We start from the raw sequence: 55,118 nt of genomic DNA, 5'->3' as shown, positions 1-55,118 counted from the left end.
CCAGATCCTGCGCGAGCGTCTGAAGGACTCGACCATCGTGGTGGTCAGCCACAAGCCCCAGACGCTAGAGAAATTCTGCCGGTCCGCCGCGGTGCTGCGCGACGGCAAGCTGCACATGTTCGACACCTTGGAAGAAGCACAGGCCCTGTATGACTACCAAACCCAAGGCTAGAAAATACCGCATCCGCCGCAGCCCGGTCACGCCGGGCGGCCCGGGCGCCGACGCGCCGCAACAGCCGCCGCGCAGGGTATCGCCCGACGCCGGCGACCCGATGCTTTTCGCCGGCGACGACTCTGACGACGGCTTCGGCGAGGAACGCTATCCCACCGCCGCCCCGAAACCGATGCCGCGCACCGCCCCGGCGTCGGCCCCTGCCCCTTCAAAGGCCACCGGAGCCGAACCCGCGCTGACGGTCGAGGGCGAACTCGCCGCGATCCGGCGCGAAGGCTTGACGGGCCGCCAGCTTCGCATGGCCCGCCGGGTTGCGCAGAAACACGGCATGGCCCCAACCAGCGACTTCGACGCCGTGCGCCTGCTGCGCAAGGAAGGCATCGACCCGTTCCAGCGGTCGAACATGCTGGAACTGGTGACCGACCAGCCGCGCCGGGAACCGTCGCGCGACCTGATGGTCCCCAAGACCGAGGCGCGCCCGCAGCTGCCCTCGACCCAGGTCATTGCCGAGGATGAACGCGCCCGCGAAATCGTGCGGATGCAGCGCGACATCGTCCGCCGCCGCCGCCGCAAGCTGGCGCAGCTTGGCGCCCGGCTTGCGTTCTTCGTCCTGCTGCCGACGATCATCGCGGGCTACTACTATTACAAGATCGCCACCCCGATGTACGCGACCCATTCGGAGTTCGTGATCCAGCAGGCGCAGAACCCCGCCGCAGCCGCCTCGGGACTGGCGGGCATGTTCTCGGGGACCACCTTCGCCACCAGCCACGATTCCATCGTGGTGCAGGGCTATCTGCAGTCCATCGACGCGATGCTGCGGCTGGACGACGATCTGGGCTTCCGCGCGCATTTCAGCGACGACGACGTCGACCCGCTGCAGCGGCTGGAACTCGACGCCACCAAGGAAGAAGCCTACGGCGTCTACAAGAAGAACGTGAAGATCAGCTACGACCCGACCGAGGGCGTCATCAAGATGGACGTGGTCGCGGCCGACCCCGAGATGAGCCAGCTGTTCTCGGAACGCCTGATCCGCTACGCCGAGGAACAGGTCGACGCGCTGTCGCTGCGCCTGCGGTCGGACCAGATGGCGGGGGCAGAGCAAAGCTATGCCAACGCCGAAACCGCAATGCTGGCGGCGCAGCAGAAGGTTCTGGCGCTGCAGGAACAGCTGGGCGTCCTTGACCCGATGACCGAGTCGAACTCGCTGATGACCCAGATCACCGCGCTGGAAACGCAGCTGTCCGAAAAGCGGCTTCAGCTGTCGCAGCTGCAAGACAACGCGAACCCGAACCAGGCCCGCGTCGACGGCGCCCGCGGCGACATCCGGCGGCTTGAAACCTTGATCGCCGAACTGCGCTCGCAACTGACGGTGACCACGTCCAGCGGTCAGTCGCTGGCCCGGATCACCGGCGAGCTGCGGCTGGCCGAACGCGAGTTGCAGACCCGCGAACTGATGGTGACGCAGGCGCTGCAACAGCTGGAAACGGCCCGGATCGAGGCGAACCGCCAGACCCGCTACCTGTCGATGGCGGTGTCGCCCATCGCCCCGGACGAGGCCAGCTATCCGCGCAGCTTCGAGAACACGATCCTCGCCTTCCTGATCTTCAGCGGCGTCTACCTGATGATCTCGCTGACCGCGTCGATCCTGCGCGAACAGGTCTCGAGCTAGACGCCGCCCGCGCCGGCGGCTAGGTCTGTCCCGGCATCGCCTGCGGCGATCGGGGGGCTCTGCCCCCCGCCGCGCGTGCCGCGCGTCCCCCCGGGATATTTCCGGACAGAAGAAGGATCTGGACATGGCAGAACAACACGAGGTGAGCGTCCGCGACGTGACGGTCGGCAACGCGCGCCCGCTCACGCTGATCGCCGGTCCCTGCCAGCTGGAAAGCGCGGATCACGCCCAGATGATCGCGGGCCGCATGGCCGAGGCCTGCGCGAAGGCGGGCGCCGGCTATATCTTCAAGGCCAGCTTCGACAAGGCGAACCGAACCTCTGTTTCGGGGCGCCGCGGGCCCGGGCTGGACGAGGGGCTGAAACTGCTGCAGGGCGTGCGAGAGGCGATCGGCTGCCCGGTGCTGACCGACGTCCACCTGCCCGACCAGTGCGCCCCGGCGGCCGACGCGGTCGACGTGCTGCAGATCCCCGCCTTCCTTTGCCGCCAGACCGACCTGCTGATTGCCGCGGGCGAGACCGGCGCGGTGGTGAACGTAAAGAAAGGCCAGTTCCTTGCGCCGTGGGACATGCCGAACGTGGTGTCGAAACTCGAAAGCACCGGCAACCGCCACATCCTGCTGACCGAGCGTGGCACGTCCTTCGGCTACAACACGCTGGTCACCGACATGCGGTCGCTGCCCCAGATGGCGGCCACGGGTTATCCGGTGGTGATGGACGCCACCCACTCGGTCCAGCAACCGGGCGGCCTTGGCGGCGCGTCCGGCGGCCAGCGCGAGTTTGCCCCCGTCATGGCCCGCGCGGCGGTGTCGCTGGGGGTGGCGGCGGTGTTCATCGAGACCCACGAGGACCCCGACACCGCCCCCTCGGACGGTCCGAACATGATCCCGCTCGACCGCATGCCCGCGCTGATCGAGACGCTGATGCGCTTCGACGCACTGGCGAAGGCCGAACCACTTTAGGCGCGCTTTCTTGCGATTGACTGGCGCGCGATCAATGCACTTCCGCGGGATGGAAAAATTAACGCGCAAAACTGACCCGGGCTCCCCTATTGCGCGAAGGCTATCCGGAACTTAACCCTGAAGCTGAAACAAGACGGGGTGTTCCAAGTGCTTTCAAGACTGGTTGGATTAATTGTCGGCGCAACTATTGGTGCTTTCGCTGGCGCGGGAACCGGGATAGTAGGCAGTGTATTTGGCGCAATTGCCGGGGCAAGCGTCTTTACTCTGATCGGAGCCGCATGGGGCTTCAGTGCAGGTCCCGACGTTGCTCGGGCGTGGCGCAAGGTTAAATCGAAGTAAGCTCAGCGGCGGCCGGCCCAACGCCGCGCCAGCCAAGCCGCGGCCGCCGCCTCTTCTTTGGTCCTCAAATATCCCCGCCGGAGGCAGCCGCCGCAGGCGGCTTCTCCCCGCATGTCCGCGCGAAGACGATCAATTCCCGATTGCGCCCCCCTTTCCCGCGGCTAATCTGACCTGGAAGTTTCTTTTCAGACACCGGGTTTCCATGCGCCGCATTCTCTTCCTCGCCTGCCTTCTCCTGACCCTCGCCCCCCTGACCGCCACCGCGCAGGACACCCAGCCTTCCGGCACCATCGAGACCGAGAACAACGCCTCGACCGACGCGGCCATCGCGGTCCGCATCCGCGAGATCCTTGGCCAGTTGGACGGCTACGCGGATGTGACGGTACAGGTGAATTCGGGCATCGTCACCCTGCGCGGCCGCACGCTGGACGGCGAGGCGATCACCCGGCTTGACGGGTTGGTGTCGCGGGTGGCGGGCGTTGTCGCGATCGAGAACGAGGTGGTCGAGTCCACCGATCTCGTCGAACGGCTGAACCCGGCGGTCGACCGGTTCCGCAAGCGGATGGAACAGCTGGTGGCCTTCCTGCCTCTGCTGGTCGTCGCGGCGATGGTGTTTCTTGTCGTGGCCTTCATCGGCTTCCTGCTGGCGCGCGGCCGCTGGCCATGGGACCGGCTGGCGCCCAACGCCTTCATCGCCGACATATACCGCCAGATCGTGCGCCTTGCCTTCCTTGTCGGCGCCGTGGTGATCGCGCTGGACATCCTGAACGCCACCGCGCTTCTGGGCACCATCCTCGGCGCCGCCGGGATCATCGGTCTCGCCATCGGTTTCGCGGTACGCGACACAGTCGAGAATTTCATCGCCTCGGTGCTGCTGTCGATCCGCCAGCCGTTCCGCCCCAACGACGCCATCGAGATTAACGGCGACGAGGGCAAGGTGATCCGCCTGACCTCGCGCGCGACGATCCTGCTTAGCTGGGACGGCAACCACATCCGCATCCCCAACTCGACGGTGTTCAAAAGCCGCATCGTCAACTTCTCGCGCAACAAAGAGCGGCGCATCCTGTTCCAGCTGGGGCTGGACCCCGACTGCGACTATGCCGCGATGCGCAAGCTGGCCGAAGAGACGGTGCAGGCCCTGCCCTTCGTTCTGGACACGCCCGCCGCGTCGGTCTGGATCGAGGACCTGACCGACTCTGGCGTCGTTCTCACGATCACCGGCTGGATCGACCAGAACGAGACCTCGCTTCTGCTGTCCCGGGGCGAGGCGCTGAGGCAGGTGAAACTCGCCGTCGAGGCCGCCGGCGTCACCATCGCCGACACCACCTACCGCGTGCTACTGGATGGCCAGGGCGCGCCCGACGACACGCCCGAGGCCCGGCCCTCCGCACCGCCGCCGCCCGCGCCCGCCCCCGAAGCCAGCACCGAAAACGTCGCCGCCGAAAGCGAACACGAGCTTGAACGCATCGTCGAAGCCGAACGCGCCGAGACCGCCCACGCCGACCTTCTCGACCGCGACGCGCGCACAGAATGACGTGTCGAAAATTTACCCTTTCAGGGCTTGCGGAGCGTGTCACGAATCCGTAAGACACGCCTCGCTGCTGGGGTGTAGCCAAGTGGTAAGGCAGCGGTTTTTGGTACCGTGTACCGTAGGTTCGAATCCTACCACCCCAGCCAGCAAGTTCCTTCCGGAATCATACGAACCGCGCAGGCGCTCCCCGGTGGCGGGAAGCGGCGTTCGCTGGATGTGACAGCGCCGGCCCGGCCCTTCGCGCTCGGATTGGCGGAGAGGCCGAAACCGGCGGTGCAGTTGCGTCAGTCAGCCAGTTCGAAGTGGATGTCCTGCGCGCCTTCCCACAGCACGAGGTTGCCCAGCTTCATCAGGTTCTCGTGCCCGCTGGTCAGCGTGATGAAATGGTTGCCGGCCAGCTGGCCCATCTTCGACGAGAAATCCACGCCGCCGTAGGCCAGAAGGATCTCGGTTTCCGAGATGCCGCCCGGATACAGGATGATGTGGCCCGGCGCGGGGTGCGAGGTGTGGTTCTCGTACTCGACGCCGAAGTCGTGGTCGCCCAGCGGGATCCAGACGCCCTCGCCCGACCAGCGGACGTGAACGATCTGGCTTTGGTACGGCAGCACCTTGCGGAAGGCGGCGCAGGTCTTGGGCGCGGCCTCTTCTTCGAGCTTTGCGTCGAAGGTGTAGGGTCCGGCTTTGATCACGAGTTTGGTCATTGGGTTTTCCTTGTCGTCAGAAACGGTCGAAGTCGAAGGGGGCAAGGTCCTGACGGACCCGCCCATGAAGCGCGAGCGCCGCCGCCTCCCGGCCCATCAGGGGGCCCAGCGTATAGCCGTTCGCGGTGGCGGCCACCGTCACGCCCGGCACGCCGGGCAAGGCGCCCAGCAGCGGGGCGCCGTCGATGTCGATGTTCATCGCGGCCCAGCTGCGCAGCACCCGCAGACCGCCCACCGCGGGGACGCTGCGGGCCGCGACCCACAGGTTGCCTTCAAGGCTGTCGGGCAGAACCTGCGGCTGGCCTGTCGGGCCGGTCTTCGCGGTCCACGCGCCGCCGATCAGCACGGTGCCGGCAGAGGTCTGTTTCATGGTCAGGTGCCGGTCGGCATGGGCCAGCAGGCAGGGCAGAACCGGTGCGGTGCGTTCGGTGACGACCATCTGCAAAGGTGCGCCCTTGACCGGGATCGTCGCGCCCAGCATCCGCCCGAGTTCCGCCGACCAGCCCCCGGCGGCCAGCAACACGCGCTTTGCATGAACCACGCCCCGCGCCGTGCGCAGGCTATAGCCGTCGGCGGTCCGCGCGATGGCGGTGACGCCCGCCTGTTCCTCGAACCGGGCGCCCGCGGCGCGGGCGGCGGCGATCAGCGCGTTCGACGCGGCAAGCGGGTTGATCTTGCCCTCGCCCGGACACCACGCGGCGGCCAGCATGCGATCGGACACGTGCGGTGCGATCTGGCGCAGGCGGTCGGGGCCGATCACCTCGGTCTGCACGCCGACGGTCGCCTCGGACGCGGCCTTTTGCTCAAGGAACGGGATCTGCGCCTCGGATTCCGCGACCATCAGGCCGCCGGTGACCGCCATCTCGAAATCCGCGCCCAGGTCGCGTTCCAGCGCGCCCCACAACGCGATGGATTCCTGCTGAAGCGGCAGCGTCTGAAGTTGCAGCCCGCCGCCGCCCACGGCCTTGCTGCCGAAGTCCCATGACAGAAGCTGCAGATGCAGGCTGCCAGCGTTGCCGCCCGAGGCTTCGGCGTTCAGGCGGCCCCGGTCCAGCACGGCCACCGATGCGCCTTCGCGCGCCGCGAACAGTGCGGCGGAGATCCCCGTCACGCCGCCGCCGACAATGGCGAGGTCCACGGTGATTTCGCCGAAGTCCCCGATGTCTTTCGCGGACGGACGGGCGGACGGGCTGCTTTCGCGGTGGCCGCCCCATTCCGGTTTCTCGATGGTCAGCGCGGCGACGGGCACCGGTTTGACCGGGATCTGCGACGCCAGAAGCGTTTCCGGCGCGACGTCGCGGCCCGCCTGTTCCAGCAACCGCTGCGCGGCGGGCACGCAGTACCGCCCCTGACAGCGGCCCATGCCAAGCCGCGTGGCCCGCTTGATCGCGCCGGGATCGGTGGCGCCGGCGGCGATGGCGTCGCGCACTGCCCTGGCCGAGACGGCCTCGCACCGGCAGACGGTCACCTCGTCCGGCACCGGGTCGCGCGGCGGAACGTCGAACAACGTCCACAGCGCCGATTGGAACCGGCGGGCGCGGCACATTCGGCGGCCATAGGACGGGTCGGCGGCAAGGTCCTGCCCAAGGTACCGCGCCACCCCATGCGCGGCGAGCGCGCCCTGCGCCTCGGCGACGCGGGCGCCGCCCATGCTGCCAGCATCCCCGGCGACCCAAAGCCCCGGAACCGCGGTGGCGCCGTCATCCTCGCGGACGACCGAGGGCAGCCGGGTGCGGCTGTCGAGCCTCAACGGCGCGCCCAGCAGGCGGGCGATTTCCAGCTGCGGCGCGAAGCCTTCGCCAATGCAGATCGCATCGGCGGCGATGTTCTCGGTCTTGCCGCTGGCGATGTGGCGAATGACGGCTCCGGTGGCGGCGGTGTCACCGGTGATTGCGGCGATCTCCCACCCTGCGCGCAGCGGCACGCCCGCCCGCCGCATCGCAAGGCGATAGCGCAGACCGTCCAGCGCCAGCCCCGGCGCGGCAACGGCGGACCGGATCAAGGCGCCCCGATCCGTCAGCGCGGCGCGCTCCAGAACAGCTTGAACTTTGCCACCGAGCGCATTGATCTCATAGGCCAATTGCCACCCCAACGGCCCGTTTCCGGCGATCAGGATGCGCTGGCCAGGCACAAGGCCATAGCGCCGCGCCAGCGTCTGCGCCGAGCCGATGCTTTGCACGCCGGGCAGCGTCCAGCCGGGCACCATCGCGGGCACCTCGTAGGCGCCGGTCGCAAGGACGACGGACCGCGCCGAGACGGACAGGCCGCCATCTCGCCCAAGAGATTTCAGGTCGAAGCACCCCGCCTCGTTCGCCCGCGCGAACCAGACGGTCTGACCGCTTTCGATCCGCACCCCGGCCTCGGTCGCCGCCCTGCGGCGCGCGTCCCCCTCGCGGTGCTGCGCATCCGCGTCCGCGCCGCCCCGGAACCCGGAACTGCGCGGTTTGTAATACTGCCCGCCGGCGTCAGAGCGCTCGTCCAGCACCAGCACGCCCAGCCCCGCCCGCGCCAGCCGCGTGGCGGCGGCCAGCCCGGCAGGCCCGGCGCCCAGCACAGCGGCGTCCACCGTCTGCTGTTCCACCTCAACCGGCGCGCCCTCGGTCGCGGCGGGGGGCGTGGTGCGGTCGTCCTGCGCCTCGATCTCCATCCCGTCGCGCAGCGCGGTCATGCAGGCCAGTTGACCCGTTTGACCGTCGACCTTGACCGAGCAGTCCTGACACACGCCCATGCCGCAGAACGGCCCGCGCGGCTGGCCGATGCAGCCGCTGCCAAAGCGTGTGACCTGCGCAGCCGAAAGGGCGGCCGCGATGCTGTCGCCCGGCCGCCCTGTCAGCTGTTCTCCGTTCCAGCGAAACCGCAACGTCATCGGGTCAGGCCCGCTCCTCCTGCATCAGGCCCACGGCCCGCATCGCATCGTGCAGGATGGGCATCTCGCTTGCCGGCAGCGGCAGCCTTGGTGCGCGCGGATTGCCGGTGTCCATCCCCATCAGCTTCAAAGCCGCCTTGGTCGCCGAGACATAGCGATGTCCGCCAACCAGCCGGATCATCGGAAGGATCTCGTGATACAGCGCCCGGGCGGCGTCGTAATCCTGCTTGTCCGCCGTCAGGGTGAACAAGTCCGCGCATTGCTTCGGCAGCACGTTCGACGCCACGGCCACCCAGCCCACGGCCCCGTTCACGAAGCTTTCAAAGCCCATGATACCGCCGAACACGGTCATCCGGTCGCCGCACATGTCGATGATGTCGCGGACGCGGGTGACGTCCATCGTCGACTCCTTGATGTAGTCGACGCCGTCGATCTCGGATAGCCGCGCCACGATGGGCGGCGTCAGGTCGACGTTCGAGGTGGCCGGGTTGTTGTAGATCATGATCGGCAGGTTGGTAGAGGCCGCGATGCGTTCGTAGTGCCGGTACAGTTCGTCCTCGGTCGGGGTCGAGTAGAACGGCGGGATGATCAGCATGCCCTGCGCACCGACGTCGGCGGCCATGCGGCAGTTCTCGATCACGTCCTCGGTCCGCTCGGCCCCGGCGCCGATCAGCACCGGCACCCGGCCCGCGGTGGTGTCGACCACGCAGCGCGCGACCGCCTCGCGCTCCTTGGTGGTCAGCGACAGGAATTCGCCGGTCGAACCCAGCGGCATAAGCCCATGGATTCCCTCTTCGATCTGCCAGTTGGTATAGCGCGCCATCGCGCCGGGATCGAACGCGCCCGCATCGTCATAAGCGGTGACCATCACGGAATAGGTGCCACGAAACTTTGCCGTCATGGTGCGGTCTCCTTCAAGGTAAGCAATCGAACCGGGGTGTCCCGGAGCAGCGCGCCGATCAGGTCGGCGCCGAAATCCAGCCGCCGCATCAGCGCGCGGACGTTGCGCAGGATGTGGCCATAGCCATGGCCGCCCCAGCGCCGCAGGCGAGTCTTGGTGCAGATGTCGTGCGACACCAGAATGCGGTCGCCGAACCCCTGCGCGGCGAAGTCCCGGATCAGCCGCAGACGGCCAAGGTCGGTAGGCAGTTCCACCGCGTCGGTCATCCAGTAATGCGACTGCTCGATGCCGAAGAAATCCCATTCCACATTCGCGCCGCGTTCCAGCAAAGGCCCGATACCCGTCCCGTCGGGATGCGTCCGGTCCATGTGGCACAGCACGACCCGCGACAGGTCGGCGCCATTGGCGGCGAGGATGTCCAGGATCTGCCCGCAGGCGGTCTCATGCCGTCCCGGATGCACGCTGATCGCGGCGCCGGTGCGGCGCTGCGCCTCGGCAGACGCCTCCAGCGCGCGGATCTCGGATGGCGCCAGCGGCCACGAACAGCCGATCTCGCCGATCAGGCCCGCCCGGATCCCGGTGCCGTCGGCGCCGTCGGTTAGCTCGGACACGAACCTGTCGGCAAGCGCACCGGAAGGCATCGCCCGGATCTTGTCGGTCATGTAGGCGTCGACATAAGTCCCCGCCGCCGCGACCACGTGCACACCGCTGGCGCGCGATGCGGCGGCCAGGCCCTCGACATCGCGAGCAAGGCCGAACACGCTTTGGTCCACGATCAGCGACCCGCCGTCCTGCGCATATGCGGCAAGCTCGGATGCCGCCACATCCCGGTCGGTCTGCAACGCGTTCTGCGCCGCCTCGTTCGAGCGATAGTCGATCTGCCAGCGGTCCTCGGTCCCGATGGGCGCGTGCCGGTCGCCGGTCAGTCCCGGCGGTACGATGTCGAACAGCACGTGCTCGTGGAACATCACCTGCCCCACGTCATCCGGCGACACGTCGCCCAGCACCGTTCGGATTGCAGACACCGCGCCGTCCTACAGGATCTTCGACAAGAAGAGCCGCGTGTGCTCGCTTTTCGGGTTGGTGAAGAACTCTTCGGGCGGCGCTTCTTCCACGATCTCGCCGCCATGCATCAACAGCACCCGGTCGGCGGCGGCGCGGGCGAAGCCCATTTCGTGCGTAACGACGATCATCGTCATCCCCTGCCGCGACAGGTCGGTCATCACGTCCAGCACTTCCGAGATCATCTCGGGGTCCAGCGCCGAGGTCGGTTCGTCGAACAGCATCACCTTGGGCCGCATCGCCAGAGCACGGGCGATTGCGACGCGCTGCTGCTGGCCGCCCGACAGCTGCGCGGGATAGGCATCCGCCTTGTCCGGAAGCCCGACACGGGCAAGCAGTTCGCGGGCGTGGGCCTCGGCCTTCGCCGGGGACTCGCCCATGATCTTCACGGGCGACAGGGTGATGTTCTTCAGAACCGACAGGTGCGGGAACAGGTTGAAGGACTGGAAGACCATGCCCATCTCGCGGCGCTGCCGCGCCACCTTGCCATCGCCCAGCGGGATCAGCTTGCCGCCGGTGTCCTGACGATAGCCCATAAGGTTGCCGCAAGCGGTGATCGAGCCGCCGTCGATGGTCTCGAGATGGTCGATACAGCGCAGAAGCGTCGACTTGCCCGACCCCGACCGGCCCGCGATCACCACGACCTCGCCGGTGCGGACGGTCAGGCTGACGTCGCGCAAGACGTGGTTCGAGCCGAAGGCCTTCTGTACGTTCTGGATCACCACAATCGGCGGGCCGAGGTCGCGGGGCTTGCCCGCCACGCGCGGAAGGTCGGTGTCTGTCATGCTATCCATCGTCATTGCCCGCCTCAGACCTGCGCCGCCGCGTCGCCCGTCACCGGGCGCTCGGGTTTCTTGCCGTCCTCGTCGGACAGCGGGCCGAAGGGCCGGTCGTAATGCGCTTCCAGCCGCTTCTGGATCTCGCCCCAGACGGTCGTCATCAACAGGTACCAGCAGGCCGCGCCAAGGTAGGCTTCAAGCACGCGGAATTCGAACTGCGCCAACTGCTGCGTGCGGCGGAACAGCTCTTCCATCGAGATGACCGAGGCGATCGAGGTGGTCTTGATCATCAGGGTGAACTGGTTGCCCAGCGGCGGGATGATGATCCGCGTCGCCTGCGGCAGGATCACATAGCGCATCCGCTGCGGCCAGGTCATGCCAAGCGCGAGGCTGGCGTCGGTCTGGCCCTTGTTCACCGACAGGATGCCCGACCGGACGATCTCGGCGAAATAGGCGGCCTCATGCAGCGACAGCGCAAGGATCGCGCTGGAGATCACGCCCAGCTTCAGCCCGAACAGCGGCAGGACCGTGTAAATGATCACCATCTGGACCAGCAGCGGCGTTCCGCGCCAGACCCAGATGAACAGGTTCGCGAACTGACGCGGCGCCCAGTAGCGCGACATCTTCATGAAAGCGACAACGACACCCAGCGTGCAGCCCAGCAGCATCGCCACGCAGGCCAGCCACAGCGTCGTCCAAACCCCTGTCAGCATGTACTCGCCGAACAGGAACCGAAAGAAGTGTTCCCAGCTGAATTCCATCGCGCGCTTTCCCTGTCAGTGAAGTCGCCGGCCGGAAGAGCATCGCCTTCCGGCCGGACCGATCCGGCTTATTCGCCAGTATAGAAGTAGGTGAACTCACCCGGCCACTGGGGCCAGACGTCGATCAGCGTGGCGCCCGAAGCGTTCATGTATTCCTGATAGACGCCCTCTTCGCTCATGTCGTTCAGGACATCGGCGACAGCCTGCGCGAGGGTCGGCTCGTCAAAGGCGAAGGCGGACGGAGTGCCGGGGTAAAGGCCGGTCACCGCCATCGTGAAGCGGCCCTTTTCCTGATAGTAGGTGCCGGTCGCATCGCCGATGAAGATCGCCTCGATCTGGCCGCTGCCAAGGGCAAGGAACACTTCGCCGTAGGTGTTGAACACGCGGATATCCATCGGCTCAAGACCGGCGGCAACCTGTTCGTCGTTGATCTCGTTGATCTTCTTCTCTTCGAAACCGGCGATCTCGACGCCGACGACGCGGCCCGCAAGATCCTCGGGCTTCTCGATGCCCAGCGGGTTGCCGTCCGCCGCGACCAGCGCCAGCGCGTTGATGCGGTACGGCACCAGCTGCATGATGCCGGCGCGTTCTTCGGTGAAGTACAGGCCGGTGTTGATCATGTCCCAGCGGTCGGCGGCAAGGCCGGGGATCTGAACCGCGAAGTCCACGTTCATGTAGACCGGCTCGAGGCACAGGCGCTTGGCGATCTCGTCGCCCAGTTCACGGTGCAGACCGGCGATCTCGCCGTTCTCGTCGATGTACTGCGCCGGCGGGATGCTGGCGTTGATCGACATGGTCAGCTTGCCGGGTTCGATGGTCGGCAGGTCGGCCGGGCAGTCCTGCGCCGAGGCGGCGGCAGCCGAGAGGCCAAGCGCTGCGGCAAGGGTCAGTCGGAAGGTCTTGGTCAGGGTCATCACGGGATCCTCTGTTGGGGTTGGTTCCGGCCGCTTTCCGGCCTTGTCGTGTTGGTTATTCGGGTGTTTTCCACGCGCCGCCGCACCAGTCGGCGACGATGCGGGCGGTCACATCGACCATGCGAAGGAAGTCGGCTTCGTCGACCCATTCGTCATGGCGGTCGTTCTGGCTGAGATCGCCGCTAAGGCAGCCCAGCCCGACGCAGGGAATGCCCGCCTCGACCGCCGGGTTGCGGATGTCGGACGAGGTGTGCATCGCGTTCACGAACGGCGCCTCGCCGGTCACCGCGCTGACGGCGCCTGCGGCGGTCACGTAAAGCGGGTGGTCGTCGGGCACTTCGGCGCCGGTGACGCCGGTGATCCATTCGACCACGGGCGGGTTGTCCTTCAGCCACGGATCGGCGGCGGCGGCCTTCGCGACGGCGGCCTCGATCTCGGCCTGAACCTCGCGATAGGTCTGGGACGGCGGGAACGAGACGGCGCCGCCCATCACGCAGGTCTCGACGATCCGGCCGAACTTGCGCAACTCGCCGCATTGCATGCGCGAGATGTGCAGGTTGGTGGCGCGGCCCACGACGGCCTCGATCAGCGGATGGCGGACCCGCTCTGCCCGCTCAGCAGCCAGCGCCATCAGCGCATCGCGAAGCAGGATCGCCTTGTCGATCGGGTTTTCGGCAAGGTGCGAGAACGCCGTGTGCCCCGGCTCGGTCGTGTCGGGCTGGCGGCCCTTCACGGTGACGGTGAATTCCAGATGCCCCGAGGCCAGCGCCTTGATCTCGCGCATGCCCTCGCCCGATTCCGCCGGGTGCAGATACAGCGCCGCGTCGGCGGTCAGCCCGTCATGCAGCAAGGCCGCGACGCCCCGCGCATAGCGCTTGCTGGGCGTCGACGCGAAAACCGCCCGCCCCAACGGCTTGCCCGACGCGGCCGCCTTCTCGATGGCCAGCACGGCGGCGGCGCAGCCTGCAAGGTCGTCGGCGATGCCCCATCCATAGATGCGCCCGCCATCGACCTCGCCTGCGAAGGGATCATGCGTCCATGTATCGTTTCCCGCGACAGGCTCGCCGTCCGGATGCGCGAACATCAGAAGGCTGGGCAGGCTGTCGTCGCCGGGCAAGGTGCCCACAACGGCGGTGCGGTGCGTTTCGTTGCGTGCGCCGTCCTGTGCGAATTCGCCGATCACGGGAACCGCGCCCGGGTCATAGTCATGCGTGGTGACGCTGCATCCGGCCGCGGCCAGCCGGTCCGCGATGACCTTCTGCACCTGCGCCTCGCCGCCAGCCTGCGCCGCGATCAATTCCTGCAGGAAGGCAATCGCCGTCCCCGCGTCCGCAACCTGCGCTGTTCCTTCCGGCACCCGAACCCCCTGTCCATTTCGGACACTGTTTGTATACAATTTATGATGAACGGTACACGACGGGAATGCAATAAGCTTGTTAGGTTCGGGAAGGCCAAAGCCAAAGACGCGCGCAATCCGCACCGAATGCCGGCTGTTTCGACCGATTATTGAGCGTTTCGAAAAGCTTGCCGGGACAGGATGTGTGTGCCGGTCAGGACACCGCTTCGATGGCGAACTGGAACAGCGACCGGATATGAGTCGCAACCGCCTTGCGCGCCGCCGAGGCATTGCGCGACTCGATGGCGTCGAGAATCGCCTCGTGTTGCCGGCTGTCGGGTTCGAGCCGTTCCGAAAGCCGGTCGATCTCGAACATCTTGGTGCTGGCGCGCAGGCCAAGGATCACGTCGGCCATGACCTGATTGCCGCAGTTGTTGATGAACAGGCCGTGCACCTCGTCGTCGGACCGCCAGTGCGCCAGCATGTCATAGGGGCGCTTCGCCTCGACCGCCTTCAACGTCTCGCGCGCCTTCTGGATGTCTTCCGGCTTCACCCGGTCCACCGACAGGGCCGCCGCCTCGGCCTCCAGCAACTCGCGGGTCTTCAGGCTTTGCAGGTACTCGCGCAGCTCGACCTTGCGCACCTGAAACGAGCGGTTGGCCGACTTCACCAGCACGCCCTCGGCCTCCAGCCGCTGCAGCGCCTGCCGAAGCGGCGTGCGGGAAATCCCGAGGTGATTGGCGATCTGCTGCTCGACGATCACGCTGCCCGCGGCCAGCTGCCGCTGCTCGATCATGGTCGAGATGTTCTCGTATGCCCTGCCGGACAGGGTGCCGCGCTTCGGTTGCAGGATCTCGTCGGACTGGTCCTCGATCGATGGCGTCGGGTTGGTCATGGCTTCACTCACTGGCTTCTGGCCGTCCGGCGGCACGGCGCGACCCATACCCGGCCCGCGGTGCGCAGAATACACGCTGCCGCCTCATAGTGTACCGAATGGCCGCGACTGTATACCGCGCGACCGCGACATGCGGCAAAGGTGTGCACCTGGCGGCACACTCCTGCCAAGTGTCAGGCGGCTTCCACTCCCCCAAACGAAAACGGCCGGGCGCGGGGCCCGGCCGGTGGCGTTCGTGAAGCGCCGGGTCAGAGCGCGTTGATTGCGTCCAGCATGCCCTCGGGCCAGGATTCGGACAGCGGCGAGTCGAGGTACTGCTCTTGCGCGTAGCCCTGGAACGCCTCGACGTCGGGGGTGTAGACCTTCAGGCCCTCGCCCTCGAAGAACTCGATCAGTTCCGCTTCCTCGGCGAGGTACTGCTCGTCCGACCACGCGGTCGCCTTGTCGGCGGCAGCCTTCATCGCGTCCTGCTGTTCCGGCGTCAGGCTGTCCCAAAGCTGCGAGGACACCAGCAGCATGCCGAAGCCCACGTTGTGCGAGGTCAGGACGATCTGGTCGGTCACCTCGTAGAACTTCATCGCGCGGTCGTTCGGCAGCGGGTTGTCCTGCCCGTCGACGACGCCCGACTGCAACGCGGTGTACAGCTCGGTATAGGGGATCGGCACCGGGTTTGCGCCCAGCGCCTTGCCGAGGAACTGCCAGCTTTCGCCGCCCGGCATCCGCAGCTTCACGCCCGCCATGTCCTCGGGGGTCATGATCTCGGCGTCACCCTTCAGGTTCACCTGACGGGTGCCGTAGTAGAAGGTGCCGAGGATCTCGACCTTCAGCTTCTCGCGCGCGATCTCGCGCAGCTGGTCGCCCACGGCCGAGTCGAAGATCGCCTTCAGATGCGCCTGGTCGCGGACCACGTAGGCCGCGCCGAGGATGTCGAATTCCGGCGCCTGCTGGGCAAGGTCCGAAGGCGGCAGGCCGGCCATGTTGATGTTGCCGCGCTGCAGGCCGACCAGTTCGGTGCCCTGCTTCATCAGCGTGGCGCTGAAATAGGGCTGGAAGTCGAAGTCGTCGCCAAGCTCGGTGGCGAAGATCTCGACCATCGCCTTGGAGCGCGGCACTTCCGGCGGGTTCACGTCGGAGAAGATCAGCTCAACCGACTGCGCCTGCGCGGCCGCGCCGAGGGTTGCGACCGCAAGCGCGGCGGTCAGGGTTTTAAGCTTCGTATGGATCATGTCATCCTCCCGTTGAGAGCTTCAGATTGCGAACAGGTTTTCCGGCACGCCCTGCCCCGCGCCCTCGATGGCGAAGACGGAACCGGCAAGCGGTTCGGCGTCCAGCTGTTCGGGCGACAGGAACTTGAAGGCGGTTGTGACGAAAAGCGTCTTGAGGTCCGGCCCGCCGAAACACAGGCAGGTCGGATTGGTGGCGGGCAGCGCGATCTCGCGGTCGATGCGGCCGTCGGGGGCATAGCGCACCACCTTGCCGCCCGCGAAGAAGGCGTGCCACAGGCAGCCGTCCACGTCGATGCAGGCGCCGTCCGGGCGGTCCCCGGTGGCAGAGTAGTCGGCGAAGACCTCGCGCCCCGTGATCTCGGCTCCGGTCTCGTCCAGCGACAGGCGATAGGTGATGTGGCGGCGGGTGTCGGTGAAGAACATGCTGCGCCCGTCCGGGGCGAACGCGATGCCGTTCGACACGATCACGTCGTCCAGCATTCGCGTCATCGTGCCGTCCGGGTCGACGCGGTACAGCGCGCCCAGCCCGTCCTTCAGCCCGTTGTCCATCGTGCCGATCCACAGCCGCCCCTGCGCGTCCACCCGGCCATCGTTCAGCCGCGTGGCGGGCATCGTCTCGTCCGGGGTCGTGGCGAAGGGCGCAGCGATACCCGCCTCGGGGTCAAGCACCAGCAGGTCCAGATCCCGCGCGATGAGGTGGCCGCCCGATCGGGTCAGCGCCTGCGAGCCGAGGTAGGTGCCCGGCTGTTTCAGCGCCGTCGTCCCGCCGGTCGACGGATCGAGCGTCCAGAAGGTCGGCCGCTCGATGTCGATCCATGTCAGCCGCGCGCGGCGCGCGTCCCACAGGGGCGTCTCGCCAAGCTGGGCGGCGACCCGCTGGACGCATTCGACGGTGGGCTTCAGCATCGCGCCACCTCGGGCCCGGACAGGACCGGCAGGCAGCGCACCCGGCGGGGACAGGAAGGACCGGACCGGGTCATCCCTTGTACCCCAGCAGGCGCGGCAGCCACAGCACGAAGTCAGGCACGTAGGTGATGATCAGCAGCGCCACGATCAGCGCCAGCAGGAACGGCCACAGGTCGCGGATCACCCGCCCGATGGGCTGCTTTGTGATCGACGACACGATGAACAGCAACAGCCCGTAGGGCGGCGTCACCAGACCCAGCATCGCGTTCACCACGCAGATCACCCCGAAATGCACGAGGTCCACGCCCAGCGCCTGCGCGGTGGGGATGAAGATCGGCACGATGATCAGCAGGATGGCACCGGACTCCAGGATGCAGCCCAGCACGAGGAACAGGATGTTGATCGCCAGCAGGAAGGTGACCTTGGACAGCTCGTACTGACCAAGGAACGCCGCAAGCGCGTCCGGCACGTTCTCGCGCGTGACGACGTACTGGAAGGTCAGCGCGCCCGCGATCAGGATACCGACCGTGGCGGTGGACCGGGCCGAGGCCAGCAGCGTCTGATAGAACTGCCCCGCCGTGACCGACCGGTAGAAGATCACCGAGATCGCCAGCGCATAGAAAGCGGCGACGGCGGCGGCCTCGGTCGGTGTCATTACACCGCCGTAGATGCCGCCCAGCAGGATCACCGGCAGCATCAGCGCCGGGAAGGCGCGGAAGGTGACCATCGGCATGTCGCGCAGCGGGATCTTCTCGTCCGTCTCGAAGCCGCGGCGGTGCGCGATGACCATGTTCATGATCATCAGCACCACACCCATCAGCAGCCCCGGCGCCATGCCGGCGGCGAACAGGTAGCCGACCGACTGGTCCGAGACGAGCGCGTACAGCACCATCGGGATCGAGGGCGGGATGATCGGGCCGATGGTGGCCGAGGCGGCGGTGATCGCAGCGGCGTAGGACGGCGTGTATTTTCCGTCCTTGGTCATCATGTTGATGATGATCTTGCCCATGCCCACCGCGTCGGCCACGGCCGAGCCGGACATGCCCGAGAAGATCAGCGAGGACACGACGTTGACGTGCCCCAGCCCGCCCTTGAAGCGGCCGACAAGCGCCTGCGAAAAGCGCAGCAGACGGTCCGCCAGCGAGCCGATGTTCATGATGTCGGCGGCAAGGATGAACAGCGGGATCGCCAGCAGCGTGTAGCTGTTGAACAAGCCCTGCAGCAGCGTCTCGGACGCGATGGAGGGGTCGAAACCCTTCATCATCAGGTACACGGACGAGCCGCAGATCATGGCAAGGCCCATCGAGAGCCCGCCGAAGGCGAGGAACGCGATCAGTACGATCGCGACGGTAAACGGATCAGTCATAGTCGTGGGTTTCCGCCGATTTGGGCGTGTCGAAAGCCGGGTCAGAGCCGGTGATGCCGCGCCAGATGCTGATGAAGCACCGGATGATCACGGACATGGCGAAGGGGATGTAGATCGCGAAGACATAGTCGAAGCGGATCTTCATGTAGGCGGTGCTCTCGATCGCCATGAACGAGATGTAGTCCCACACGTAGGGCAACGTCCAAATGAAGATCCCGGCGCAGATGCCGCCGGTCACGATGTCAAGAACCCGCCGCGCCCAGCGCGGCAGCAGCGCGTACAGGATGTCCAGCCGGATCACGTCCGCCTCGCGCACCACGAAGGCATAGCCGAACAGGATACCCCACAGCCACGCGATCGAGACGAACTCGACCGTCCAGCCCAGCGGCAGGTTCAGCACGTAGCGGAACACGATCTGGATCAGGAAGCTGACGAACAGCGCGCCCAGGATCAGGGCCAGGAAGTTCTCGGCCCGGTGTCCGAGCCACGTTATCGGTTTTCGCAGGCGGTCCATTCTGCCCTCGGTTCAAGTGTTGACGGAGCCCGGCGCATCGCGCGCCGGACCCCTTCCTGCCTCAAAGCTCGTTGATTTTCTCAAGCAGCCCCTCGGGCCAGTCCTCGGCGAATTTCGAGGCCTTGTAGACGCCCAGAACATGATCGCGGAACGCGGCGGTGTCGGGCGCATAGACCTTCAGCCCCTCGCCCTCGAAGAACGACACCAGATCGTTCTCCTGCCCGATCACGTACTCGGCCATGTCGTTTTCGAACTGGTCGGCGCAGGCCTGCAGCGTCTCTTGCTGCTCGGGCGTCAGGCTGTCCCACTTCGACTGCGACACGGCGAAGACGTTGTTCGACATGCGGTGGCCGGTCAGGATGATCTGGTCCGTCACCTCGTAGAACTTCATCGACTTGTCGGTGGGCAGCGGGTTGTCCTGCCCGTCGATCGCGCCGGTTTGCAGCGCGGTATAGACCTCGGTGAAGGCCATCGGCGTCGGGTTCGCGCCCAGCGCCTCGCCCAGGAACTGCCAGCCCTCGCCACCGGGCATCCGCAGCTTGATGCCTTCCAGGTCGGCGGGCGTCATCACCTCGCGGTCGCCACGGATGTTGACGTGCCGGGTGCCGATGTAGGGGAAGGCGAGGACCTTGATGTTGGTCTTCTCCTCCATCATCGCGACCAGTTCGTCCAGAACGTCGCTGTCGTAGACCGTGCGCATGTGGTCCACGTCGCGGAACAGGTAGGCGGTGCCGAGGATCGAGGTCTCGGGGACCTGGTTATAGAAATCGAAGATGGCGAGGTTCGCCATGTCGAGGTTGCCGCGCTGCATCGCGGTCAGTTCGGTGCCCTGCTTGACCAGCGTCGCGCCGTGGTAGGGCTCGAAGGCGAAGGCATCGCCAAGGCAGCCTGCAAAACCCTCGTCCAGCACCGCGCTGCGCGGATCGGCGGCGGCCACCGTATCGGAGTAGATCAGCGACGGCGCATCCTGCGCCAGCGCCGCCCCGGCGGTCAGGCTGACGGTCAGCGCCAGCGCCGTTCCGCTGGCCAGGTGTTTCATCGTCTTCGTCATCTTTTTCGTTCCTCCCGTGTTTTTCGTTCCGCCGCGCCGACCCTCCTCCGGGCCCGCGCGGCGGTCTTGTCTTGCGTCAGAGATCGTTGATGGCTTCCAGCACGCCCTCGGGCCAGTCGGCCGAGAACTTGGAGTTCTTGAAGACCTCAAGAACGTGGGTGCGGAACGCATCCTTGTTCGGCTCGTAGACTTTCAGCCCCTCGCCCTCGAAGAAGGCGACCAGCTCGCTTTCCTGCTTGATCGTGTCGGCGTCCATCGCGTCCTGGAACACGCGCGCGCATTCCTCGACCTTGGCCTGCTGATCGGCGCTCAGGCTGTCCCACTTCGACGCCGACATCGAGAAGACGTTGTTGGCGATCAGGTGGCCGGTCAGGATGATCTGGTCGGTGACCTCATAGAACTTCATCTGCTTGTCCGCCGGAAGCGGGTTGTCCTGCCCGTCGACGGCGCCGGTCTGCAGCGCGGTGTAGACTTCGGTGAAGGCCAGCGGCGTCGGGTTGGCGCCCAGCGCCTCGCCCACGAACTGCCAGCCCTCGCCGCCCGGCATCCGCAGCTTCACGCCCTCCAGATCGGCGGGGGTCATGACCTCCTTGTCGCCACGGATGTTGACGTGGCGGGTGCCGATATAGGGCCATGCAAGGATCTTCAGGCCGGTCGCCTCTTCCATCTTGGCGATCAGTCCGTCCAGCACGTCGCTGTCGAAGGTGGCGCGCATATGCTCGTAGTCGCGCCACAGGTAGGCGGTGCCGAGGATCGAGGTCTCGGGCACCTGGTTGTAGAAATCGAAGATGGCGAGGTTCGCCATGTCGAGGTTGCCGCGCTGCATGGCGGTCAGCTCGGTGCCCTGCTTGAACAGGGTGGCGCCGAAGTAGGGCTTGAACTCGAAACCGTCGCCCAGACAACCGGCGAAATCCTGTTTCAGAATGCCGCTGCGGCGGTCGGTTTCCTGCACGGTGTCGGAATAGATTAGCTCGACCGTTTCCTGCGCCTGCGTGGCTCCGGCAAGGCCGATGGTGGCCAGCACCGCCGCGCTTACGGTGGTCTTCATCCAGTGTTTCATGCGTTCCTCCCTATGACGCATTGGTTCCGTACGAGGGCGGGTGCCCTCAGCTGAACGAGTCGAACGCCTCCCGCATCCGCTCGATGTCCGGTTTCCGGCCTGTGAAAAGCTCGTAGGCCCGGACGGCCTGAAACAACGCCATCCCCGAGCCGGGCAGCACGGCGCAGCCCTTGGCCCGCGCGGCGGCGAGCAACTCGGTTTCAAGCGGGAAATAGACGATGTCGGCGACCCACTGGCCGGGACGCAGCGCATCGGCGGGCAGCGGAATGCCGGGCAGCTTTTCCATGCCGACCGGGGTCGCGTTGACGATGCCCTGCACCTCGGCGGCGGCGGCCACCGCATCCTCGGCCACGATGGCGCGGCCGGGGCCGTAATGTTCGGTCAAAAGCGCAACAAGCTCGGCGGCCAGCCCCGGCGTCACATCGCGCACCAGCAGACGGCCGACGCCCTCGTCCAGCAGCGCATGCGCGACGGCACCCCCTGCCCCGCCCGCGCCCAGCAGCAGCGCGGCCTCTTTCGGCGCGCCAGGCAGGCCACGGCGCAGGCTTTCGGCAAAGCCCCAGTGATCCGTGTTGTCGCCGATGCGTTTGCCGTCCCGGAACAGCACCGTGTTCACCGCACCCACGTTGCGGGCCGCGTCGGACAACTCGTCCATCAGCGGCAGCACCTGCTTCTTGTAGGGGTACGTGACGTTAAGCCCCGTGAACCCCTCTGCCTCAAGCGCATCCAGCATCGCGGCGGGCTCTTTCGGCAGGGGGCGCACCTGCGTGTCGAGCAACTGGTAATCGAAGTCGATTCCCTGCGCCGCCGCCGAGGCCATGTGCATCCGGGGCGTCCGGGATCCGCCGATGCCGTGACCCAGAAGGCCAACGAACACGGGGTTCGCGGAAATGTCGGCAGCCGATGCGGGCAGCGGTCGTGACACGTTCGGTGATCCTCTCCCTTGGGGTTTCCCCCGGCCCGTTACAGGCCCCTTGACGGCACAATGTTCCAGTTGGTTAATTATGTCAACGAGGTGTTCGTTCCGGTTAAAAGCTGAAAGCCGTTCAGACACCGACCGACACCGGAGGGCGTTTTGGTTCGCGGCGGCAATGCGCTAGAAGTCGCGGACCAGACGAGGGAGAACGGACACCATGGGAGAGACCAACGCCGGAAGCGGCGCGGGTGAACAGGCGCGCGGGGGCTGGAAACAGGACCCCGACGCCGTGCGTGGCAACATCCTGCAGGCGGCGCGCGAAGTGTTCGCCGAACGCGGGCTGTCGGGTACGCGGGTGGACGAGATCGCGGCGCGGACGCGCACGTCCAAGCGTATGATCTACTACTATTTCACCGACAAAGAGACGCTGTACCGCGCGGTGTTGGAAGATGCCTACCTCCGCATGCGCGAGGGAGAGGATGCGCTGGATCTCGGGTCGCTGCATCCGGTCGCGGCGCTGCGGGAACTGGCCGAGTTCACCTTCGAGCACCATCGCCACGCCGAGGACTTCGTGCGGCTGGTGATGATCGAGAACGTCCACGGCGGGCGGCACATGTCCTCGCCCGAGATCCTGTCGGGACAGAACAGCTCGGTCATCCGCCTGCTCGAGGACATCTACCAGCGTGGCGTCGAAGCCGGGCTGTTCAGGCGCGGGCTGACCGCGCTGGAACTGCACTGGCATATCTCGGCCGTGTCCATCTTCAACGTCTCGAACCGCGCGACCTTCTCGCGGATCTTCGGCGACGACCTGTTCACCGAGCGCGGCCAGCACATGCTGCGCCGCCATGTCGGCGACATGATCCTTGGCCTCGTGATGAAGCCCGGACTGTCCGCCGACGCCGATCTGCCCAGAGCCAAGGAGGAGGCACGCATGATCAACCCGGACATTTTCCGGTTCCTCGAGGTATGGGACGCGAAATGGGCCACGTTGGGCCCCGACGCGACCCCCGCCGACCGCCGACTGCACTTCGAGGGGGTCGCGCGCGACATGCGCCTGCCGACTCCGCCCGAGGTGGAGACCGACGAAGAGCACTGGATCGACAGCGACGGCGGGCCGGTGCGCGTGCGCATCTTCCGCCACGCTTCGGGCGGCACACAGCCCGCGCTGATCTACATGCACGGCGGCGGCTGGATGCAGGGCAGCCCGGAAACGCACTGGGACATTACCGCCCGCATCGCGGCGTGGAACCGGCAGACGGTGATCTCGGTCGACTACGCGCTGGCGCCGGAACATCCCTTCCCCGAAGGTTATCTTCAGGTGCTGGCGGTGGCGCGGTGGGCGCAGGCCACGGCCGGTTCTCTGGGCATCGACCCGGCGAAAATCGCCATCGGGGGTGACAGCGCGGGCGGCAACCTTGCCGCCGCCGTGGCGCTGGCCTGCCGAGACGAGGGCGTGCCGCTGTGTGCGCAACTGCTGATCTACCCGGCCTGCGACTTCGACCGCTCGCGTCCTTCCTACGCCGAGAACGCCGAGGGGCCGCTGCTGAAGGTCGCCGGGATGGCGAAGACCAATGCGCTGTACTGCCCGGATGTCGAGCAGCTGAACACCGACCCGCGCATCGCCCCGCTGGCCGCCGAAAGCCATGCGGGTCTGCCGCCGGCCTTCGTCGCCGTGGCGCAGAACGACCCCCTGCGCGACAGCGGCGTGGCTTACGCCGAGGCTTTGAAAGCCGCCGGCGTCGAGGTTACCGAGGATTCGGGCGAGGGCCTGATCCACGGCTACCTGCGCGGAATGGAATACTGTGCCGATTGCGAGACCAAGCTGCGCGCCATGGCGGCCTGGCTGAAGGGCATCTACGGCTAAACATCCGGAAACGCTTATAGAAAGGGCCGCCGACGCTTTCGGCGGCCTTTTTTCATGCCCGTCTGACGGGCCAAGATTCCGGGTTTGCGTCACGCAGGATCCTCCCATAGGAATCAATTATACCCTACGATTCGTAATTCGTAGGACAAAATGGGAGGAACCAATGATCAATCTCACCCGCCGGCTCGCGCTTGGCGCCTTCGCCGCATCCGTCGCCCTGACCCCGCTGACCGCGGCGGCGCAGGACGCGCCAGAGCTGACCTTCTCGGCCGTCTTCTCGCAGAACGACATCCGCGCCGAGATGATGGAGAAGCTGAAGACCTCGGTCGCCGACCTGTACGATCTGCAACTCTACTACGGTGGCACGCTGTTCGCGCAGGGCACCGAACTGGTCGCGATCCAGCGCGGCAACCTCGACATGGGCAACATCGCGCCGCAGGACATCGCCAAGCAGATCCCCGCGTTCTCGATCCTGACTGCCGCCTACCTGTTCCGCGACGCCGACCACCTGAAGACCTTCTTCGCCAGCGAACCCGGCGCCGAGATGATCGCGATGGCCGAAGAACAGCTGGGCATCCACATCCTCGGGCCCACCTACTTCGGCACCCGGCAGGTCAACCTGCGCGGCGACAAGGAGATCATGACGCCCGAGGACATGGCCGGGATCAAGCTGCGCATGCCCGGCGGCGACGCGTGGCAGTTCCTTGGCGAGGCGCTTGGCGCCAACCCGACGCCGATGGCCTATGCCGAGGTCTACACCGGTCTTCAGTCCGGCGCGATCGACGGGCAGGACAACCCCTTCCCGAACGTCGAGAACATGAAGTTCTACGAGGTGACGGACCAGATCGTCCTGACCTCGCATCTTGTGGCCTATGACCTGCTGGTGATTTCGCAGCGGGTCTGGAGCGAGATGACCGACGACCAGCGCGCCGCGTTCCAGTCCGCCGCCGACGAGGCAATCGCGTGGAGCACCGACCAGCACCTTGCCCGCGAAGGCGAGCTTGCGGCGTTCTTCGAGGGTGAGGGCCTGAAGATCTACGAACCCGACCTCGTCGCCTTCCGGACCTTCGCCCAGCAGAAATACCTCGACTCGGACCTGTCGGCGGACTGGCCCGAGGGGATGCTGGACCGGATCAACGGTCTCTGACACCCTTCCCTTCGGGGTCCGATGACCCTGCACCGGGGCGCGGCACTTGCGCCCCGGCCGTCGAAGACTGCCGCGCCCGTTCGGGGCCAAAAAGGAAAACAACCAGATGCCACAGCCGATCTACGTCCTGAACGGCCCCAACCTGAACCGCCTTGGCGTGCGCGAGCCCGAAATCTACGGCAGCACCACGCTGGCCGAGGTCGAAGCGCTGTGCCGCGCCGCCGCCGGACCGATGCCGCTGGAGTTCCGCCAGACGAATTCCGAAGACACGATGATCGACTGGATTCACGAGGCGACGGACAACGGGTCAGGCATGATCATCAATCCCGCCGCTTTCACATTCTACTCAATGGCGATCATGGACGCGTTGAAGATGTTTGGAAAACCGCTGATCGAGTTCCACATCTCGAACATTCACAAGCGCGAGCCGATGTATCACGACTCGCTGGTCTCGGGTGTGGCGACGGCGGTGCTGGCCGGGCTTGGCGCGCGGGGCTACCCCCACGCCGTTCGCATCCTGATCGAGATGATCCGCGAGGAACGCGCCGCCGCCTGATGCGGCCCTACCCGTCGAAACGGCCAGACTGCGCGACATGCTCGCGCCCGACGGTGATGTGGTCGGTCAGCAGCACCTCGGCCCCCGCCACGTCCCGCGCCATCACAAGATCGCGCAACGTCTCGTGCTGGCGCGCCACGTCCGGGCCACGGAACGACAGCGCCAGCAGGTGATAGCGCATGTACCGGTCGAAGGCGTTCGAGTGGCTCGCCATCAGCGCCGGTGAATCGCAGGCCGAGATCGTCGCGTGGTGGAAGTCCCAGTCGTACTGGACCCAAGCCGACACCGGCACCTCCTCGCCCGCCATCAGCCGCGTCTCGACCGAGTGCAGCTTGTGATAGGCCGACACCACCCGCGCCTCCCACTCCAGATCGCCCGCCGCGATGGACCGGCGCAGCGCGTGGCGTTCCAGCAGCAGGCGCAATTCCGAGATGTCGTGCAGGTCCGCCATCGACACCGGGCTGACCTCGAACCCGCGCTGGCCCTCGGCGATCACGAACCCCTCGACCACCAGCCGGTTCAGGATCTCGCGCAGGGTGGTGACGCTGGTGTCATAGGTCTCGCGCAGCCGGTCCAGCCGCAGCTTCTGGCCGGGAACAAGCGTGCCTTGCATGATGTCGAAGCGGATCCGGCGCAGCGTGCGCTCGCCCGTGGTTTCGCCGTGGTGTTCGTCGGTGAAGGTCTTGGCTGCCATCCGTGGTGCCGTCAGGCGCCCTCGTCCAGCGCCGCGAGGGCGTTGGAATAGTTCGGCTCCATCGCGCCGATGTGGATCTTCAGCAGCCGTTCCAGTTCGGCGGCGTCGCGCGCCGCGATGGCGTCGGCGATCGCCACGTGCTCGGCATAGGTCGTGTGCCGGTGCAGGCTGAGTTGGGCCGACAAATGCGCCCGCAGGGCGGCAAGACGGCCCGAAGCGATGTCGAACGCCTCGACGAAGAACGGGTTGCCCGCGTTCTCGAAGAAGGTGTTGTGAAACTTGGTGTCCGCCTCGGCATAGGCCAGCGAGTCGTCGGCGACCCGCGCGGCGTCCATCATCGCGATGGCCACCCGAAGCCCCGCATGGGTCGCATCGGGCGCGCGTTCCATCGCAAGCCGCCCCACCATCAGTTCAAGGTGCAGGCGGTAGTCGACCAGCGCATGCAGTTCCTCGGCATCGGGCTTGAACACGATGCTGCCCCGGCGCGGCAGAATGTTGATCAGACCCTGCATCTGCAAAAGCGTCAGCGCCTCGCGCACCGGCGTCCGGCTGACATCCATCGCCACGGCGATTTTCTCTTCCGAGAGCGGTTCACCCAAGGCAATCTCGCGGCGCAGGATCGCTTCCTTCAGCCGCTCTGCCACCGTCGCCGCCAGAGACTGAGGCCGGTTGATCGGGCTCTTCTTCATGGGATTGATATTCTTGTTCGCTTTCAGCGCCATGTACCCAGCCGCCCTTCACCGTCCGATCATCGCGCGAAGTGTATCTGAAGTATCAGGTACGTCCAGCACATCGGTTAATTGACATACAGTACCTCAGTAGATACGTCATCGACAGGTTGGGCAAGGAGGAACCATGAGGGTCCTGGTAACCGGAGGCGGCGGGTTCATCGGCGCATGGATCATCCGAAGACTGGCAGAGGCCGGGCACGACCCGGTCGTGTTCGACATGCAAGAGAACCGCGCCAAGCTGGCTGAAATCGCCGGGGCGGATCTGGCGGACGGCATCGACTGGCACACGGGCGACATCGTCGCCACCGGCGATGTCGAGACGGCGGCGAAGGACTGCGACGCGCTGGTGCATCTTGCGGGTATTCTGACCCCCGCCTGCCGCGCGAACCCGATCCTTGGGGCGAACGTGAACCTGATCGGCACGCTGAACGTCTTCCTCGCCGCGCGCGCCCACGGCATCCCGAACGTGGCCTATATGTCCAGCATGGGCGTCTTCGGCCCCGACGGCGGTGCCGAGCCCTGCCCCACCACGCTGTACGGCGCGTTCAAGCTGGGCGCCGAGCACAGCGCGCGCGCCTTCTTCGCCGAGGACGGCATCACCTCGACCGGGTTCCGGCCCTATGTCGTCTACGGCCCCGGCCGCGATGGCGGTCTGTCGGCTGGACCAAGCCTTGCCTGCGCGGCGGCAGCGCGGGGCGAGGCCTACACCATCCCCTTCTCGGGCGGGATCGACATGATCCACGCCGACGACATCGCCCGCATCTTCCTGACCACCATCGAGGCACCGCCGCAGGGCGCAAACGTCGTCACGCTGTTGGGCAACGAGACCACCACCGACACGGTCGCGGACACGATCAACCGGATCGCACCGGGCGCGCGGATAACCGTGGACGGCCCGCCCATGCCCATTGACGGGCCCAAGTCGGAACCGCAGCTGGCGCAGCTGTTCCCCGGCTGGACGCCACGGCCGCTGGAAGACGGGCTGGCCGACACAATCGCATTCTACAAGGAGCGGACATGAACAGGTTCGAGGATCAGGTCGCCATCGTCACCGGCGGCGCGCGCGGCATCGGTCGCGGCATCTGCCAACGGCTTGCGCAGGAAGGCGCGAAGGTCGTGGTCTGGGATCTTGCCGAGGCGTCGACCGAAGGCCCCCACGCCCCGGCGGCCAGCATGACTGTTGACGTGGCCGACCCCGCTTCGATCGAGGCGGCGATGAAGGACGTGCTGGACCGCTTCGGGCGGCTGGATGTCTTCGTGAACAACGCGGGCATCAGCGGCCCGGTGGCGGATGTCGAGCACTATGACCTCGCCGACTGGAAGCGGGTGATCGACATCGACCTGACCGCCGTGTTCCTGTGCTGCCGCGCCGCCATCCCTCAGATGAAGGCGCAGGGCTACGGGCGCATCGTCAACGTCGCTTCCATCGCGGGCAAGGAAGGCGTCCCGGGCATCGCCGCCTATGCGGCGGCCAAGGCGGGCGTGATCGGGCTGACCAAGTCGCTGGCGAAAGAGCTGATCCAGACCGGCATCCTTGTGAATGCCGTGGCCCCGGTGATGGTCGAGACGGAACTGCTGCAACAGATGACGCCCGAGCACATCGCCGCCAGCAAGGCAAAGATCCCGATGGGCCGGTTGCTTCAGGTCGACGAATTGGCGGCGCTGGTCGCTTTCGTCGCCAGCCCCGAGAACTCGTTCACCACCGGCGTCGCCTATGACGCCTCGGGCGGGCGCGGCACCTACTGACGCCGCACCACGCGCGGACGCAGCCGGATCAGGCCGCGTCCCACTCCGGCGCCCACTCGAAATCGCTTTTGCGCTCTTGCCGGTCGAGGCCGGAAATCGTCGCCATCTCGGCCTCGCTCAACTCGAAATCGAAGATGTCGAAGTTCGCCTTGATGTTCTCGATCCGCGACGAGCGCGGGATGGCGGCGACGTTGTCCTGTTGCACCAGCCAGCGCAGCGCCACCTGCGCCGCCGACTTCCCATGCGTCTCGCCGATCTTCACGATCTCGGGTTCCTTGAACACCGCGCCGCGCGCGATGGGCTGGTAGGCGGTGACGATCATGTCGCGCGCGCGGGCCGAGGCCAGCAGCTTCTTCTGGGCCAGCAAAGGGTGATACTCGATCTGGTTGTTCACCAGTTCCGCGCCGCAGGTGTCGATCGCCTCGGCCAGCAGCGGAACGGTGAAGTTGCTGACGCCGATGCTGCGGGTCCGGCCCGTGTCGCGCGCCTCGGTGAAGGCGGCAAGCGTGTCGCACATCGGAACCTCGCGGCCCGGCCAGTGGACAAGGAACAGATCGACATAGTCCATCTGCAACCGGTCAAGGCTGTTGGCCATACTTTGCCGGACCTGATCCGGGGCAAGGCTGTCGAACCAGACCTTGGTGGTCACGAACAGGTCTTCGCGTGGAACGCCCGCCTCGCGGATCGCCTGCCCTACCTCGGCCTCGTTGCCATAGCGGACGGCGGTGTCGATGTGGCGATAGCCGTGCTCGATGGCGCTGCGGATCGCGGCGACGCCCTCGGGGCCGGTCAACTCGAACGTGCCGAGGCCAAGCGCGGGCATGGTGATGCCCTTCGCGGTCTTGTAAATCATGGGGTCACTCCTTCAGGCGGTCAGAACGATCTTGGCGGCGGCGACGGTGCCACCGTCGATATCGGCAAAAGCGCGGCTGCCGTCGGCCATCGCACGCCGTTCCACCCAAGTAAGCGGACCCAGCGCGCCGGCCGCCAGCAAGGCCACGGCCTGCCGGAAGTCCGCCACGGAATAGCAGTATGCGCCGAGGAAGGACAGTTCGCGCAAGGTAAGCGCGCGGACATCCACGCCCTCGCTGCCCGGCAACAGCCCGCTGTGGACGATGACGCCGCCCCTGCGCGCCAAAGCGAAGGCCAGCGCGCGCGTGGCCCCTGCCCCCACGGCGTCGAAGATCATGTCGCAGCTTCCCGCCTCGGGCGCGTCTTCGGGTGCCACGGCGCGGATGCGGTCCGACGCGGCTTCGGCCGTGGCGCGGCGGGCGGCGTTGGTTTCCACCACCACCACTTCGCCCGCGCCCTCGGTGATCAGCACCAGCGCGGTGGTCAGGCCGATCGCGCCGCCGCCCATGACGACCAGCCGCGCGGTCGACAGCGGACGGGCCAAAGCCCGCACCCCCAGCGCCACCGCATGCACCGAGACCGCCAGCGGTTCGGACAGGGCGGCGACGTCGAAGGGCATGTCGTCGGGGATCGGCTCGACGTTGCGCTCGGGCACGACGACGTACTCTGCGAAAGACCCCGCGTGCGGCGGCAGGCCGATGTTCTTCTGCGCGTTGCACAGTTGCGGCGCGCCCGACAGGCATTCGGTGCAGCGGCCGCAGTTCAGGAACGGGTTCAGCGCCACGCGGCGCCCGTCCAGCGCGCCGCCCTGCACCACGCCCGCCGCCTCGTGGCCCATGATCATGGGTGGCACGCGGCGCGGGTCGTGTCCATGATAGCCGTGCATGTCGGACCCGCAGATGCCGCAGGCCTCGACCTTCAGAAGGACCTCGCCCGCGCCGGGTATCGGCGCGGGGACGTCGCTCCACTCCATCCGGGACGTGCCCCTGTAGACGATGGCTTTCATGATCGCGGCGCTCAGTAGAACAGCGACGGCAGGAACAGGCTGATCTGCGGTACGAAGGTCACCAGCAGAAGGGTCAGGAAGTTCAGCAGCAGGAACGGCAGCGACGCCCGGACCAGCCGCCCGACCGGCACCTTGGCCACCGCCGCGCCCACGTACAGGCAATTGCCCACCGGCGGCGTCACCAGCCCGACACCAAGGTTCACCACCATGATCGCGCCGAACTGGATCGGGTCGACCCCCTGCGCCACCGCGACCGGCAGCAGGATCGGAGCGAACAGGATCAGCGCCGGAACGAGATCGACGAACATCCCGATGACCACGAGAAACAGGTTGATCAGGATCAGGATCATCCACGGCGCGACATCGAGGCCGTTGAAAAAGTCGACCAGCGAGGCCGGAAACTGCTCGATCGCGACGACCCACGCCACGACCGAGGTGGTCGAGACCACGAACAGCGGGATCGCGGTGTTGACCGCCGCCTCGACCACGATGGTGCCAAGCTGGCGGAAGGTGAACTCGCGGTAGACGACGCCCGCAAGGAACAGCGCGTAGACCACGCCGATGACGCCCGCCTCTGTGGCGGTGGTCAGGCCGGTGACGATGGCGCCCAGCAGGAAGACCGGCAGCAACAGCGGCAGGATCGCATCCTTGAAAGCGTCCCAAAGCTCGGTCACGGGCGCGCGGCTTTCGGCCTGCGGCCAGCCCTTGCGCTTGGCCATCACGTAGACGGCGACCATCAGGAACAGCCCGACAAGGATACCCGGCACCAGCCCGGCCAGGAACAGCGCACCGACCGAACTGCCGACGGTCACGCCGTACAGAACCATCGGGATCGACGGCGGGATCAGCACGCCGATGGTAGACGATGTGATCGTGATCGCGCCCGCGTCCTCGCGGCTGTAGCCCTGTTTCTCCATCGCGGGGATCATCAGGCTGCCGACGGCGGCGGTATCCGCCACGGCCGAGCCAGACACGCCGCCGAAGAACATCGACGAGGCGACGTTGACGTGCCCCAGCCCGCCCCGGATGTGGCCGACCAGCGCGGTGGCCAGCCGGACCAGCCGCCCGGCGATCGAGGTTTCGCCCGCCAGCGCGCCGGCAAGGATGAACAGCGGCACGGCGACCAGCGGGAACGAGTAGACCCCGTTGACCATCTTGTGCGGGACCTGCGCCATCGGGAAAGTCCCGTCCAGCCAGAAGGCCCCCATCGCCGCAGAGCCGATGGCGATGGCGACGGGCACGCCGATGATCAGGAGAACGAAGAAAACGACGAAGACCGTCAGGATCATGTGGAAGCTCCAGCGCCCGTGCCACGAAGCAGACGGACAAGGTTCTCGATGCTGCACAGCGCCATCAAAGCGGCGGAGATTGGCATGCAGAGATAAAAGTAGCCGCGCGGGATCTTCAGCGCGTCGGACAGGCTGTTCATCGCGCCGGACACGATGGTGTAGCCGTAGAAAACAAGGGCCACGAGGAACCCCAGCACCACCAGTTCGGCGAGGATCGACAGGACCCTCTGCACCGTGGCGGGCAAGGCATCGACCAGCGCCGAGAACGCGATGTGGCGTCTTTCGTAGAAGGCGACGACCGAGCCCATGAACACGATCCAGATCAGGATCACGTTGGGGACCTCGTTCGCCCAATAAAGCGAGTTGCGCAGGCCGTACCGCCAGAACACGCCCATCGCCACGCTGATGACCAGCGCGACGATGAGGATGCCGATAAACCAGCGCAGGACTTGGTTTATCACTGCCACGTCATTCTGCCTGCAGAACGGCGTCGATCAGGTCGCGGCCGATGGTGTCTTCGGACGCCGCATAGGATTCCTCGGCACCGGCGCGGAAGGATTCCTTGTCGATGTCGCGGATGATGGTCAGGCCCGACTCTTCAAGCTGGGCCACCAGATCGGCGTTGGCCTGACGCGCGGCTTCCACCTGGATCAGGCTGCCGGCCTTAGCGGCCTCGACCACGGTGTCCTTGACCTCGTCCGGCAGGCTTTCCCAGAACGAGCGCGACAGCACGAACTCGGTCGGGATGTTGGCGTGGCCGGTCAGGCTCATGGTCGACTGCACTTCGTGGAACTTCGAGGTCCAGATGTTCTCGGGCGGGTTCTCTTGCGCGCTGACGACGCCCTGCTGCAGGGCCGAGTAGACTTCCTCGAACGGCAGCGGCGTCGGGTTGGCGCCCCATGCCTTGAACGCGGTCAGCCACGGCTGGACGTTCGGCACCCGGATGTCGAGACCCTGAAGGTCCTCGGCGGACCGGATCTCGGTGCCGTTCGTGGTGATGTAGCGGAAGCCCAGTTCGCCCCACGCCAGCAGCTTGAAACCGCGTTCGTACAGGATGTCGTTCAGCGTCTGCTCGACCTCGCTGTCCGAGTGCAGCACGGCATCCACGTGCGCATCGTCGCGGTAGATCATCGGCAGGTTCAGCACGTCGAGGCGCGGGTCGATCTGGCCGTGGCGGCCGATGATGGCGCCGTCAAGCGTGCCCAGTTGCATCGCTTCAAGGTACTCGGTCTCGGTGCCAAGCTGCGCGGCAGGGAACACCTTGATGTCGAAACGGCCGGGAAATTCGGCCTCGAGCACCTCTTCAAACTTGTCGAGCCACAGCGCGTAGGTGTGCGCCTCGGGCATGTTGTGCGCGATCCGCATCGTGATGGTCTCCTGCGCCGAAGCGGCGCCGACACCGAACCCGAATGCGACCGTCGCGGCGGTCATGGAAATTCTGCCAAGCAGAGCGTTCATCTTAGTCCTCCCTCTATCGGAACAATCGGCCTTCGCAGGCATCCCCGCCTACCGAATGGCCTTCAGATTGCGCCGATACTTGGCAACTGAGGTACTGTATGTCAATAACTGATCAAACAAGACCGGCGCTCTGCCGGCAGAGATAAGGATCAACGCCCCGTGAACCGCAGCTACTGCCTGTCGTACCTCACCCTCGAGCTGTCGCCGCCCGAGACGATCACCCTTGCGGCAGAGGCCGGCTATGATTCCGTGGGTATCCGGCTGATGCCTGCGCTTGCGGGGGGACAGGCGTTTCCGCTGTGGGAAGACCCGGCGATGCTGCGCGAGACAGAGCGGCTGATCGCTGCGACCGGCGTGCCCGTGTTCGACATCGAGATCGCGCGGATCGACGGGCAGACCACGGTCGACGCATGGATGCCGATGCTTGAAACCGCCGGGCGTCTGGGCGCTCGCACCGTGATTGCCGCGGGCCTCGACGGCGACGAATCGCGGATGACGGACACGTTCGCCGCCCTGTGCGAAGCCGCGCGGCCGCATCGCCTGTCGGTCAATCTCGAGTTCACGCCGTGGGCGCCCCTGAACAGCGCGGCGGCGGCCACGCGGGTCGTCGCGGCGGCGGGCCAGCCGAACGGAGAGGTTCTGATCGACACCATCCACGTCGCCCGCTCCGACACGTCGCTGGACGACCTGCGTGCGATCCCCGCGGACCGGATGAGCTATCTACAGATCTGCGATTGTCCGTCGGAACCGGCGACCTCGACCGAAGAACTTCTGTTCACCGCCCGCGAAGAACGCCTGCTGCCCGGCGAAGGCGGCGCGGACCTTCAAGGCATCATCAACGCCCTGCCCGCCGACCTGATTGTCAGCGTCGAAATCCCCAGCCACCGCCGTATCGCCGAGATGGGCCATGCCGCATGGGCCAAGCTGTGTCTCGACGACTCTCGCCGCGCAATGGCGGCGTTCGACGCCGCCCGGTGACGGAACACCCGGCCCTGCACGCGAACGCGCGGGGCCGGGACATTGCGGTGCCAGCCCCTTATGCGACGGCCGCCATATCCGCCGACGATAGCTCGTAGGCGAGGTTGTAGACGATGGTCTGCGGGTCGCTCAGGCCCAGCCCGCTGTCGGCGATCACCTTCTCGAAGGCCGCGACCGAGGCTTCAAGCTCGGGCTTGCCGCTGCCCTCGATCAGAACCACCACGTCGAAGCCCTGTTCGGCCATGCCGGGCCGCATATCGGTCTCGCGGGTGCGGATGTCGGACACCTCGTTCCGGGCGGCACCCACGTGGACACAGGCGGCGCCGGTGACGTTCAGCAAAGCCTTGCACAGCCCGTTCGCCCCGGCCGTCAGCACATCGTCCTGCCCCTCTGCCAGCGTCAGCCGGATCGTCGCCATCGCGCCGCCGTCGCCGGTGCCGGCAGAGGCCAGACGCTCGCAGGCCACCCGCAGGAAGTTGCGAAACGAGGGCTGCACCTTCCCGGACCACTCGGTCGGGTTGTTCAGCCGCTCAAGATAGGCGGGCGAGCGGAACACATCGAGGTTTTCCGCTGTGTAGACAGTGCCATAGCGGTATTTCTCAAGCGCGTGGTCGATCAGCCGCTTGCCGACAAGGAACCCCGGAACCGACAGCCGCTCGGGCATGTGCTCGCGCGTGTGCCATTCCATGTACTCGGTCTGCGCCGAGGGTTCGATATCGTGCCACATGGCCAGAAAGGCGTTGCCGGGCAAGGTCATGTCTTAGGTCTCCTTCCGAGTGGCGGCATGACGTGCCGCGACATATCCGAATGTCAGCGCGGGGCCGATGGTGATGCCGGGGCCGGGATAGGCGCCGCCCATGACCGAGGCCATGTCGTTCCCGGCGGCATATAGCCCCTCGGTGGGCGCACCCGCCGCGTTCAGCACCCGCGCCTGCGTGTCGGTCACGACGCCCATGGCGGTGCCGATGTCGGCGGGGTGGATCTTCAGCGCGTAATACGGCCCCTCGCCCATCGGGCCGAGGCAGGGGTTCGGCCCATGCGCCGGGTCGCCAAGGTTGCGGGCATAGGCGGTGGTGCCGCGACCGAAGTCGGGGTCCTTCCCCTCGGCGGCATAACGGTCGTTGCGGGCGAAGCTGTCGGCCAGCGCATCGGGATCGGCCCCGATGGCTTTGGCCAGATCCGCGACGGTGGCGCCTTCCGCGATATAGCCCTCGGCCACCCACGGCTTCAGGTTCCGGGTCAGCGGACGGATCACGCCCAGCCCATAGCGGCGGATGAAGTCCGCGTTGCAGACAAGATGACAGGGGATCGCGCCCGCGTTGTACATGCCGCCGACGAAGCGGTGGTACGAGGTGGACTCGTCGACAAAGCGGCGGCCTTCCGCGTTCACCGCGATCACGCCGGGCTTGGCGCGGTCGAGGACGAAATGCGGGAACACCGCCTTGGACCCGTCGGCGCGCGTCCGCACCGAGGCGGGCGCCCAGAAGGCCGCGTTGTCATAGCCGATCTCCAGCCGCCCCCCCGCCGCCAGCAGCAGGTCGACCCCGCCACCCGCGTTCGACGCAGGCACGGCGGAATGCGCCGCCACGGGCTTCGGGTACAACTCGTCCCGCAGCCGCGCGTGATGCGAGAAACCGCCGGTGCTGATCACCACGCCGCACCGCGCATTGATCCGCTCGCCACCCGCAATGACACCGGTCGCCCGGCCATCCTCGACCTCGATCCGCTCGACGGTTGTTCCGGTGCGGATCGTTACGCCATGCTCCAGCAGGAAGGCCAGCAACCGCCCCGCCAGCGCGTTGCCCATGACCAGCCGACGCCCACGCGGACCGGCCAGCCGGTCCACCCCATGCCGCAAGAGCAACTTCGCCGCGTGGGCAGAGCTTTTCGCGGATTTCGTCGCGTTCAGCAGGTGGGTGATATCCACCCGGTCAACCATCATGCCGCCGAAAATAGTGAACTCTGGCAGCGGCGGGCGCAGCAGCGCCAGCGATTTGCCAAGACGCCGCCCGTCGAAAGCCCGCGCGCCCAGCGCCCGGCCACTGGTCACGGCGCCGGGCATATCGGTGAGATAGTCGGGATGGTACGGGTACGGTGCAAGATCCAGCGCCCCCGCCCCCTGCAAGCGCGCGATCATCTCGGGGCCGCGCGTCAGGAAGGCGTCGCGCATCTCGGCCCGCGACTGGTTGCCCACCACGCTGTCGAGATAGCGCCGCGCCGCGTCCGGGTCGTCGTCGCGCGACAGGATCGAGTTCGGCACCCAGGCGCTGCCCGCCGACAGGGCGCTGGTGCCGCCGACATGGGGTGACGCCTCGATCAGCAGGACGCTCAGCCCCTCAAGCGCAGCGGTCGCCGCCGCCGCCATCCCCGCCGCGCCAGCGCCGACAACGACAAGATCGTGGGTGTTGGTGTCCATGGCCCGTCCGTACATTGCACGGTCGATCAATCACGTGACATACTGTATGTCAATAACGTGGATGCAAGCCTCGTCATATCACGGATGCAATGCATCGCCCCCGTTGTGGCCCGGTCAGGGGTACAGCCCCAGCCCGACGATCCCCCACAGCGCAAGCCCCGCAAGGAACAGCGTCTCGGCGACGATCAGGGTGATCGCGCCGCCGCCCACCTTCAGGATGTTGCGTAGGTCGGTCTTCATCCCGACCGCCGCGATGGCCGCCAGCAACGCCCAGGACGACAGCCGCGCCAGCACCGCCCCCACCGCCTCGGGGATCAGGCCAATCGAGTTCAGCCCCGCCAACACAAGGAAGCCCAGCACGAACCCCGGTACCAGCGGCGGCCGCCGCCCCTCGGCCTCTGACGACTGGCGCGAGAAGATCAGGGTGATCACCATGACCACCGGCGCAAGAAAGGACACGCGGATCAGCTTCACCAGCGTCGAAGTCTCGCCCGCCTCTTCCGAGATCGAGAACCCCGCCCCCACCACCTGCGCCACATCATGCACCGTCGCGCCGATGAAGGCCCCAGCGGTCTGGTCGTCAAAGCCCAGCGCACGCGTCAGGATCGGGTACAGAACCATCGCCAGCGTCGACAGCACGGTGACACCCAGCACGGTGAACAGCAGGTCGCGCTCTGACCGGTCCGACCGGGGCAGCACGGCGGCCAGCGCCATCGCCGCCGACGCGCCGCAGATCGCCACCGCGCCGCCCGTCAGCACCGCGAACCGGGCGCTTTGGCCGGTGATCCGCGCCAGCAGCAGACCGAAGCCGATGGTCAGCACGATGCCCGCCACCAACAGCGCGATCATGCCCCACCCCAGCGACATCAGCATCTCGGCGCTGACCCGCGCGCCCAGCACGGCCACACCCAGTCGCAGCACCGACCGCGCGGTGAAGTTGATGCCGGACGACGTCGGCCCCGGATCGCCAAGGAAATTCAGCGCGATACCGAACAGCAGCGCCATAAGCATCGCGGGGGCGCCATAGTGTTCCGCCACGAACTGCGCCGCCAGCGCGACCAGCGCCGACACCATGATCCCGGGGAACAAGGCCCGCGCGCGCGTGCCGAACGCCTTCGGGGTCAACGTGGGCAACCGGCGCACCCACATGGCCTAGGCGCGCGCCCGCGACGGGACCATCGCCGTCCCCGTCATCGCCATGCTGCGCGCCCCGTCATTGCCGATATGCCTCCCGTTTCATCGCCGGGCGATGCTGCGATTACCGTGCAGGCGCCGTCAAGCGCCGGGCCGCCCGAAAACACGATCTGTCGCCCGCCCGACGCGCCTCCACGCCCCCTGACGCGCCTTCCCGCTGGTACGGACCGGCGCGCTTCGGTACACAGGCGAAAGGACCTCGTCGCCGAAACGACTTCCGCAACAAGGGATTGCCACCATGAAGACCTCGATCGCGACCGTGTGCATTGCCGGTGACCTGCGGGAAAAACTGGCGGCCATCGCCGCCGCAGGCTTCGATGGAATCGAGATCTTCGAGCAGGATTTCATCACCTTCGACGCCTCGCCGGAAGACGTGGGCGCCATGGTGCGCGACCACGGGCTGGAGATTTCGCTGTTCCAGCCGTTCCGCGACTTCGAGGGCCTTCCCGAGCCCGAACGCACCCGCGCCTTCGACCGGATGGAGCGCAAGTTCGACCTGATGCAGGAGCTGGGCACCGACCTCGTTCTGGTCTGTTCCTCGGTCCACCCCAAGTCGCTTGGCGGCATCGACCGGATGGCCGCCGACTTTGCCGAGCTTGGCACCCGCGCCGCCGCGCGCGGGCTGCGCGTGGGCTACGAGGCGCTGGCGTGGGGCAAGCACGTCTGGGATCACCGCGACGCGTGGGAGGTGGTGCGCCGCGCCGACCATCCGAACATCGGCCTGATCGTGGACAGCTTCCACACGCTGGGCCGCAAGCTGGATCCGGAATCGATCCGCCGCATCCCCGGCGACAAGATCTTCTTCGTGCAGCTTGCCGATGCCCCGTTGATCGAGATGGACCTGCTGTACTGGTCCCGCCACTTTCGCAACATGCCCGGCGAGGGCGATCTGGACGTGACCGCCTTCATGCGGGCCGTCGCCGCTACGGGCTATGACGGACCGATCAGCCTTGAGGTGTTCAACGACCAGTTCCGCGGCGGCTCTCCGCGCGCCATCGCGCTGGACGGGCACCGCTCGCTTGTGTGGCTGATGGATCAGGTGAAGCGCGCCGAGCCCGGCATCGCCATCGACGTTCCCGACATCCCGCCGCGCATCACCCCCGAGGGCGTCGCCTTCGTCGAGTTCGCCGCGAACGAGACAGAGGCCGAGGGCCTGCGCAAGCTGTTGCGCTCGCTGGGCTTCCGGCTGGCGGGACGCCACATCGCCAAGCAGGTCGAACTGTGGCAGCAGGGCGAGATCCGCATCGTGCTGAACACCGAACCCGAGGGCTTCGCCCACACCTCGCACATCGCCCACGGGCTGAACGTCTGCGACGTGGGTCTGGCCGTCGACAGCGCCGCCGCGACGGTGGAACGCGCCACCGCGCTTGGCGCGACGCCGTTCCGGCAGCCGGTCGGACCGGGCGAAATGGACATACCCGCGATCCGGGGCGTCGGCAGTGGCCTTTTGCATTTCATCGACCAGACCAGCGACCTTGCCGGTGTCTGGAAGACCGAGTTTGAGCCGGTCGAAGAACCGCTGCACGACGCGGGCCTTCTGCGCATCGACCACATCGCGCAGACCATGAACTATGAAGAAATGCTGACGTGGTCGCTGTTCTACACCTCTCTGTTCGACACCAAGAAGCAGGCGACGGTGGACGTGGTGGACCCCGGCGGGCTGGTCCGGTCGCAGGCCATCGAGTCGCCGGACGGCGCGCTGCGCGTCACCCTGAACGGCGCCGAGACGCACCGCACCTTCGCGGGCCGTTTCATCGCCGACAGCTTCGGCTCGTCGGTGCAGCACGTGGCCTTCGCGACCGACGACATCTTCGCCACCGCCGAGGCTTTGGAACGCACCGGCTTCGCCGCACTTCCGATGCCCGAGAACTATTACGACGACCTCGCCGCGCGGCTGGGGCTGGACGCGGATTTCGTGGCCAGCCTTCAGGCGCACAACATCCTTTACGACGAGGATGCCGAGGGCGCGTTCTTCCAGATCTACTCGCGCAGTTTCGGCGACGGGATCTTCTTCGAGATCATCCAGCGCAAGCACGGCTACAAGGGCTACGGCGCGCCCAACGCGCCCTTCCGCGTGGCCGCCCAGCGGCGGATGATGCCGCAGCCCGGCATGCCGCGCCGCTAGGCCGTGGGGCGCCGGCGCAACGGTCGGCGCCTCCCCTGCGGGTTTTTCCCGCCAGCGTCACAAAACCCCAACAGGAATCACCTAAAGCGCCCATAAAACAAAGGGCCCGGGGATAGTGACATGACTGAAATCGATCCAGTCCGCTTCGTCTTGAATTCATGCTTCGGCACCGCCGAACGCACCATGGCGCACCGCCTGATCGCGTGGTGGCGGGGCGAGCCGACCCTCTACGACGTGCTTCAAGGCTGAGCCAGACACCCCGGCGCGGTGTCGGGTGAAACGCCGCGTCCCGTGACACGATAGCCGATCCGGCCGATCCACTCCTTCACGCCGGTGTTCAGGTCGCGCAGGTTCTCCGCCAGGTTCCAGCCCAGCGCCCGGCCCGCACCTCTGGTGCGGTGATCCACCGGCCACGGCACCAGCCCGGTCCATCCGGCGGCGCAGAAGGTCTCGACCGCGCGGGGCATGTGGTAGGCGCTGGTCACCAGAAGCCAAGTGCCCTGCGCCTCGGCTCCCAGCACGCCCAGCGCATTGACTGCATTCTCGGCGGTGTTGCGGGACCGCCCCTCAAGCCGCAGCCGCGAAGGGTCCACCCCGGCCGAGGTAAAGATCGCTCCGGCCAGATCCGCCTCGACCACCGGGCCGGCCAGATAGGCGCTGCCGCCCGCGAAGGCCACGATCGCGTCGGGAAACCGGTCCGCCAGCGCGATGCCGGCCAGAAACCTGTCGCCCGCCTCGTTCACGTTGGGCTGGCCCCAGTGGGCCGAGACGTCGTCGACTTCCGCCCCGCCCAGCACGATGATCCCCGCAACCTCTGTTACACTGGGGTCCGGCGGATAGGCTGCCTCCAGCGGTCGCAGCAGCAACCCGCCCAGCGGCAAAAGCGCCAGCAGCACCAAAAGCCCGGCCCCTGCCCCCGCAAGCCGCATCCCCCACCGCTGCCGCCCGCGCGCCAGCAGCCACAGGCCAAGCACCAGCAGCAGCAAGATCACCGAATCCGGCCGTATCAGGAACCAGGCGATCTTCGCGGCGATGTAGAAAAGCGTATCCAAACCCGTCTCCGGAACAGTCCGGGCGCACAGGGCCGCATCCGCGGGCCAAGGTCAACTGTCGGGAAAGATGGTACCGCCTCCCTGGCTTGAACAGGGGACCTCTGGATCCACAATCCAGCGCTCTAACCAACTGAGCTAAGGCGGCACTGGCGGGCGAAGTATCGCCATGAGCGCATAAATGCAAGAGCCTTCTGGCCTAGAATTCGTATGCCCAGTGCTGCTCTGTCACGTCCATCCCGAAACTGTGGGCCTTGACCGACGACAACAGCCGCCAGCCGGTGCGGGCGTACAGCGCACAGGCCGCGCGGTGGCTTTCGTGGGTCCACAGTTGCATGCCCGCATAGCCCTTCGTCTGAGCGAATCCCATGCATTCGGCCAGCAGGCGGCGGCCCAGCCCCAGCCCCCGCGCCTCGGGAAGCAGCAGGAACAGGCGCAGCTTCGCGGTGCGGTCGTCCTGTCTGACGCAGAAGATGCAGCCCAGCCGCTGGCCTTCGCGCCACGCGACCCAGCCGCGTTCGCAGGTTTCGTCGTGATCCGCGAAGAAGGCCGCGACGATCTCGGCGACAAGGGCGGGAAAGCTATCGTCGAATCCCTCGTCGCGGGCGTAAAGCGCGCCATGCATTTTTACGATCCAGTCGGCGTCATCCGGCGTCGCGGGTCGCAGTTCGGTTTCCGTCATCGCATCCTCCCCGCGCATCGGACGCAGTCCGCGCCCGTCCGTCAAGAACCCTTGCGACGCGCCGCGCCTTGCGGTACCGCCGCGTCCATCCACGCGAGGAAACACAGACATGAGCATCAACAGCGAAAGCGACATCGAGGCCAATCTGCAGATCGGCCCGACTTCGGAGGGCATGGTGCGGATTTATGTCGAGGGCAACGGGATCGAGATCCCGATGGATTTCGACCCGGAAGAGGCCGAGGAAATCGCGGAAGAGATCCGCGCCGCTGCCGCCCGCGCCCGCACCGCCAACAAGAAGCGGAAGTAACCGGCTACCACGCCGTCATGTTCAGATCCGGATCGCGCGCCGCGTGCCAGCGCAGCGCCGCGTGCCGGGCGAACTTCTGCAACATCACCTTGCGCCGCGCGCCGGGAAGCTTGTCTTCCGGCGCCATGCGCAGGATCTCGGCGTCGTAGGCATCGGCGATGATCAGCCCGGTCCCGTCCGGCAGCAGGTCGGTCGGGAAATCCGCGTCGACCGCCCAGAAGAACCGGTCGCACCATTCCAGATAGCCCTGCCACTTGTGGTCCGATTGAAAGTCGGCGCGGCTGGACTTGCACTCGACGATCCAGACCTCGCCCTTCGGACCCAGCGCCATGACGTCGACCCGAAGGCCCGGTGTCGGAGTAAGTTCTTCCACCGTCACGAAATTGTGGCTCAGCAAATGTCGGCACACACCCCGTGCCAGCAGCTGGCCGGGCATCTTCTGCGGAGGGACAAGGTCGTCGGGCATGGTGTCGGGCATGTCGCAATCATGAACATTACGTGAACAAAACGCAAGGCTTTCGGACAAGGCACCCGTTGCGCGCCTGTTTCCTGCCGTGATCGTTAAAGGTGAAAACAGCTTGTCGCCCCGGAAAGCGAACGAGCCCCTTGCCGGGTGCCGCGTGCAGGCCTATGTCGGGGCTTGGCGGGCACTGCCCTTCCTGTGCCGAGAAATATTCCGGTGGCCTTAAGCAATTCCGAGGGAGCTGGCTCTACCAAGACCGTGGTTTTGGCACCTGGCGCCCACCTGTATATACAGGTCCTCGGGAATAGAAAACTCCACGTTTGTGGTGGTCCCGCCTCTACCCCGCATCCGTCATGCCCCGGTCCCAGGCCGCGCGGCCCGAAATCTGGACGGCATTGCCCGAGGGGTCCTTCATGTTCGCGAACCCATAGCCGTCGGCCCGGTGCACCGGCCCCACGTCGACCCCGGCCGCGATCAGACTGTTCCGCGCCGCGTCCACATCCTCGACATCGAACACCAGTTTCACCTGCACCTGCCCCTGCTTTTGCGCCTTTCCGGCGGGATGCAGCAGCAGGATGACCCCGTCACCGTCTGGCCGAAGCTCGGTCATGCGGTCGTCGGCGTCCGGGTGTGAGTGGACGAAATAGCCGAAATGCGCGGTGTAGAAGGCGACCATCCGGTCAAGGTGCTTGGTGTACAGGATCAGCCGGGTCATCGCCATGGCGCACCCTTTCACGTCAGGGAATGAGGAACGGTGCCTTTGTCATCCGGCACCGCGTCTCGCATCAAAGCGCTGCCGTTCCGGATCACGTCACGGCGGCGCAAGGCGCCCTGCACGCTTGCGGCGCAAGGGCCTTCCCCGCCGTACCGAGCGGATCAGCGGCGCTGGCGCGGGTCTTCGGTGCGTACCGGCACCAGCACGTCGGCGTGCTGCGGTGCGCGGGTGCCGCCCGAACGATCGTCCTTCTCGGCCAGCCGCATGATCGAGATGCCGAACTGCACGCCCGAGAAAACGATGCCGTGGAACATGAACAGCAAGAACACCGCCAGCACGCCCACGTCCGAGTGGGACACAAGATGCCAGAGGTTCGCCACGTTGAACCACAGCAGCCCCGCCACGAAAGCGGCGGCGATGGCAAAGCCGATCAGGGTATGACGGATGTAGAACCGAACGAGCTGGGGCATGAAACTCTCCCGTATCTGTTATGTCTAACCTGAGCTTTGTTACCGTTCCGTCAAGATACGATCGCCGCGAGGGTTCGATTTGCCGCGCCCACGCAAGCGTGACTGGTGCAAAACGCGCCGATCGCCTTTTATAACGGCTCGACAGGGAGAACCCGCAATGACCGACCCCAAGCCGCTCAGCCCGTCCGAGGCGCACGGCCTGCGATACGCGCAGGAACTCGAAGGCCACCTGAGCTGGCTCGACAGCTTCACCTCTGCCGCGCTTGCGGTGCTGGCGGTGGCGTCGGGGATCTACACCTATCTCGGCGTCTCATCGCTGTTGGATGACAGCGGCGCGTTGTCGTTCTTCGCGGCGATGTCCTATTCCGTCGCGGTCTCGGTCGGGATCTTCGTGTTCTGGTCCTACATGATGCGGCTGCTGCCCGCGGTGCGCACCGCCGCCGCCCGCACTGGCCTGTTCGTCTCCATGGGCCTTGGCTGTTGCGCCATAGTCGCGATGTCCTCGTGGCTGAACGCGGCGGCGCTGGCGGGCGCGGCGGCGGTGGAACAGCACCTCGCCAACACGGTGCAGCAATACCAGACCTCGCTGGAACGCGCGCATTCCGTCGCCATCTCGGCGCAGGCGCTGGAACGCGACGTGGCGCGGGTGCGCCAAAGCTTTCAGGACCTGTCCGAGCAGGAAGCCTCGGGCCAGCTTTCCGGCCTTGCCGGACGCGGCGCGGTGTTTCGCGTGCTGCGCCAGAAATCAGAGGAACTGGCCGCACTTGAACAGCAGATCCAGGCGCAGGGACCGCTGGTCGAGCAGGCCTTCGCCGAGGGCAACGCCATCCTCAGCCGGATGCGCGCCCTGACGGTCGAGCCCGGCCCGGTCGAGCAGCGCTCGGTCTCGTTCTCCGAGGAAGCCGTGCGCCTTGCGGGCGTGATCACGACGCTGCGCCAACTGTCCGTCGCGCCGCTGGTCGTGCGATCCGCCGACGACCTTGCCGCCTCGGTCGTGCTGCCCGAGGTCGAGGAAATCCGCGACGAGCAGTCCACCACCATCGCATCGGTGCTGAACGTCCTGTCGCAGCGGGCCGAAACGCTGAAACTGGCCGCCGAGGCGGTGCTGGCCCTGCCCGCCCCCGCAGACATCACCTATACCCCCGTCTCCACCGCCGACGCGGTGATCCTGTATGCCGGGAACTTCATTCCATCGTGGGCCGGTGCGATCTCGATCGACCTGCTGCCCGCCGTGCTGGTGTTCATCCTGATGGTGACGCAGGCCGCGATCCGGCAGGGCCGTGGCCGCGCCGGGGTGGAAGACACGCTGACGCTGGCCGAATTCCGCGCCGCCCTTGGCGCGGTGCGCGAGGTCGAGCTGGCTCTGGACCGCACCAGCCGGGCAGAACCCACGCCGAAGGCCCAGCCCGAAGAAACGCCCGCAGAGGCCCCCGACCCCAAGGTGCAACGGTTCAAGGCCGCGGGCGACGAATGAAGCGGACGGGCCGCCTGACGACAGCCCGCGCGATCCGCGCGCTGCTGGCATTCCAGATCGCCATCGGCGTGGTGCTGTTCGCGCAGGACATCGCGCGCACCCTGCCGCAGCTTGGCTACACGCCGCGCAGTCCGGGCATGGACGAACCGATCCGCCCCGGCGACCAGACCCGCCGGTTCCAGCCCGACCGCCTGCCGCTGCGCCGCCCGTCTCCGGGCACTGACATGCCGGACACCAGCGACATGCCGAACCGGCTTCAGTTCACCGAGGCGCCGGACGATCCCAGCGTGCTGGAACTGACCGGCGCGATCGAGGTCGGCGACGCCGCGCGGTTTACGGATTTCCTTGAAACCACAAGCCTTTCGCCGGAAACGATCCGACTGAACAGTCCCGGCGGCTCGGTGACCGACGCGCTGGACATGGGCCGCGCGATCCGCGAGGCGGGCTTTGACACCGAGATCGGCGAGGAAGGCATCTGCCTGTCCGCCTGCCCCTATCTGCTGGCGGCGGGTGTCGAACGGCGCGCCGCCGACAGCGCGCAGGTCGGCGTGCACCAGCACTATTTCGACGAAAGCACCGTGCTGCCCGCGTTTTTGGCCGTCGAGGACATCCAGCGCGGTCAGGGCGAGGTGCTTGGCTACCTGCTGGAAATGGGCATCGACCCGGCGCTGATGCAGCACGCATTGGTGACGCCGCCGCAAGAGATCTACATCCTGCTGCGCGAGGAACTGGAAGACTACGGGATGGTCACGCCGGTCGAAGAGACGGGCTGAACCGGCGGACCTGCCGCCGGTTCGGTCGCGATCAGACCGAGCGGGCCAGCATCAGCAGCGAGATACCCGAGCTGACGAAGTGGATGCCCAGCATCAGACCCAGCGCCCAGGCTGCGGTGCCCGGCAGGCCGAACATCAGCATGATCCCCAGCACCAGCGACAGCGCACCGGACAGCGCAAGAAAGCCCCAGCCCTTCGAGTCGCGGTTTTGCAGGCCGATCATGATCTCGAACACGCCCTGCGCGGCGAAGGTCAGACCCAGAAGCAGCGTCAGCGCGATCAGGCCGGTCAGCGGGAAGAAGGCAAGATAGACACCGACGGCAAGCGACAGGATCGCGATCAGCGCGTTCCAGATGGTCGAGCCCCACGTGCGGGTCTGGAACGCGGCCCAAAGGTTGATTGCACCCGCGATCAGCATGATCCACCCGACCATGACCTTCGCGGCGATGCTGGCGAACAGCGGAAACATGATGGCGATGATGCCGGCGATCAGCAGCACCACGCCAAGGAAGGTGAACCACCCCTTGTGCGCGCGGATCGCTTCCAGAAGTTCTTCGGGCGGTTTACCGGGCTGTTGGCCCGGATCGTTCATCGGGTCGGTCATTGCAATGCTCCCATCAAGTCGTGTCAGCGGGGCACCGAGGCCGGCGCCCCTTTATGGTTTCCGACTGTCCTTCAGATTTGTATCCAAGTCACGACGTCGCAATGCCCTGCGCCCCGGAATGCCGCCAAGTCAGGCAATCCGGGCACAGTAAAGCATTTGGGCTCGATTATCGGATAAGTGCGATTCTGGCGGCGTCATATGCACCAACGCGCCGCAGAATGGCAGGATAGTGAAAGCCCTAGAAGGCTTCCGGCTTCGCCTCGCGCGCCATGTGATCCAGCACCGCGTTGACGAAACGCGACTCTTTCCCTTCCGGGAAGAAGGCTTTGGCGACGTCGACATATTCCACGATCACCACTTTCGGCGGCGTGTCGGACTGAACCAGTTCAGCCCCCGCCGCGCGGAACAGGGCGCGCAGCGTCGGGTCGATGCGGGCGATCGGCCACTTGGCCACCAGCGCCCGGTTGGTCATCTGGTCGATCTTCGCCTGATAGTTCACCGCGTCGTCCAGAACCTTGCGGAAGTGGTCGACGTCGCCCTCGACCATCTCGTCGCCGTCCACTTCGGCGCCAAAGCGGAAATCCTCGAATTCGGACCGCACCGCCTCGACCGTCTGGCCGGAAGCTTCCATCTGGAACAGCGCCTGCACCGCGTAAAGCCGCGAGGCGGACCGCATCTGTTTCTTGTCGGGAGCCTGGGTCATGCCGTCGCCGGTCCTTCCGCGTCGCCGGCCAGCAGCGTGTCTTCGCCCAGGGGCTTGAACCCGAAGCCGCCCTTCGGCTTGCCCCAGCGCCGTTGCAGCGCCAGCAGGTGCAGCGCCGCGGCCGCCGCGCCGCCGCCCTTGTTCTGGCCCGCGGCCTCGGCCCGCACGACGGCCTGCTCGCGGTTCTCGACGGTCAGGATGCCGTTGCCGATGCAGCAGCCCTGCAGCCCCAACAGCGTCAGCCCGCGCGAACTGTCGTTGCAGACGGTGTCGTAATGCGTCGTCTCGCCCCGGATCACGCAGCCCAGCGCGACATAGGCATCGAAATTCGACAACCGGTGCGCGGTGGCGATTGCGCTGGGGATCTCCAGCGCGCCGGGAACCTCGACCAGCTCGACCTCGGCGCCCGCCTCGGCGGCGATGGCCCTGGCGCCCGCGATCTGCTCGTCGGCGATGTCCTTGTAGTAAGGCGCGACGACGATCAGCATCTTCACCGGCTCGTCGAAGGACGGCAGCGGCAGTTCATAGTGGGTTTCGGTTCCGGCCATGTCAGCTCTCCGGTATCGCGCGGGTGCCCTCGATGGACAGCCCGTAACCTTCCAGACCCACCACCTTCGGCAGCGGGGAGTTCGTAAGCAGCACCAGACGCGTCAGGCCCAGCGCCGACAGGATCTGCGCGCCCAGCCCGTACTGGCGCAGGATCTGCGGGCTTACCTGCCCGTCCGTGACCAGCTTCATCGACGGGTCGCGCAGCATCACCACCAGACCGCGCCCGACATTGGCGATCTCGCGCATTGCGTTGCGCAGTTCGTCCGCCGGGTGCGGGCCAAGGCCCAGCGCATCGTCCAGCGGGTTCAGCGCGTGCATCCGCACCAGAACCGGCTCGTCGGTGGTCAGATCGCCTTTCGACAGCACGATGTGCTCGGCGCCCTGCGTTTCGTCGGTAAAGACACGCATCAGCCACTCGCCGCCGAACTCGCTGGTGACGGGCTTCACGGCGCTTTCGTTCACAAGGTTGTCGTGGCGATGGCGATAGCCGATCAGGTCCGAGATCGTGCCGACCTTCAGCCCGTGCTTCTGCGCGAAGGCAATCAGCTCGGGCAGCCGCGCCATCGAGCCGTCCTCGTTCATGATCTCGCAGATCACGCCCGAGGGGTTCAGCCCGGCAAGGCGCGAGATGTCGACCGCGGCCTCGGTATGGCCGGCGCGGACCAGCACGCCGCCCTCGCGGGCGCGCAGCGGGAACACGTGGCCCGGCGTCGCGATGTCGGCGGCGCCCTTGGTCGGATCGATGGCGACCGACACGGTGCGCGCCCGGTCGTGCGCCGAGATGCCGGTGGTCACGCCTTCGCGCGCCTCGATCGACACGGTGAACGCGGTCTCGTGGCGCGACGAGTTCTGCGACGCCATCAGCGGCAGGCCCAGCGCGTCGATGCGTTCAGTGGGCAGGGCCAGACAGATCAGGCCGCGCCCGTGGGTGGCCATGAAGTTGATCGCTTCCGGCGTCGCCATCTGGGCGGGGATCACTAGATCGCCCTCGTTTTCGCGGTCCTCGTGGTCGACGAGAATGAACATCCGGCCGTTCCGCGCGTCGTCGATGATCTCTTCGATGGAAGAGATCGCGTCGGACCAGTCGCGCTCCACGGGGCCGGGCGACTCGTATGGCTTGTTCATCGGTGTCCTCGGTACAGTCTGCGCGCGCCAATTAGACCAAGTTTCGCGCCCCCGCCACCCCCAGCGGTCGAACGCCGCGTCGCGCGGGTGAACAGCCGCTGTGCGGCAGACGCATGGCTGGGCGCGGTAGTGGTTAACGTGCTTGTACTTATCTGGCAATCAGCAGGCTGGATGGCGCAAACCGATGGCTGTACCCGTACAGAATCTGCAATCTAGCCGACTGCAAAGAACCTCTCTGCCGGGATCACGCCCGCCAGCCGCGCCGCGCCGCACCATTCCTGTTCGACGGATGTGGCCGAGACCAGCACAACCCCGTCGCGCTTCGCCCCGCCCGCCGCCAGCAGACCCGACAACCTCTCGCGCATTGCCGACCAGCTTTCGGTGAATGCCGGCGCGGCCGCGATCTCGTCCAGCAGACCGGGGTTCGCCTGCGCCACCGCCGACGGATGCGCCGGTGCGTACACAGCCGCCAGCCGTCCCGCCGCACCGTCCAGCGCCTGCAGCCGGGCGCTGACCCTCTCGGGGACCGCAACCCGGCGCGGTCGCAGTTCCAGCGCGTTGCCCGAGAACAGGAAGGCCACCACGTCATGCCCCGAGGCCGCCCGGATCGACGCATAGGTGCGATAATCGATCCCCAGTTCCGCCGCCCGCTTCACCCGGCGGCGCACGATCTCCAGCGGCACCGTATTCGGGATCAGTTCCGCCCGCGCCTTCGTCCAGACATGCTTGCGCCAGCGGTATCCGCCTTCCATCGTCGGCCCGCCGTTGTGCCCGATCCCTGCCGTCATTCGCCTGCCTCCAGCACGTGTTTCAATTCCGCGACCACCGCCGCCGCCTCGTCCGGCGTCAGGGCCGGTAATTCGGTGAAGGTCAGCCGCTCTTCGGCGATATAGCGCCGCGAGGTCAGGTCGGTTTTCTCGTGCAGCGGCACCACATGCGCATGCGCATGGTCCACGTCGCCGCCGGTGAACGCGAACCCGACCCGCTGAACACCGTAGACCTGCTTCATCGCACGCGCCAGCCGCTGACCGAGGACCAGCATCCTGCCGGCCAGATCGCCCGGCAGATCATCGAAATAAGGGTAATGCGCCCGGGGAATGATCTGCACATGCCCGCGCCGGATCGGCATAGTGTCGAGAAACGCGACGAGCTCGTCATCTTCGTAAACGATCGCCGCCGGAACGTCCCCACAGGCGATCCCGCAAAACAGGCAGGTCACGCCCACTCGCGCAGACGCGCGACATAGCGCGCGAGCGTGTCGATCTCGAGGTTCACCGCGTCCCCCGCAGCCACCGCGCCCCAGGTCGTAACCTCTTGCGTGTGCGGAATTATATTCACACCAAAGTCGCGACCCTCGACCTCGTTCACGGTCAGCGAGGTGCCGTTCAACGCGACCGAGCCCTTGGGCGCGACGAACTTCGCCAGCGCCTCGGGCGCGCGGAAGGTAACGCGGGCGCTGTCGCCCTCCGGCGTGACCGACAGCACCTCGGCCACCCCGTCGACATGGCCCGACACGATATGCCCGCCCAGCTCGTCCCCGACCTTCAAAGCGCGTTCAAGGTTGATACGGGTGCCGGGAGCCCAGCCGGTCTGGCCGATGTTGGTCTTCGATACCGTCTCGGCGCTGATTTCGACCTGAAACCACGGCTTCGGGTTTTCACCCAGCGCGATCACCGTCAGGCAGACCCCGTCGCAGGCGATCGAGGCGCCGATGTCGATGCCGTCCACGTCGTAGCCGGTCGCGATCTTCGCCCGAAGGTCGCCGCGCTTCTCGACGTCCAGCACTTCGCCCACGTCGGTGATGATCCCGGTGAACATGACCGCCTCGCAATTCCTGATGCGGGCGACCTTGCCGCCAAGCGCAACCAAGGGCAAGAGAGGGCCTGCGACTTGCCGCGTTAACCATATGGCAGCCCAAAGAATGCCAGATTGAAGCGTCAGGACTGCATCAGCGCCGGAATTCAGCCGGCTGAACGCGACAGACTGGAGACGTCGATGATTTCCGGCGAGAACCGGACATTCCTGTTCCTTCAGGGGCCGCACGGTCCCTTCTTTCACCGTCTGGGGCGAATGCTTCGGGCGGCGGGGGCGGATGTCTGGCGTGTCGGGTTCAACGCGGGCGACCAGTTTTTCTGGCGCGACCGCGCGTCCTTCATCCCCTATCGCGACGCCCCGCAGGACTGGCCCGCCGCCTTCCGCGCCATCGTCGCCGACAAGGGCGTGACCGATATCGTGCTGTACGGCGACACCCGCCGCATCCATGCCGAGGCGGTGGACGCCGCGCAGGACCTTGGCCTGACGGTCCACGTGTTCGAGGAAGGCTACCTGCGCCCCTACTGGGTCACCTATGAGCGCGACGGATCGAACGGGAATTCGGCGCTGATGGACCTTGGCGTGCCCGAGATGCAGCAGATCCTGTCGCGCGCGGAACTCGACATTCCCGAGGCGCCCGCGCACTGGGGCGACATGCGCCAGCACGTGTTCTATGGAGCCGCCTATCACGGGCTTCTGCTGCTGGCGAACCGCGGCTACCGCAATTTCGAAGCGCACCGCGAGCTGACGGTCGCGCAGGAATTCCTGTTGTATCTCAAGCGCCTGCTTCTGATGCCGTGGCTGTGGGCCGACCGGGTTCAGGCCACGTGGCGGATCAAGTACGGCGGCTTCCCGTATCATCTGACGCTGCTGCAACTGGCGCATGACTCGAGCTTTCAGAAGCACAGCCCCTTCAACTCGATGACCGAGTTTCTGGAACTGGTGATCGAAGGTTTCGCCGCCGGCGCCCCTCCGCATCACCACATGGTCTTCAAGGCCCACCCGCTGGAAGACGGCCGCGCGCCGATCCGCCGCGACATCAAGCGGCTGGCAGCGGAACACGGGGTGTCGGACCGGGTGCACTATGTGCGCGGCGGCAAGCTGGCCGCGCTTTTGGACCACGCGCGCGGCGCGGTCACGGTAAACTCGACGGCGGCGCAGCAGGTGCTGTGGCGCGGTCTGCCGCTGCGCGTCTTCGGCAGCGCGGTCTTCGCCAAGCCCGAGTTCGTGTCGACGCAACCGCTGCCCGATTTCTTCTCGCAGCCCACCCGTCCGGACAACCGGGCGTACCGCGACTACCGCCATTTCCTGCTGGAAACCTCGCAGGTGCCCGGCGGCTTCTACTCGGCCCGCGGACGGCGGCAACTGCTGCGGCAGGTGGTCGACATGATGCTTGCGCCAGAGGATCCTTACGACGCGCTGCGCAAGGGCACAGCGGCACCTCGGCAACAGTTGCGCGTGGTCAAATAGGCTCCACACCCGTTTGCTGCTGGTTTTTCGGGCCTGTTTCCGATAGGTTACCTGAAAAACTTGAGGCAGATAAAACAGGTCGAGGAGACCGGGCAGTGAAAATCAAGGCATCGCGAGTCGCGCGAGCTGCCGCTCTTGTGGCGCTTGTGGGCTTTACCGCTAGCTGCGGGCTGCCCCGTTCGGGGCCGAACAAGCGCGAAATCTACGCCGGATCCGTCCAGAAGGAAGGCGATGCGTTCATCGTCACCGTGAACGAGCGTGTGACGCGCGCCACCGCCGTGGTGCCCGCGCTTGGCTTTTCTGACGCATTCCTGAACGCCGGCATCGTCGGCTCTGACACCATCCGCCCCGGCGACACGCTGGGCCTGACGATCTACGAGAACGTGGACGACGGCCTGCTGTCGGCGGTTGGCGTGAACTCTTCCGTGCTGGAAGAGGTGCAGGTGGATGGCGCGGGCTATATCTTCGTGCCCTACGCCGGGCGCATCATGGCCGCGGGCAATACGCCCGAGACCATCCGCCGCCTGATCACCGAGAAGCTGGCCGAGCAGACCCCCGACCCGCAGGTCATGGTCCGCCGCCTTGCCGGCAACGGGGCCACCGTCTCGCTGTCGGGGGCGATCACCGGTCAGGGCGTCTATCCCATCGAACGGCCGACGCGCACGCTGGGCGCGATGATCGCCGCCGCGGGCGGTGTCACCGTGGAACCCGAAGCGGCGAAGGTGAAGATCATCCGTGGCGGTCACACGGGCGAAATCTGGTTCGAAGACCTGTTCGAAGACCCCACCGTCGATGTCGCCCTGCGCGGCGGCGACCGTATTCTGGTCGAGGCGGACACCCGCACCTTCACCGCGCTTGGCGCGACCGGCCAGCAAAGCCAGGTCCGGTTCGAGACGCGGACCATCACCGCCATCGAGGCGATCGCACAGGTCGGCGGCCTGCGCTCGGTCTCGGCCGACCCCACCGGCGTCTTCGTGCTGCGCAACGAGCCGGAAGAGATCGCCCGGCAGGTGCTTGGCCGCGGCGACCTGATCGGCGCGCAGCGCATGGTCTACGTTCTGGACCTGACCGAACCCAACGGCCTGTTCGAGGCGCGCGATTTCGTGATCCGCGACGGCGATACCGTCTACGTGACCGAGGCGCCCTTCTCGCAGTGGTCCAAGACCATCGCGGCCTTCACCGGCACGCTCTCGGCCATCGGCAGTACGGCGAACGCGATCGACACGTTCAACACCTTCGGCGAATGATGGTGTGACACACATGGCCGGACATATGGCCGCCGGGGTGGAAACGCCCCGGCGGCTTTACGTTTACAACGGCGGTTTCCTGACGCAGCGTCGGATCCGGCGCATACTTCAGTTGTCCGGCTGGGACATCCGCGTCGGCGCGCCCGGTGACGGCGACTGGATCGGCGTCTGGGGCAAAAGCCCCACCGCCCCGCGTGGCGAGACCGTGTCGGAACGCACCGGCGCACCGGTCCTGCGGGTCGAGGACGCGTTTCTGCGGTCGCTGTATCCCGGTCGCGACGGCGAGCCGCCGATGGGCCTGCTGCTGGACCGGACGGGGCTGCATTTCGACCGCGCGCAGCCGTCGGACATCGAAACCCTGCTGGCGACGCATCCGCTGGACGACACCGCGCTTCTGGACCGCGCACGGGCCTGCAGCGCGTGGATCCGCGAGGCGCATCTGTCGAAATACAACGCCTTCGATCCCGCCGCGCCGGTGCCCACCGCGCCCTACGTCGTGGTGATCGACCAGACCCGCGGCGACGCCTCGATCGCGGGGGCGGGCGCGACCGAGGCCACGTTCCGCGAAATGCTTGTTTTCGCTCAGGAAGAACACCCCGGCGCGCAGATCGTCATCAAGTCGCACCCCGAGACCTCAGGCGGCCACCGCCCCGGCCATTTCGGGCGCGATGTCGAACGTCCGGGCATCACTTTGCTGACCGACCCGGTTAGCCCGTGGAAGCTGTTCGACGGCGCGTTGGGCGTCTACACCGTCAGTTCGGGGCTGGGGTTCGAGGCGATCTTCGCCGGGCACCGCCCCCGCGTGTTCGGCCAGCCCTTCTATGCCGGCTGGGGCCTGACGCAGGACGAATTCCCCATCGACCGCCGCCAGCGCCGCCTGACCCGCGCACAGCTATTTGCCGCTGCGATGATCCTGTACCCGACGTGGTACGATCCCTTCTCGGACAGCCTGTGCGAGTTGGAGGACGTTCTTGCCGCGCTTGAAGCGAAGGTGCAGGGGTGGCGCGACGACCGCCGGGGCTATGTCGCGTCTGGCATGCGGCTGTGGAAGCGCAAGCCGTTGCAGAAGGTGTTCGGGGCCCAGCGCCGCCTGCGGTTCGAGGACGATCCGGCCCGCGCCGTGTCGATTGCGGGCCGCGACCGCCGCCGCCTGATGGTCTGGGCCGGTCGCGAGGACACTGCCCTGCCCCGCCCCCGCCCGGCGCCCGACGGCATCGGCGATACGACCGAAGTGCTGCGCATCGAGGACGGCTTTCTGCGATCCCGCGGGCTGGGCGCGGACCTTGTGCCGCCGCTGTCGCTGGTGGCGGACGATCTTGGCATCTACTACGATCCGACGCGGCCCAGCCGTCTGGAAGACCTGATCGCCAAGGCCGCCGATTTGCCGCCCGCGCGGCTGGCGCGGGCCGAGCGGTTGGTGACGCGCATCACCCGCGCGCGGCTGTCGAAGTACAACCTGCACCGCAACGGCGTGCCCGAATTGCCGCCCGGCCACCGTATCCTTGTGCCGGGACAGGTCGAAGACGACGCTTCGATCCTGACCGGCGGCGGCGAGGTTCGGACGAACCGCGCGTTGCTGGAACGCGCCCGGGCCGAGAACCCCGGCGCGGTGATCCTGTACAAGCCGCATCCCGACGTCGAAGCCGGTCTGCGCATCGGCGCGCTGGAGCCCGACGCAACGGCCGCCGCCGAT

General features: G+C 66.7%; 56 protein-coding genes and 2 tRNA genes (2 of these 58 only partly in view). 19 read left to right on the top strand and 39 right to left on the bottom strand.

Annotation, left to right across the window (positions count from 1 at the left end):
* From ACP156_RS03310 to ACP156_RS03290, 5 genes are all read left to right on the top strand, one after another.
* Positions 1 to 172 carry the 3' portion of an ABC transporter ATP-binding protein gene (locus ACP156_RS03310; RefSeq protein WP_425049864.1) on the top strand. 488 nt of this gene lie to the left of the window's left edge, so the window shows 172 of its 660 coding nt (coding positions 489–660); the start codon falls outside the window, past its left edge; its stop codon occupies positions 170 to 172.
* Positions 150 to 1,841, top strand: coding sequence for a capsule biosynthesis protein (locus ACP156_RS03305; RefSeq protein WP_425049863.1), 1,692 nt, complete (start codon positions 150 to 152; stop codon positions 1,839 to 1,841). Before ACP156_RS03310 ends, ACP156_RS03305 begins: the two co-directional genes overlap by 23 nt.
* Before the next feature lie 124 nt (positions 1,842 to 1,965).
* Positions 1,966 to 2,802 (top strand): 3-deoxy-8-phosphooctulonate synthase, encoded by an 837-nt coding sequence (gene kdsA / locus ACP156_RS03300; RefSeq protein ID WP_425049862.1) that lies wholly within the window; start codon positions 1,966 to 1,968, stop codon positions 2,800 to 2,802.
* Positions 2,803 to 3,343: 541 nt separating this feature from the next.
* The gene (locus tag ACP156_RS03295; RefSeq protein WP_425049861.1) at positions 3,344 to 4,675 is read left to right on the top strand and encodes a mechanosensitive ion channel domain-containing protein; all 1,332 of its coding nucleotides are present in this window, start codon (positions 3,344 to 3,346) and stop codon (positions 4,673 to 4,675) included.
* A 68-nt stretch (positions 4,676 to 4,743) separates the two neighbouring features.
* A tRNA-Gln gene (locus tag ACP156_RS03290) sits at positions 4,744 to 4,818 on the top strand.
* 138 nt (positions 4,819 to 4,956) lie between these two features.
* Here ACP156_RS03290 and ACP156_RS03285 read toward each other — a convergent pair.
* The 16 genes from ACP156_RS03285 to ACP156_RS03210 all read right to left on the bottom strand — a co-directional run bounded on the left by ACP156_RS03285 (position 4,957) and on the right by ACP156_RS03210 (position 21,935).
* Positions 4,957 to 5,373: a DUF3830 family protein gene (locus tag ACP156_RS03285; RefSeq protein ID WP_425049860.1), complete on the bottom strand. Its 417-nt coding sequence runs from the start codon at positions 5,371 to 5,373 to the stop codon at positions 4,957 to 4,959.
* Between the two features lie 16 nt (positions 5,374 to 5,389).
* A complete protein-coding gene (locus tag ACP156_RS03280; RefSeq protein WP_425049859.1) occupies positions 5,390 to 8,239 on the bottom strand; it encodes an FAD-dependent oxidoreductase in 2,850 nt (949 codons plus the stop codon).
* Between the two features lie 4 nt (positions 8,240 to 8,243).
* A complete protein-coding gene (locus ACP156_RS03275) occupies positions 8,244 to 9,140 on the bottom strand; it encodes a dihydrodipicolinate synthase family protein (protein ID WP_425049858.1) in 897 nt (298 codons plus the stop codon).
* A complete protein-coding gene (locus ACP156_RS03270) occupies positions 9,137 to 10,165 on the bottom strand; it encodes a phosphotriesterase family protein (protein WP_425049857.1) in 1,029 nt (342 codons plus the stop codon). Before ACP156_RS03270 ends, ACP156_RS03275 begins: the two co-directional genes overlap by 4 nt.
* Positions 10,166 to 10,174: 9 nt before the next feature.
* Positions 10,175 to 10,987, bottom strand: coding sequence for an amino acid ABC transporter ATP-binding protein (locus ACP156_RS03265; protein WP_425049856.1), 813 nt, complete (start codon positions 10,985 to 10,987; stop codon positions 10,175 to 10,177).
* A gap of 23 nt (positions 10,988 to 11,010) precedes the next feature.
* Positions 11,011 to 11,742, bottom strand: coding sequence for an amino acid ABC transporter permease (locus ACP156_RS03260; RefSeq protein ID WP_425049855.1), 732 nt, complete (start codon positions 11,740 to 11,742; stop codon positions 11,011 to 11,013).
* Between the two features lie 68 nt (positions 11,743 to 11,810).
* Entirely contained in the window at positions 11,811 to 12,656 is an 846-nt protein-coding gene (locus ACP156_RS03255) for an ABC transporter substrate-binding protein (protein ID WP_425049854.1), read from the bottom strand.
* A gap of 55 nt (positions 12,657 to 12,711) precedes the next feature.
* Positions 12,712 to 14,013, bottom strand: coding sequence for a M20 family metallopeptidase (locus tag ACP156_RS03250; protein WP_425049853.1), 1,302 nt, complete (start codon positions 14,011 to 14,013; stop codon positions 12,712 to 12,714).
* A gap of 193 nt (positions 14,014 to 14,206) precedes the next feature.
* Complete coding sequence (locus ACP156_RS03245; protein ID WP_425049852.1) at positions 14,207 to 14,887, bottom strand: GntR family transcriptional regulator; 681 nt, start codon at positions 14,885 to 14,887, stop codon at positions 14,207 to 14,209.
* Between the two features lie 248 nt (positions 14,888 to 15,135).
* A complete protein-coding gene (gene dctP, locus ACP156_RS03240; RefSeq protein WP_425049851.1) occupies positions 15,136 to 16,113 on the bottom strand; it encodes a TRAP transporter substrate-binding protein DctP in 978 nt (325 codons plus the stop codon).
* 21 nt (positions 16,114 to 16,134) lie between these two features.
* A complete protein-coding gene (locus ACP156_RS03235) occupies positions 16,135 to 17,019 on the bottom strand; it encodes an SMP-30/gluconolactonase/LRE family protein (protein WP_425049850.1) in 885 nt (294 codons plus the stop codon).
* A gap of 70 nt (positions 17,020 to 17,089) precedes the next feature.
* Positions 17,090 to 18,385 (bottom strand): TRAP transporter large permease, encoded by a 1,296-nt coding sequence (locus ACP156_RS03230; RefSeq protein ID WP_425049849.1) that lies wholly within the window; start codon positions 18,383 to 18,385, stop codon positions 17,090 to 17,092.
* Positions 18,378 to 18,899: a TRAP transporter small permease gene (locus ACP156_RS03225; protein WP_425049848.1), complete on the bottom strand. Its 522-nt coding sequence runs from the start codon at positions 18,897 to 18,899 to the stop codon at positions 18,378 to 18,380. The genes ACP156_RS03230 and ACP156_RS03225 overlap by 8 nt, the downstream gene beginning before the upstream one ends.
* Before the next feature lie 61 nt (positions 18,900 to 18,960).
* Positions 18,961 to 19,950: a TRAP transporter substrate-binding protein DctP gene (gene dctP, locus ACP156_RS03220; RefSeq protein ID WP_425049847.1), complete on the bottom strand. Its 990-nt coding sequence runs from the start codon at positions 19,948 to 19,950 to the stop codon at positions 18,961 to 18,963.
* A 76-nt stretch (positions 19,951 to 20,026) separates the two neighbouring features.
* Positions 20,027 to 21,010 carry a TRAP transporter substrate-binding protein DctP gene (gene dctP, locus ACP156_RS03215; RefSeq protein WP_425049846.1) on the bottom strand — a complete coding sequence of 328 codons (984 nt, stop codon included), beginning with the start codon at positions 21,008 to 21,010 and terminating at the stop codon, positions 20,027 to 20,029.
* A 46-nt stretch (positions 21,011 to 21,056) separates the two neighbouring features.
* Positions 21,057 to 21,935 (bottom strand): shikimate dehydrogenase, encoded by an 879-nt coding sequence (locus ACP156_RS03210; protein ID WP_425049845.1) that lies wholly within the window; start codon positions 21,933 to 21,935, stop codon positions 21,057 to 21,059.
* Between the two features lie 208 nt (positions 21,936 to 22,143).
* Between ACP156_RS03210 and ACP156_RS03205 the strand changes: the two genes are divergently transcribed.
* The 3 genes from ACP156_RS03205 to ACP156_RS03195 all read left to right on the top strand — a co-directional run bounded on the left by ACP156_RS03205 (position 22,144) and on the right by ACP156_RS03195 (position 25,493).
* Positions 22,144 to 23,790: an alpha/beta hydrolase fold domain-containing protein gene (locus ACP156_RS03205; protein ID WP_425049844.1), complete on the top strand. Its 1,647-nt coding sequence runs from the start codon at positions 22,144 to 22,146 to the stop codon at positions 23,788 to 23,790.
* A 163-nt stretch (positions 23,791 to 23,953) separates the two neighbouring features.
* On the top strand, positions 23,954 to 24,937 hold the full coding sequence (locus ACP156_RS03200) for a sialic acid TRAP transporter substrate-binding protein SiaP (RefSeq protein ID WP_425049842.1): 984 nt from the start codon (positions 23,954 to 23,956) through the stop codon (positions 24,935 to 24,937).
* A gap of 106 nt (positions 24,938 to 25,043) precedes the next feature.
* The gene (locus ACP156_RS03195) at positions 25,044 to 25,493 is read left to right on the top strand and encodes a type II 3-dehydroquinate dehydratase (protein WP_425049841.1); all 450 of its coding nucleotides are present in this window, start codon (positions 25,044 to 25,046) and stop codon (positions 25,491 to 25,493) included.
* A gap of 7 nt (positions 25,494 to 25,500) precedes the next feature.
* Here ACP156_RS03195 and ACP156_RS03190 read toward each other — a convergent pair whose 3' ends face one another.
* Both ACP156_RS03190 and ACP156_RS03185 read right to left on the bottom strand, forming a co-directional pair.
* Positions 25,501 to 26,187, bottom strand: a complete 687-nt coding sequence (locus tag ACP156_RS03190) for a GntR family transcriptional regulator (RefSeq protein WP_425049840.1) — start codon at positions 26,185 to 26,187, stop codon at positions 25,501 to 25,503.
* An 11-nt stretch (positions 26,188 to 26,198) separates the two neighbouring features.
* On the bottom strand, positions 26,199 to 26,876 hold the full coding sequence (locus tag ACP156_RS03185) for a GntR family transcriptional regulator (RefSeq protein WP_425049839.1): 678 nt from the start codon (positions 26,874 to 26,876) through the stop codon (positions 26,199 to 26,201).
* A gap of 166 nt (positions 26,877 to 27,042) precedes the next feature.
* Here ACP156_RS03185 and ACP156_RS03180 point away from each other — a divergent pair, with 166 nt between their 5' ends.
* Positions 27,043 to 27,939: an NAD-dependent epimerase/dehydratase family protein gene (locus ACP156_RS03180; protein ID WP_425049838.1), complete on the top strand. Its 897-nt coding sequence runs from the start codon at positions 27,043 to 27,045 to the stop codon at positions 27,937 to 27,939.
* A complete protein-coding gene (locus tag ACP156_RS03175) occupies positions 27,936 to 28,664 on the top strand; it encodes an SDR family NAD(P)-dependent oxidoreductase (protein WP_425049837.1) in 729 nt (242 codons plus the stop codon). The genes ACP156_RS03180 and ACP156_RS03175 overlap by 4 nt, the downstream gene beginning before the upstream one ends.
* 28 nt (positions 28,665 to 28,692) lie before the next feature.
* Here the strand turns inward: ACP156_RS03175 and ACP156_RS03170 are convergent, their stop codons facing one another.
* The 5 genes from ACP156_RS03170 to ACP156_RS03150 are packed head-to-tail and all read right to left on the bottom strand — an operon-like array spanning position 28,693 to position 33,242.
* Positions 28,693 to 29,517, bottom strand: coding sequence for an aldo/keto reductase (locus tag ACP156_RS03170; protein ID WP_425049836.1), 825 nt, complete (start codon positions 29,515 to 29,517; stop codon positions 28,693 to 28,695).
* A 12-nt stretch (positions 29,518 to 29,529) separates the two neighbouring features.
* Positions 29,530 to 30,522: an alcohol dehydrogenase catalytic domain-containing protein gene (locus ACP156_RS03165; RefSeq protein WP_425049835.1), complete on the bottom strand. Its 993-nt coding sequence runs from the start codon at positions 30,520 to 30,522 to the stop codon at positions 29,530 to 29,532.
* Positions 30,523 to 30,533: 11 nt separating this feature from the next.
* Complete coding sequence (locus ACP156_RS03160; protein WP_425049834.1) at positions 30,534 to 31,811, bottom strand: TRAP transporter large permease; 1,278 nt, start codon at positions 31,809 to 31,811, stop codon at positions 30,534 to 30,536.
* Positions 31,808 to 32,272, bottom strand: a complete 465-nt coding sequence (locus ACP156_RS03155) for a TRAP transporter small permease (protein WP_425049833.1) — start codon at positions 32,270 to 32,272, stop codon at positions 31,808 to 31,810. The genes ACP156_RS03160 and ACP156_RS03155 overlap by 4 nt, the downstream gene beginning before the upstream one ends.
* Positions 32,273 to 32,279: 7 nt before the next feature.
* Entirely contained in the window at positions 32,280 to 33,242 is a 963-nt protein-coding gene (locus ACP156_RS03150) for a TRAP transporter substrate-binding protein (RefSeq protein WP_425049832.1), read from the bottom strand.
* 186 nt (positions 33,243 to 33,428) lie between these two features.
* On the opposite strand from ACP156_RS03150, the gene ACP156_RS03145 reads away from it, so the two are divergent.
* The gene (locus ACP156_RS03145; RefSeq protein WP_425049831.1) at positions 33,429 to 34,247 is read left to right on the top strand and encodes a sugar phosphate isomerase/epimerase family protein; all 819 of its coding nucleotides are present in this window, start codon (positions 33,429 to 33,431) and stop codon (positions 34,245 to 34,247) included.
* 58 nt (positions 34,248 to 34,305) lie between these two features.
* On the opposite strand, the gene ACP156_RS03140 is transcribed toward ACP156_RS03145, so the two are convergent.
* The 3 genes from ACP156_RS03140 to ACP156_RS03130 all read right to left on the bottom strand — a co-directional run bounded on the left by ACP156_RS03140 (position 34,306) and on the right by ACP156_RS03130 (position 37,737).
* Positions 34,306 to 35,004 (bottom strand): hypothetical protein, encoded by a 699-nt coding sequence (locus ACP156_RS03140; RefSeq protein WP_425049830.1) that lies wholly within the window; start codon positions 35,002 to 35,004, stop codon positions 34,306 to 34,308.
* Positions 35,005 to 35,007: 3 nt separating this feature from the next.
* Positions 35,008 to 36,693, bottom strand: coding sequence for an FAD-dependent oxidoreductase (locus ACP156_RS03135; RefSeq protein WP_425049829.1), 1,686 nt, complete (start codon positions 36,691 to 36,693; stop codon positions 35,008 to 35,010).
* 84 nt (positions 36,694 to 36,777) lie between these two features.
* Positions 36,778 to 37,737 carry a YeiH family protein gene (locus tag ACP156_RS03130; protein ID WP_425050812.1) on the bottom strand — a complete coding sequence of 320 codons (960 nt, stop codon included), beginning with the start codon at positions 37,735 to 37,737 and terminating at the stop codon, positions 36,778 to 36,780.
* Positions 37,738 to 38,095: 358 nt separating this feature from the next.
* Here ACP156_RS03130 and ACP156_RS03125 point away from each other — a divergent pair, with 358 nt between their 5' ends.
* On the top strand, positions 38,096 to 39,982 hold the full coding sequence (locus ACP156_RS03125) for a bifunctional sugar phosphate isomerase/epimerase/4-hydroxyphenylpyruvate dioxygenase family protein (protein WP_425049828.1): 1,887 nt from the start codon (positions 38,096 to 38,098) through the stop codon (positions 39,980 to 39,982).
* A 120-nt stretch (positions 39,983 to 40,102) separates the two neighbouring features.
* Positions 40,103 to 40,231: a hypothetical protein gene (locus ACP156_RS03120; RefSeq protein ID WP_425049827.1), complete on the top strand. Its 129-nt coding sequence runs from the start codon at positions 40,103 to 40,105 to the stop codon at positions 40,229 to 40,231.
* Here ACP156_RS03120 and ACP156_RS03115 read toward each other — a convergent pair.
* From ACP156_RS03115 to ACP156_RS03105, 3 genes are all read right to left on the bottom strand, one after another.
* Positions 40,222 to 41,034 (bottom strand): YdcF family protein, encoded by an 813-nt coding sequence (locus ACP156_RS03115; RefSeq protein ID WP_425049826.1) that lies wholly within the window; start codon positions 41,032 to 41,034, stop codon positions 40,222 to 40,224. The genes ACP156_RS03120 and ACP156_RS03115 overlap by 10 nt on opposite strands.
* Before the next feature lie 68 nt (positions 41,035 to 41,102).
* Positions 41,103 to 41,179, bottom strand: a tRNA-His gene (locus ACP156_RS03110).
* Positions 41,180 to 41,230: 51 nt separating this feature from the next.
* A complete protein-coding gene (locus tag ACP156_RS03105) occupies positions 41,231 to 41,713 on the bottom strand; it encodes a GNAT family N-acetyltransferase (protein WP_425049825.1) in 483 nt (160 codons plus the stop codon).
* Positions 41,714 to 41,822: 109 nt separating this feature from the next.
* Here ACP156_RS03105 and ACP156_RS03100 point away from each other — a divergent pair, with 109 nt between their 5' ends.
* A complete protein-coding gene (locus tag ACP156_RS03100; RefSeq protein ID WP_425049824.1) occupies positions 41,823 to 42,020 on the top strand; it encodes a DUF6324 family protein in 198 nt (65 codons plus the stop codon).
* 4 nt (positions 42,021 to 42,024) lie between these two features.
* Here the strand turns inward: ACP156_RS03100 and ACP156_RS03095 are convergent, their stop codons facing one another.
* From ACP156_RS03095 to ACP156_RS03085, 3 genes are all read right to left on the bottom strand, one after another.
* The gene (locus ACP156_RS03095; RefSeq protein WP_425050811.1) at positions 42,025 to 42,486 is read right to left on the bottom strand and encodes an MmcB family DNA repair protein; all 462 of its coding nucleotides are present in this window, start codon (positions 42,484 to 42,486) and stop codon (positions 42,025 to 42,027) included.
* 334 nt (positions 42,487 to 42,820) lie between these two features.
* Positions 42,821 to 43,204: a VOC family protein gene (locus ACP156_RS03090; protein WP_425049823.1), complete on the bottom strand. Its 384-nt coding sequence runs from the start codon at positions 43,202 to 43,204 to the stop codon at positions 42,821 to 42,823.
* 155 nt (positions 43,205 to 43,359) lie between these two features.
* A complete protein-coding gene (locus tag ACP156_RS03085) occupies positions 43,360 to 43,668 on the bottom strand; it encodes a hypothetical protein (RefSeq protein WP_425049822.1) in 309 nt (102 codons plus the stop codon).
* A gap of 157 nt (positions 43,669 to 43,825) precedes the next feature.
* Between ACP156_RS03085 and ACP156_RS03080 the strand changes: the two genes are divergently transcribed.
* Positions 43,826 to 45,142, top strand: coding sequence for a hypothetical protein (locus ACP156_RS03080; protein ID WP_425049821.1), 1,317 nt, complete (start codon positions 43,826 to 43,828; stop codon positions 45,140 to 45,142).
* Positions 45,139 to 45,915 carry a hypothetical protein gene (locus tag ACP156_RS03075; protein WP_425049820.1) on the top strand — a complete coding sequence of 259 codons (777 nt, stop codon included), beginning with the start codon at positions 45,139 to 45,141 and terminating at the stop codon, positions 45,913 to 45,915. Before ACP156_RS03080 ends, ACP156_RS03075 begins: the two co-directional genes overlap by 4 nt.
* A gap of 31 nt (positions 45,916 to 45,946) precedes the next feature.
* Here ACP156_RS03075 and ACP156_RS03070 read toward each other — a convergent pair whose 3' ends face one another.
* The 7 genes from ACP156_RS03070 to ACP156_RS03040 all read right to left on the bottom strand — a co-directional run bounded on the left by ACP156_RS03070 (position 45,947) and on the right by ACP156_RS03040 (position 50,714).
* Positions 45,947 to 46,519 (bottom strand): HdeD family acid-resistance protein, encoded by a 573-nt coding sequence (locus tag ACP156_RS03070; RefSeq protein ID WP_425049819.1) that lies wholly within the window; start codon positions 46,517 to 46,519, stop codon positions 45,947 to 45,949.
* Between the two features lie 238 nt (positions 46,520 to 46,757).
* Positions 46,758 to 47,222: a transcription antitermination factor NusB gene (gene nusB / locus ACP156_RS03065; RefSeq protein WP_425049818.1), complete on the bottom strand. Its 465-nt coding sequence runs from the start codon at positions 47,220 to 47,222 to the stop codon at positions 46,758 to 46,760.
* Positions 47,219 to 47,770, bottom strand: a complete 552-nt coding sequence (locus ACP156_RS03060; protein WP_425049816.1) for a 6,7-dimethyl-8-ribityllumazine synthase — start codon at positions 47,768 to 47,770, stop codon at positions 47,219 to 47,221. The genes nusB and ACP156_RS03060 overlap by 4 nt, the downstream gene beginning before the upstream one ends.
* A 1-nt stretch (position 47,771) precedes the next feature.
* On the bottom strand, positions 47,772 to 48,896 hold the full coding sequence (gene ribB / locus ACP156_RS03055) for a 3,4-dihydroxy-2-butanone-4-phosphate synthase (RefSeq protein ID WP_425049815.1): 1,125 nt from the start codon (positions 48,894 to 48,896) through the stop codon (positions 47,772 to 47,774).
* 212 nt (positions 48,897 to 49,108) lie between these two features.
* A complete protein-coding gene (locus ACP156_RS03050) occupies positions 49,109 to 49,684 on the bottom strand; it encodes a hypothetical protein (protein WP_425049814.1) in 576 nt (191 codons plus the stop codon).
* The gene (locus ACP156_RS03045; protein WP_425049813.1) at positions 49,681 to 50,115 is read right to left on the bottom strand and encodes an HIT family protein; all 435 of its coding nucleotides are present in this window, start codon (positions 50,113 to 50,115) and stop codon (positions 49,681 to 49,683) included. Before ACP156_RS03045 ends, ACP156_RS03050 begins: the two co-directional genes overlap by 4 nt.
* On the bottom strand, positions 50,112 to 50,714 hold the full coding sequence (locus ACP156_RS03040) for a riboflavin synthase (RefSeq protein WP_425050810.1): 603 nt from the start codon (positions 50,712 to 50,714) through the stop codon (positions 50,112 to 50,114). Before ACP156_RS03040 ends, ACP156_RS03045 begins: the two co-directional genes overlap by 4 nt.
* A 177-nt stretch (positions 50,715 to 50,891) precedes the next feature.
* On the opposite strand from ACP156_RS03040, the gene ACP156_RS03035 reads away from it, so the two are divergent.
* The 3 genes from ACP156_RS03035 to ACP156_RS03025 all read left to right on the top strand — a co-directional run.
* Entirely contained in the window at positions 50,892 to 52,178 is a 1,287-nt protein-coding gene (locus tag ACP156_RS03035; RefSeq protein ID WP_425050809.1) for a capsule biosynthesis protein, read from the top strand.
* A gap of 95 nt (positions 52,179 to 52,273) precedes the next feature.
* Positions 52,274 to 53,425: a polysaccharide biosynthesis/export family protein gene (locus tag ACP156_RS03030; protein WP_425049812.1), complete on the top strand. Its 1,152-nt coding sequence runs from the start codon at positions 52,274 to 52,276 to the stop codon at positions 53,423 to 53,425.
* Positions 53,426 to 53,438: 13 nt separating this feature from the next.
* Positions 53,439 to 55,118: the 5' portion of a capsular polysaccharide biosynthesis protein gene (locus tag ACP156_RS03025; RefSeq protein ID WP_425049811.1), read on the top strand. The gene runs 390 nt beyond the window's last position; the window shows 1,680 of its 2,070 coding nt (coding positions 1–1,680); the start codon lies at positions 53,439 to 53,441; its stop codon lies beyond the right edge, outside the window.

Source organism: Psychromarinibacter sp. S121, assembly GCF_049801035.1.
In the GTDB taxonomy this organism is placed as follows: domain Bacteria; phylum Pseudomonadota; class Alphaproteobacteria; order Rhodobacterales; family Rhodobacteraceae; genus Psychromarinibacter.
Note: the sequence above shows the minus strand (reverse complement) of the source record. Positions and strands in the feature narration are given on the sequence as shown.

What these genes read in the sequence shown, in the direction of transcription:
- ACP156_RS03140 (WP_425049830.1), bottom strand. Translation starts at nt 35,004, where the DNA reads ATGACCTTGCCCGGCAACGCCTTTCTGGCCATGTGGCACGATATCGAA.
- ACP156_RS03180 (WP_425049838.1), top strand. Translation starts at nt 27,043, where the DNA reads ATGAGGGTCCTGGTAACCGGAGGCGGCGGGTTCATCGGCGCATGGATC.
- ACP156_RS03235 (WP_425049850.1), bottom strand. Translation starts at nt 17,019, where the DNA reads ATGCTGAAGCCCACCGTCGAATGCGTCCAGCGGGTCGCCGCCCAGCTT.
- ACP156_RS03265 (WP_425049856.1), bottom strand. Translation starts at nt 10,987, where the DNA reads ATGACAGACACCGACCTTCCGCGCGTGGCGGGCAAGCCCCGCGACCTC.
- ACP156_RS03060 (WP_425049816.1), bottom strand. Translation starts at nt 47,770, where the DNA reads ATGGCCGGAACCGAAACCCACTATGAACTGCCGCTGCCGTCCTTCGAC.
- ACP156_RS03120 (WP_425049827.1), top strand. Translation starts at nt 40,103, where the DNA reads ATGACTGAAATCGATCCAGTCCGCTTCGTCTTGAATTCATGCTTCGGC.
- ACP156_RS03195 (WP_425049841.1), top strand. Translation starts at nt 25,044, where the DNA reads ATGCCACAGCCGATCTACGTCCTGAACGGCCCCAACCTGAACCGCCTT.
- ACP156_RS03190 (WP_425049840.1), bottom strand. Translation starts at nt 26,187, where the DNA reads ATGGCAGCCAAGACCTTCACCGACGAACACCACGGCGAAACCACGGGC.
- ACP156_RS03105 (WP_425049825.1), bottom strand. Translation starts at nt 41,713, where the DNA reads ATGACGGAAACCGAACTGCGACCCGCGACGCCGGATGACGCCGACTGG.
- ACP156_RS03280 (WP_425049859.1), bottom strand. Translation starts at nt 8,239, where the DNA reads ATGACGTTGCGGTTTCGCTGGAACGGAGAACAGCTGACAGGGCGGCCG.
- dctP (WP_425049851.1), bottom strand. Translation starts at nt 16,113, where the DNA reads ATGATCCATACGAAGCTTAAAACCCTGACCGCCGCGCTTGCGGTCGCA.
- ACP156_RS03150 (WP_425049832.1), bottom strand. Translation starts at nt 33,242, where the DNA reads ATGACCGCCGCGACGGTCGCATTCGGGTTCGGTGTCGGCGCCGCTTCG.
- ACP156_RS03260 (WP_425049855.1), bottom strand. Translation starts at nt 11,742, where the DNA reads ATGGAATTCAGCTGGGAACACTTCTTTCGGTTCCTGTTCGGCGAGTAC.
- ACP156_RS03080 (WP_425049821.1), top strand. Translation starts at nt 43,826, where the DNA reads ATGACCGACCCCAAGCCGCTCAGCCCGTCCGAGGCGCACGGCCTGCGA.
- ACP156_RS03165 (WP_425049835.1), bottom strand. Translation starts at nt 30,522, where the DNA reads ATGAAAGCCATCGTCTACAGGGGCACGTCCCGGATGGAGTGGAGCGAC.
- ACP156_RS03050 (WP_425049814.1), bottom strand. Translation starts at nt 49,684, where the DNA reads ATGACGGCAGGGATCGGGCACAACGGCGGGCCGACGATGGAAGGCGGA.
- ACP156_RS03255 (WP_425049854.1), bottom strand. Translation starts at nt 12,656, where the DNA reads ATGACCCTGACCAAGACCTTCCGACTGACCCTTGCCGCAGCGCTTGGC.
- ACP156_RS03225 (WP_425049848.1), bottom strand. Translation starts at nt 18,899, where the DNA reads ATGGACCGCCTGCGAAAACCGATAACGTGGCTCGGACACCGGGCCGAG.
- ACP156_RS03185 (WP_425049839.1), bottom strand. Translation starts at nt 26,876, where the DNA reads ATGAAGAAGAGCCCGATCAACCGGCCTCAGTCTCTGGCGGCGACGGTG.
- ACP156_RS03090 (WP_425049823.1), bottom strand. Translation starts at nt 43,204, where the DNA reads ATGGCGATGACCCGGCTGATCCTGTACACCAAGCACCTTGACCGGATG.
- dctP (WP_425049846.1), bottom strand. Translation starts at nt 21,010, where the DNA reads ATGAAACACTGGATGAAGACCACCGTAAGCGCGGCGGTGCTGGCCACC.
- ACP156_RS03100 (WP_425049824.1), top strand. Translation starts at nt 41,823, where the DNA reads ATGAGCATCAACAGCGAAAGCGACATCGAGGCCAATCTGCAGATCGGC.
- ACP156_RS03130 (WP_425050812.1), bottom strand. Translation starts at nt 37,737, where the DNA reads ATGGTGTCGGCGCTGGTCGCGCTGGCGGCGCAGTTCGTGGCGGAACAC.
- ACP156_RS03275 (WP_425049858.1), bottom strand. Translation starts at nt 9,140, where the DNA reads ATGACGGCAAAGTTTCGTGGCACCTATTCCGTGATGGTCACCGCTTAT.
- ribB (WP_425049815.1), bottom strand. Translation starts at nt 48,896, where the DNA reads ATGAACAAGCCATACGAGTCGCCCGGCCCCGTGGAGCGCGACTGGTCC.
- ACP156_RS03205 (WP_425049844.1), top strand. Translation starts at nt 22,144, where the DNA reads ATGGGAGAGACCAACGCCGGAAGCGGCGCGGGTGAACAGGCGCGCGGG.
- ACP156_RS03200 (WP_425049842.1), top strand. Translation starts at nt 23,954, where the DNA reads ATGATCAATCTCACCCGCCGGCTCGCGCTTGGCGCCTTCGCCGCATCC.
- ACP156_RS03070 (WP_425049819.1), bottom strand. Translation starts at nt 46,519, where the DNA reads ATGACCGACCCGATGAACGATCCGGGCCAACAGCCCGGTAAACCGCCC.
- kdsA (WP_425049862.1), top strand. Translation starts at nt 1,966, where the DNA reads ATGGCAGAACAACACGAGGTGAGCGTCCGCGACGTGACGGTCGGCAAC.
- ACP156_RS03160 (WP_425049834.1), bottom strand. Translation starts at nt 31,811, where the DNA reads ATGATCCTGACGGTCTTCGTCGTTTTCTTCGTTCTCCTGATCATCGGC.
- ACP156_RS03295 (WP_425049861.1), top strand. Translation starts at nt 3,344, where the DNA reads ATGCGCCGCATTCTCTTCCTCGCCTGCCTTCTCCTGACCCTCGCCCCC.
- ACP156_RS03230 (WP_425049849.1), bottom strand. Translation starts at nt 18,385, where the DNA reads ATGACTGATCCGTTTACCGTCGCGATCGTACTGATCGCGTTCCTCGCC.
- ACP156_RS03125 (WP_425049828.1), top strand. Translation starts at nt 38,096, where the DNA reads ATGAAGACCTCGATCGCGACCGTGTGCATTGCCGGTGACCTGCGGGAA.
- ACP156_RS03305 (WP_425049863.1), top strand. Translation starts at nt 150, where the DNA reads ATGACTACCAAACCCAAGGCTAGAAAATACCGCATCCGCCGCAGCCCG.
- nusB (WP_425049818.1), bottom strand. Translation starts at nt 47,222, where the DNA reads ATGACCCAGGCTCCCGACAAGAAACAGATGCGGTCCGCCTCGCGGCTT.
- ACP156_RS03285 (WP_425049860.1), bottom strand. Translation starts at nt 5,373, where the DNA reads ATGACCAAACTCGTGATCAAAGCCGGACCCTACACCTTCGACGCAAAG.
- ACP156_RS03170 (WP_425049836.1), bottom strand. Translation starts at nt 29,517, where the DNA reads ATGATTTACAAGACCGCGAAGGGCATCACCATGCCCGCGCTTGGCCTC.
- ACP156_RS03035 (WP_425050809.1), top strand. Translation starts at nt 50,892, where the DNA reads ATGATTTCCGGCGAGAACCGGACATTCCTGTTCCTTCAGGGGCCGCAC.
- ACP156_RS03040 (WP_425050810.1), bottom strand. Translation starts at nt 50,714, where the DNA reads ATGTTCACCGGGATCATCACCGACGTGGGCGAAGTGCTGGACGTCGAG.
- ACP156_RS03085 (WP_425049822.1), bottom strand. Translation starts at nt 43,668, where the DNA reads ATGCCCCAGCTCGTTCGGTTCTACATCCGTCATACCCTGATCGGCTTT.
- ACP156_RS03095 (WP_425050811.1), bottom strand. Translation starts at nt 42,486, where the DNA reads ATGCCCGACGACCTTGTCCCTCCGCAGAAGATGCCCGGCCAGCTGCTG.
- dctP (WP_425049847.1), bottom strand. Translation starts at nt 19,950, where the DNA reads ATGACGAAGACGATGAAACACCTGGCCAGCGGAACGGCGCTGGCGCTG.
- ACP156_RS03075 (WP_425049820.1), top strand. Translation starts at nt 45,139, where the DNA reads ATGAAGCGGACGGGCCGCCTGACGACAGCCCGCGCGATCCGCGCGCTG.
- ACP156_RS03175 (WP_425049837.1), top strand. Translation starts at nt 27,936, where the DNA reads ATGAACAGGTTCGAGGATCAGGTCGCCATCGTCACCGGCGGCGCGCGC.
- ACP156_RS03245 (WP_425049852.1), bottom strand. Translation starts at nt 14,887, where the DNA reads ATGACCAACCCGACGCCATCGATCGAGGACCAGTCCGACGAGATCCTG.